This window comes from Pseudochelatococcus contaminans, assembly GCF_014195635.1.
Taxonomy (GTDB): Bacteria; Pseudomonadota; Alphaproteobacteria; order Rhizobiales; family Beijerinckiaceae; genus Pseudochelatococcus; species Pseudochelatococcus contaminans.
In genome coordinates, this window is sequence record NZ_JACICC010000009.1 from 1 (window position 1) to 55,241 (window position 55,241).

56 protein-coding genes, 1 tRNA gene and 1 pseudogene (1 of these 58 running past the window's edge) are annotated in these 55,241 nt (G+C 63.5%); 32 read left to right on the top strand and 26 right to left on the bottom strand.

Features of this window, described 5'->3' with window-relative positions:
* The 14 genes from FHS81_RS14720 to FHS81_RS14785 form a co-directional block, all read left to right on the top strand.
* On the top strand, positions 1-1,378 hold a 1,378-nt coding region (locus tag FHS81_RS14720; protein WP_183754282.1), incomplete at its 5' end, for a relaxase/mobilization nuclease domain-containing protein.
* A 29-nt stretch (positions 1,379-1,407) separates the two neighbouring features.
* The gene (locus tag FHS81_RS14725) at positions 1,408-3,393 is read left to right on the top strand and encodes a conjugal transfer protein TraG (protein WP_183754284.1); all 1,986 of its coding nucleotides are present in this window, start codon (positions 1,408-1,410) and stop codon (positions 3,391-3,393) included.
* Between the two features lie 5 nt (positions 3,394-3,398).
* Positions 3,399-3,863, top strand: a complete 465-nt coding sequence (locus FHS81_RS14730) for a CopG family transcriptional regulator (protein WP_183754286.1) — start codon at positions 3,399-3,401, stop codon at positions 3,861-3,863.
* 167 nt (positions 3,864-4,030) lie between these two features.
* The gene (gene trbB / locus FHS81_RS14735; protein WP_183754288.1) at positions 4,031-5,020 is read left to right on the top strand and encodes a P-type conjugative transfer ATPase TrbB; all 990 of its coding nucleotides are present in this window, start codon (positions 4,031-4,033) and stop codon (positions 5,018-5,020) included.
* Positions 5,017-5,349: a TrbC/VirB2 family type IV secretion system protein gene (locus FHS81_RS14740; RefSeq protein ID WP_183754290.1), complete on the top strand. Its 333-nt coding sequence runs from the start codon at positions 5,017-5,019 to the stop codon at positions 5,347-5,349. Before trbB ends, FHS81_RS14740 begins: the two co-directional genes overlap by 4 nt.
* Positions 5,349-5,630, top strand: coding sequence for a VirB3 family type IV secretion system protein (locus tag FHS81_RS14745; RefSeq protein WP_183754292.1), 282 nt, complete (start codon positions 5,349-5,351; stop codon positions 5,628-5,630). Before FHS81_RS14740 ends, FHS81_RS14745 begins: the two co-directional genes overlap by 1 nt.
* 12 nt (positions 5,631-5,642) lie before the next feature.
* Complete coding sequence (gene trbE / locus FHS81_RS14750; protein ID WP_183754293.1) at positions 5,643-8,099, top strand: conjugal transfer protein TrbE; 2,457 nt, start codon at positions 5,643-5,645, stop codon at positions 8,097-8,099.
* Positions 8,096-8,857: a P-type conjugative transfer protein TrbJ gene (gene trbJ / locus FHS81_RS14755; protein ID WP_183754294.1), complete on the top strand. Its 762-nt coding sequence runs from the start codon at positions 8,096-8,098 to the stop codon at positions 8,855-8,857. The genes trbE and trbJ overlap by 4 nt, the downstream gene beginning before the upstream one ends.
* Positions 8,858-8,874: 17 nt before the next feature.
* Positions 8,875-9,162, top strand: coding sequence for a putative entry exclusion protein TrbK-alt (trbK-alt, locus tag FHS81_RS14760; RefSeq protein WP_183754295.1), 288 nt, complete (start codon positions 8,875-8,877; stop codon positions 9,160-9,162).
* A 4-nt stretch (positions 9,163-9,166) separates the two neighbouring features.
* Entirely contained in the window at positions 9,167-10,525 is a 1,359-nt protein-coding gene (gene trbL / locus FHS81_RS14765; protein ID WP_183754296.1) for a P-type conjugative transfer protein TrbL, read from the top strand.
* Complete coding sequence (gene trbF / locus FHS81_RS14770; RefSeq protein WP_183754297.1) at positions 10,522-11,211, top strand: conjugal transfer protein TrbF; 690 nt, start codon at positions 10,522-10,524, stop codon at positions 11,209-11,211. Before trbL ends, trbF begins: the two co-directional genes overlap by 4 nt.
* Positions 11,208-12,188 (top strand): P-type conjugative transfer protein TrbG, encoded by a 981-nt coding sequence (trbG, locus tag FHS81_RS14775; RefSeq protein ID WP_183754300.1) that lies wholly within the window; start codon positions 11,208-11,210, stop codon positions 12,186-12,188. The genes trbF and trbG (FHS81_RS14775) overlap by 4 nt, the downstream gene beginning before the upstream one ends.
* Complete coding sequence (locus FHS81_RS14780; protein WP_183754302.1) at positions 12,185-13,378, top strand: TraB/TrbI/VirB10 family type IV secretion system protein; 1,194 nt, start codon at positions 12,185-12,187, stop codon at positions 13,376-13,378. Before trbG (FHS81_RS14775) ends, FHS81_RS14780 begins: the two co-directional genes overlap by 4 nt.
* 2 nt (positions 13,379-13,380) lie before the next feature.
* A complete protein-coding gene (locus FHS81_RS14785) occupies positions 13,381-13,605 on the top strand; it encodes a DUF2274 domain-containing protein (RefSeq protein ID WP_183754304.1) in 225 nt (74 codons plus the stop codon).
* A gap of 59 nt (positions 13,606-13,664) precedes the next feature.
* Here FHS81_RS14785 and FHS81_RS14790 read toward each other — a convergent pair whose 3' ends face one another.
* From FHS81_RS14790 to FHS81_RS14805, 5 genes and pseudogenes are all read right to left on the bottom strand, one after another.
* Entirely contained in the window at positions 13,665-14,348 is a 684-nt protein-coding gene (locus FHS81_RS14790; RefSeq protein ID WP_246375052.1) for a LysR family substrate-binding domain-containing protein, read from the bottom strand.
* Positions 14,349-14,387: 39 nt separating this feature from the next.
* A pseudogene (locus FHS81_RS19020) lies at positions 14,388-14,582 on the bottom strand (helix-turn-helix domain-containing protein); the annotation flags it as partial.
* Between the two features lie 252 nt (positions 14,583-14,834).
* Positions 14,835-15,512: an acyl-homoserine-lactone synthase gene (locus FHS81_RS14795; protein WP_183754309.1), complete on the bottom strand. Its 678-nt coding sequence runs from the start codon at positions 15,510-15,512 to the stop codon at positions 14,835-14,837.
* Between the two features lie 96 nt (positions 15,513-15,608).
* Positions 15,609-16,334 carry a helix-turn-helix transcriptional regulator gene (locus tag FHS81_RS14800; protein ID WP_183754311.1) on the bottom strand — a complete coding sequence of 242 codons (726 nt, stop codon included), beginning with the start codon at positions 16,332-16,334 and terminating at the stop codon, positions 15,609-15,611.
* Positions 16,331-17,725, bottom strand: a complete 1,395-nt coding sequence (locus tag FHS81_RS14805; RefSeq protein WP_246375048.1) for an FAD-dependent oxidoreductase — start codon at positions 17,723-17,725, stop codon at positions 16,331-16,333. Before FHS81_RS14805 ends, FHS81_RS14800 begins: the two co-directional genes overlap by 4 nt.
* A gap of 291 nt (positions 17,726-18,016) precedes the next feature.
* On the opposite strand from FHS81_RS14805, the gene FHS81_RS14810 reads away from it, so the two are divergent.
* Genes FHS81_RS14810 through FHS81_RS14835 form a run of 6 tightly spaced genes read left to right on the top strand, consistent with a single transcriptional unit; the run spans position 18,017 to position 22,297 of the window.
* Positions 18,017-18,382, top strand: coding sequence for an ArsR/SmtB family transcription factor (locus FHS81_RS14810; protein WP_183754313.1), 366 nt, complete (start codon positions 18,017-18,019; stop codon positions 18,380-18,382).
* Complete coding sequence (locus FHS81_RS14815) at positions 18,375-18,917, top strand: arsenate reductase ArsC (protein ID WP_183754315.1); 543 nt, start codon at positions 18,375-18,377, stop codon at positions 18,915-18,917. The genes FHS81_RS14810 and FHS81_RS14815 overlap by 8 nt, the downstream gene beginning before the upstream one ends.
* A gap of 8 nt (positions 18,918-18,925) precedes the next feature.
* Positions 18,926-19,345 (top strand): arsenate reductase (glutaredoxin), encoded by a 420-nt coding sequence (arsC, locus tag FHS81_RS14820; protein WP_183754317.1) that lies wholly within the window; start codon positions 18,926-18,928, stop codon positions 19,343-19,345.
* A gap of 19 nt (positions 19,346-19,364) precedes the next feature.
* On the top strand, positions 19,365-20,450 hold the full coding sequence (gene arsB, locus FHS81_RS14825; protein ID WP_183754319.1) for an ACR3 family arsenite efflux transporter: 1,086 nt from the start codon (positions 19,365-19,367) through the stop codon (positions 20,448-20,450).
* Positions 20,451-20,462: 12 nt separating this feature from the next.
* Positions 20,463-21,218 carry an arsenical resistance protein ArsH gene (arsH, locus tag FHS81_RS14830; RefSeq protein WP_183754321.1) on the top strand — a complete coding sequence of 252 codons (756 nt, stop codon included), beginning with the start codon at positions 20,463-20,465 and terminating at the stop codon, positions 21,216-21,218.
* Positions 21,215-22,297 carry an ArsO family NAD(P)H-dependent flavin-containing monooxygenase gene (locus FHS81_RS14835; RefSeq protein ID WP_183754323.1) on the top strand — a complete coding sequence of 361 codons (1,083 nt, stop codon included), beginning with the start codon at positions 21,215-21,217 and terminating at the stop codon, positions 22,295-22,297. The genes arsH and FHS81_RS14835 overlap by 4 nt, the downstream gene beginning before the upstream one ends.
* Here FHS81_RS14835 and FHS81_RS14840 read toward each other — a convergent pair.
* From FHS81_RS14840 to FHS81_RS14855, 4 genes are all read right to left on the bottom strand, one after another.
* A complete protein-coding gene (locus tag FHS81_RS14840; RefSeq protein ID WP_246375049.1) occupies positions 22,285-23,520 on the bottom strand; it encodes an MFS transporter in 1,236 nt (411 codons plus the stop codon). The two genes, FHS81_RS14835 and FHS81_RS14840, sit on opposite strands and share 13 nt — an antisense overlap.
* A complete protein-coding gene (locus FHS81_RS14845) occupies positions 23,517-24,914 on the bottom strand; it encodes an NAD(P)-binding domain-containing protein (RefSeq protein WP_183754325.1) in 1,398 nt (465 codons plus the stop codon). Before FHS81_RS14845 ends, FHS81_RS14840 begins: the two co-directional genes overlap by 4 nt.
* 48 nt (positions 24,915-24,962) lie before the next feature.
* A complete protein-coding gene (locus FHS81_RS14850; RefSeq protein ID WP_183754327.1) occupies positions 24,963-25,286 on the bottom strand; it encodes an ArsR/SmtB family transcription factor in 324 nt (107 codons plus the stop codon).
* A 119-nt stretch (positions 25,287-25,405) separates the two neighbouring features.
* A complete protein-coding gene (locus FHS81_RS14855) occupies positions 25,406-25,774 on the bottom strand; it encodes an ArsR/SmtB family transcription factor (RefSeq protein ID WP_210281741.1) in 369 nt (122 codons plus the stop codon).
* Positions 25,775-25,939: 165 nt separating this feature from the next.
* Here FHS81_RS14855 and FHS81_RS14860 point away from each other — a divergent pair, with 165 nt between their 5' ends.
* The 6 genes from FHS81_RS14860 to pstB all read left to right on the top strand — a co-directional run bounded on the left by FHS81_RS14860 (position 25,940) and on the right by pstB (position 31,926).
* Positions 25,940-26,518: an arsenate reductase ArsC gene (locus FHS81_RS14860; protein ID WP_183754329.1), complete on the top strand. Its 579-nt coding sequence runs from the start codon at positions 25,940-25,942 to the stop codon at positions 26,516-26,518.
* A 211-nt stretch (positions 26,519-26,729) separates the two neighbouring features.
* Positions 26,730-27,752 carry a phosphate ABC transporter substrate-binding protein PstS gene (gene pstS / locus FHS81_RS14865; protein WP_183754331.1) on the top strand — a complete coding sequence of 341 codons (1,023 nt, stop codon included), beginning with the start codon at positions 26,730-26,732 and terminating at the stop codon, positions 27,750-27,752.
* A gap of 325 nt (positions 27,753-28,077) precedes the next feature.
* The gene (locus FHS81_RS14870; RefSeq protein ID WP_183754333.1) at positions 28,078-29,115 is read left to right on the top strand and encodes a PstS family phosphate ABC transporter substrate-binding protein; all 1,038 of its coding nucleotides are present in this window, start codon (positions 28,078-28,080) and stop codon (positions 29,113-29,115) included.
* Positions 29,116-29,181: 66 nt separating this feature from the next.
* Entirely contained in the window at positions 29,182-30,105 is a 924-nt protein-coding gene (gene pstC, locus FHS81_RS14875) for a phosphate ABC transporter permease subunit PstC (RefSeq protein WP_183754335.1), read from the top strand.
* On the top strand, positions 30,105-31,055 hold the full coding sequence (gene pstA, locus FHS81_RS14880; protein WP_183754337.1) for a phosphate ABC transporter permease PstA: 951 nt from the start codon (positions 30,105-30,107) through the stop codon (positions 31,053-31,055). The genes pstC and pstA overlap by 1 nt, the downstream gene beginning before the upstream one ends.
* Positions 31,056-31,077: 22 nt before the next feature.
* Positions 31,078-31,926 (top strand): phosphate ABC transporter ATP-binding protein PstB, encoded by an 849-nt coding sequence (pstB, locus tag FHS81_RS14885; protein ID WP_183754340.1) that lies wholly within the window; start codon positions 31,078-31,080, stop codon positions 31,924-31,926.
* Between the two features lie 96 nt (positions 31,927-32,022).
* Here the strand turns inward: pstB and FHS81_RS14890 are convergent, their stop codons facing one another.
* From FHS81_RS14890 to FHS81_RS14905, 4 genes are all read right to left on the bottom strand, one after another.
* Positions 32,023-32,853 carry a metalloregulator ArsR/SmtB family transcription factor gene (locus FHS81_RS14890; RefSeq protein WP_183754342.1) on the bottom strand — a complete coding sequence of 277 codons (831 nt, stop codon included), beginning with the start codon at positions 32,851-32,853 and terminating at the stop codon, positions 32,023-32,025.
* A gap of 292 nt (positions 32,854-33,145) precedes the next feature.
* Positions 33,146-34,318, bottom strand: a complete 1,173-nt coding sequence (locus FHS81_RS14895) for an acyl-CoA dehydrogenase family protein (RefSeq protein ID WP_183754344.1) — start codon at positions 34,316-34,318, stop codon at positions 33,146-33,148.
* A 516-nt stretch (positions 34,319-34,834) separates the two neighbouring features.
* A complete protein-coding gene (locus FHS81_RS14900) occupies positions 34,835-36,916 on the bottom strand; it encodes a copper-translocating P-type ATPase (protein ID WP_183754345.1) in 2,082 nt (693 codons plus the stop codon).
* A 99-nt stretch (positions 36,917-37,015) separates the two neighbouring features.
* Positions 37,016-38,482, bottom strand: coding sequence for a multicopper oxidase family protein (locus FHS81_RS14905; protein ID WP_183754348.1), 1,467 nt, complete (start codon positions 38,480-38,482; stop codon positions 37,016-37,018).
* 318 nt (positions 38,483-38,800) lie between these two features.
* Here FHS81_RS14905 and FHS81_RS14910 point away from each other — a divergent pair, with 318 nt between their 5' ends.
* From FHS81_RS14910 to chrA, 3 genes are all read left to right on the top strand, one after another.
* Positions 38,801-38,956: a hypothetical protein gene (locus FHS81_RS14910; RefSeq protein ID WP_183754350.1), complete on the top strand. Its 156-nt coding sequence runs from the start codon at positions 38,801-38,803 to the stop codon at positions 38,954-38,956.
* 369 nt (positions 38,957-39,325) lie between these two features.
* A complete protein-coding gene (locus FHS81_RS14915) occupies positions 39,326-40,144 on the top strand; it encodes a chromate resistance protein ChrB domain-containing protein (RefSeq protein ID WP_183754352.1) in 819 nt (272 codons plus the stop codon).
* Between the two features lie 11 nt (positions 40,145-40,155).
* Positions 40,156-41,553 carry a chromate efflux transporter gene (gene chrA, locus FHS81_RS14920; protein WP_183754354.1) on the top strand — a complete coding sequence of 466 codons (1,398 nt, stop codon included), beginning with the start codon at positions 40,156-40,158 and terminating at the stop codon, positions 41,551-41,553.
* On the opposite strand, the gene FHS81_RS14925 is transcribed toward chrA, so the two are convergent.
* Together FHS81_RS14925 and FHS81_RS14930 are read right to left on the bottom strand one after the other, a co-directional pair.
* Positions 41,538-42,908: an ATP-binding protein gene (locus tag FHS81_RS14925; RefSeq protein ID WP_183754356.1), complete on the bottom strand. Its 1,371-nt coding sequence runs from the start codon at positions 42,906-42,908 to the stop codon at positions 41,538-41,540. The two genes, chrA and FHS81_RS14925, sit on opposite strands and share 16 nt — an antisense overlap.
* A complete protein-coding gene (locus FHS81_RS14930; protein ID WP_183754358.1) occupies positions 42,905-43,564 on the bottom strand; it encodes a response regulator in 660 nt (219 codons plus the stop codon). The genes FHS81_RS14925 and FHS81_RS14930 overlap by 4 nt, the downstream gene beginning before the upstream one ends.
* A 141-nt stretch (positions 43,565-43,705) precedes the next feature.
* Here FHS81_RS14930 and FHS81_RS14935 point away from each other — a divergent pair, with 141 nt between their 5' ends.
* Both FHS81_RS14935 and FHS81_RS14940 read left to right on the top strand, forming a co-directional pair.
* Complete coding sequence (locus tag FHS81_RS14935; protein ID WP_183754359.1) at positions 43,706-44,044, top strand: PepSY domain-containing protein; 339 nt, start codon at positions 43,706-43,708, stop codon at positions 44,042-44,044.
* 61 nt (positions 44,045-44,105) lie between these two features.
* Positions 44,106-44,603 (top strand): cytochrome b, encoded by a 498-nt coding sequence (locus FHS81_RS14940; RefSeq protein ID WP_183754361.1) that lies wholly within the window; start codon positions 44,106-44,108, stop codon positions 44,601-44,603.
* A 28-nt stretch (positions 44,604-44,631) separates the two neighbouring features.
* On the opposite strand, the gene FHS81_RS14945 is transcribed toward FHS81_RS14940, so the two are convergent.
* Positions 44,632-46,521 carry a heavy metal translocating P-type ATPase gene (locus FHS81_RS14945; protein ID WP_246375050.1) on the bottom strand — a complete coding sequence of 630 codons (1,890 nt, stop codon included), beginning with the start codon at positions 46,519-46,521 and terminating at the stop codon, positions 44,632-44,634.
* A 490-nt stretch (positions 46,522-47,011) separates the two neighbouring features.
* Between FHS81_RS14945 and FHS81_RS14955 the strand changes: the two genes are divergently transcribed.
* Positions 47,012-47,563, top strand: a complete 552-nt coding sequence (locus FHS81_RS14955) for a hypothetical protein (protein ID WP_183754363.1) — start codon at positions 47,012-47,014, stop codon at positions 47,561-47,563.
* Positions 47,564-47,847: 284 nt separating this feature from the next.
* Here the strand turns inward: FHS81_RS14955 and FHS81_RS14960 are convergent.
* From FHS81_RS14960 to trbG (FHS81_RS15005), 10 genes are all read right to left on the bottom strand, one after another.
* Positions 47,848-47,945: transfer RNA gene (locus tag FHS81_RS14960), tRNA-Ser, on the bottom strand.
* The gene (locus FHS81_RS14965) at positions 47,898-49,706 is read right to left on the bottom strand and encodes a recombinase family protein (RefSeq protein WP_183754365.1); all 1,809 of its coding nucleotides are present in this window, start codon (positions 49,704-49,706) and stop codon (positions 47,898-47,900) included. Before FHS81_RS14965 ends, FHS81_RS14960 begins: the two co-directional genes overlap by 48 nt.
* A gap of 37 nt (positions 49,707-49,743) precedes the next feature.
* On the bottom strand, positions 49,744-49,944 hold the full coding sequence (locus FHS81_RS14970; protein WP_183754367.1) for a type II toxin-antitoxin system prevent-host-death family antitoxin: 201 nt from the start codon (positions 49,942-49,944) through the stop codon (positions 49,744-49,746).
* 71 nt (positions 49,945-50,015) lie between these two features.
* A complete protein-coding gene (locus FHS81_RS14975; RefSeq protein WP_210281743.1) occupies positions 50,016-50,210 on the bottom strand; it encodes a hypothetical protein in 195 nt (64 codons plus the stop codon).
* A 126-nt stretch (positions 50,211-50,336) separates the two neighbouring features.
* Complete coding sequence (locus FHS81_RS14980) at positions 50,337-52,034, bottom strand: recombinase family protein (protein ID WP_183754369.1); 1,698 nt, start codon at positions 52,032-52,034, stop codon at positions 50,337-50,339.
* Positions 52,031-52,420, bottom strand: coding sequence for an HVO_A0114 family putative DNA-binding protein (locus FHS81_RS14985; protein WP_047099775.1), 390 nt, complete (start codon positions 52,418-52,420; stop codon positions 52,031-52,033). The genes FHS81_RS14980 and FHS81_RS14985 overlap by 4 nt, the downstream gene beginning before the upstream one ends.
* A 19-nt stretch (positions 52,421-52,439) precedes the next feature.
* Positions 52,440-52,754: a hypothetical protein gene (locus tag FHS81_RS14990; RefSeq protein ID WP_025292286.1), complete on the bottom strand. Its 315-nt coding sequence runs from the start codon at positions 52,752-52,754 to the stop codon at positions 52,440-52,442.
* 135 nt (positions 52,755-52,889) lie between these two features.
* A complete protein-coding gene (locus tag FHS81_RS14995) occupies positions 52,890-53,105 on the bottom strand; it encodes a DUF2274 domain-containing protein (RefSeq protein WP_025292287.1) in 216 nt (71 codons plus the stop codon).
* A 2-nt stretch (positions 53,106-53,107) separates the two neighbouring features.
* Positions 53,108-54,259 (bottom strand): TraB/TrbI/VirB10 family type IV secretion system protein, encoded by a 1,152-nt coding sequence (locus tag FHS81_RS15000; RefSeq protein ID WP_228222505.1) that lies wholly within the window; start codon positions 54,257-54,259, stop codon positions 53,108-53,110.
* Positions 54,256-55,241, bottom strand: partial view of a P-type conjugative transfer protein TrbG gene (trbG, locus tag FHS81_RS15005; RefSeq protein ID WP_025292289.1) — the 3' portion only. 31 nt of this gene lie beyond the right edge of the window; 986 of the gene's 1,017 nt are visible here — the last part of the coding sequence; the start codon falls outside the window, past its right edge — the gene reads right to left on this strand; its stop codon occupies positions 54,256-54,258. Before trbG (FHS81_RS15005) ends, FHS81_RS15000 begins: the two co-directional genes overlap by 4 nt.

The window sequence follows — 55,241 nt, forward strand, 5'->3', positions numbered from 1 at the left end:
ACAACCCATTGACCAAAGCCTGATCAGAAAACCATACTCAGAGGTGGCTCACTTCTCGGTGGAAAAACCGGCTCAGTTCCGCGTGGAAACCAACACCTTCACCCGCGATCTCGTGCGCCAGATGGAACATGATCTCGGCACCCGGCTCGACTGGGTGGCCGTCGATCACTGGAACACCGCGCATCCGCATGTCCATCTGATCGTGCGCGGCGTGCACGACGACGGCCAGGATCTCGTCATTTCCCGTGACTACGTCAAGGAGGGGATGCGCGATCGCGCGCGCGATCTCATCACGCAAGAGTTGGGACCGCGTACCGACCTCGACATCCGCCGCACCATCGAAAGGCAGGTCGAGGCGGAACGCTGGACGCAACTCGATCGGCAGCTTGTCCGCGATGCAGGTAAAGTCGGCATCATAGATCTTGCCCCGCACGCCGACCGCCAGCCCGACGAGTTCCACGCGCTGAAGGTCGGCAGGCTGCGTACCCTCGAAATCCTTGGGCTGGCCGGACAGGTCGGCCATTCGCAATGGTTCATCAAGCCCGAAGCCGAGACGGTGCTGAGGGAACTCGGCGAGCGGGGCGACATCATCAAGCGTATGCACCATGCGCTCACCGAACGCGGCATCGAACGCGGGTCGGCGCAATTTGTCCTGGCGGCCGAGAGTCTCGATGCGCCGGTCATCGGCCGCCTGGTCGAGCGCGGTCTCGACGATGAGCTGAAGGGAACGGCCTACGCCGTCGTCGACGGGGTGGACGGCCGCAGCCATCATATCAAGTTGCCGCATCTCGACGCCGCCGGCGACAGTCCGCCCGGTTCGATCGTCGAACTGCGCGCCTATGAAGATGCACACGGCGAACGCCGCATTGCGCTCTCCGTCCGTTCGGATCTCGACATCGATCGCCAAATCACGGCCTCGGGCGCCACATGGCTCGACCGGCAGGCTGTGGCGCGCGAACCGCTGGCGCTCTCCGAGACCGGCTTCGGCGCCGAAGTGCGTCAGGCCATGGAACAGAGGGCCGATCATCTGGTCGGTGAAGGGCTGGCCGAGCGCCAGGGCCGGCGCATCGTTTTTGCCAGACGGCTGATCGACACCCTGCGCCGCCGCGAATTGGATGCACTCGGCGAGACGCTCGCCGCGCAGACCGGCACGGCGTTCAACCGTGCCGGCGGTGGCGAGTATGTCGCCGGCACCTATCGGCAGCGATTCACGCTCGCCTCCGGCCGCTTCGCCATGATCGACAACGGCCTCGGCTTTCAGCTCGTTCCCTGGTCGCCCTCCCTCGAACAGCAACTCGGCCGCCATGTCTCTGGCGTCGCCCGCAGCGACGGCGGCGTCGACTGGAGCTTCGGCCGCAAGCGGGGGCTCGGCCTCTAACTCTCAATTCCCAAGAAAGGACCATCGCCATGTCCGCGACGAAAATCCTCTGGGGGCAGATCATAATTGTCTTCCTCATCATTCTCCTGACCACCTGGGGCGCCACGCAATATGTCGGCTGGAGCCTTGGCTTTCAGACGCAACTTGGCGAGCCGTGGTTCAAGCTGTTCGGGATGCCCGTCTATTACCCGCCGGCGATCTATGTCTGGTGGTATTTCTACGATGCCTATGCGCCGGAGGTTTTCGCCAGCGGCGGGATCATCGCTGCATCCGGTGGATTCATCGCCATTGCCGTCGCCATCGGCATGTCCGTCTGGCGCGCGCGGGAAGCGAAGAACGTCGCCACCTACGGCTCCGCGCGTTGGGCCGAGACAGTCGAGGTCAAAGACGCCGGGCTGCTCGATCCCGATGGCGTCGTGCTCGGTCGATACGAGCGCGAATATCTTCGCCATGACGGGCCTGAGCATGTGCTGTGCTTTGCGCCGACCAGGAGCGGCAAAGGTGTAGGCCTCGTCGTGCCCTCACTGCTGACCTGGCCGGGCTCTGCCATTGTCCATGACATCAAGGGTGAGAACTGGCAGATCACCGCCGGCTACCGTGCCCGGCACGGCCGCGTCCTGCTGTTCGATCCGACGAACACGCGATCTTCCGCCTACAATCCGTTGCTCGAAGTCCGCCGCGGCGAATGGGAGGTGCGTGATGTTCAGAACATTGCCGACATCCTCGTCGATCCGGAGGGAAGCCTGGAAAAAAGAAATCACTGGGAAAAGACATCCCATGCCTTGTTGGTCGGCGCCATTCTCCACGTTCTCTACGCCGAAGAGGACAAGACCCTGGCCGGCGTCGCCGCTTTCCTCTCCGACCCGAAGCGCCCGATCGAGTCGACACTCGCCGCGATGATGAAGACGGCGCATCTGGGCGAAGCCGGTCCTCACCCGGTCATCGCCAGCGCCGCGCGCGAACTGCTGAACAAGAGCGACAACGAGCGCAGCGGTGTGCTCTCGACCGCGATGTCATTTTTGGGGTTGTACCGCGATCCCGTCGTCGCACAAGTGACACGCCGCTGCGACTGGCGGATCACCGACATCGTGGGCGGCAAACGTCCGGCGACGCTCTACCTTGTCGTGCCTCCGAGCGACATCAACCGGACAAAACCTCTCATTCGCTTGATCCTTAATCAAGTCGGCCGGCGCCTGACCGAGGACTTGCAGGCGAGGGCCGGGCGGCACAGGTTGTTGCTCATGCTCGACGAGTTCCCGGCCCTGGGCCGGCTGGATTTCTTCGAGTCCGCCTTGGCCTTCATGGCCGGTTATGGCCTCAAGTCCTTTTTGATCGCCCAGAGCCTCAACCAAATCGAGCGCGCCTACGGCCCGAACAACAGCATCCTGGACAACTGCCATGTCAGGGTCTCGTTCGCAACCAATGACGAAAGGACGGCGAGAAGGGTGAGCGATGCGCTCGGCACCGCCACCGAGATGAAGGCGATGAAGAACTACGCCGGGCACCGTCTGTCGCCTTGGCTCGGGCATCTGATGGTCTCGCGCTCGGAGACTGCCCGGCCATTGCTCACCCCCGGCGAAGTGATGCAACTGCCGCCATCAGACGAGATCGTCATGGTCGCCGGAACGCCGCCGATCAAGGCGAAAAAGGCGCGATACTTCGAGGATCCGCAGTTTCAGGAGCGGGTCTTGCCGCCACCAGAACTCACCCGTCCCGGTGAACCGCGCCCCGACGACTGGAGCCGTTTGCCGATCCCAGTTCGCCCGGAAAGTGGGGAGGCTCCAGCAGGCTCGGCCGCGGAAAATGAAGACCCGACAGAATCCGAGCGTCGCCATCAGCCGGAGCTTAATCGGGTGAAGCCGGTGGAGAAGAAGGCGCCGATCGAGAACGAGTTCGGGATCGATCCACCCGACGACATGGAGGAGGCGGCCACCCGAAACCGGCGTCTGACGCGCCTCATGCACGGCGTCGCACGGCAAGTTTCGCTCGATCCCAATGACGGCATGGAGCTGTGAGCGCCATGACCGGACGAAAGAAGAAGGCCCAGATTTCCGTCTATCTCGACCCGGACGTGATGACGATGCTGTCAGACTACGCCGCACGCCGGGAGCAATCGCTTTCCCAGATCGCCGAGGCCGCGATCGCGTCGTTCCTGTCACCGGACGACGCCGAGCGACGCGAGGCGGTAATCGCCAAACGCCTCGACCAGCTCGACCGCAGGATGACCCGGATGGAGCGCGATCTCGGCATCTCGGTGGAAACCCTGGCGGTCTTCATCCGCTTCTGGCTCACCACTACACCGGCATTGCCCGAACCCGCTGCGCAGGCTGCGCGCGCCAAGGCTGGAGAGCGTTACGAAGCCTTCGTAACCGCGCTCGGCCGCAGGCTCGCGCAGGGGCCAAAGTTGCGGCAGGAAATCAGCGAGGACATTGTCGACTCATCGGACGGTCAGGTCGCTTCGGGCGCAGACGCACAGGGCGAATAGTGACCACTCCGGTGAGGTCAAGGAGATCGCAACTCCGCCGTTCTCCTGTATTTGCACGCCATGCCACTACGACGCTAAATACTTGTTGAATAGGTCGAATTTACGGCTCTTTTAATCATCCCCGTCCGGGGACTGTCTGATCTTCCCCGGCCAGGAACGGGGATCGGATGGCAGGTTCGCATCACAATTCGGAAGGCTTGGCTCGCAGCGTGCGGATGCTGCGCACCGCACTCGGCCTCGCCATTGTCCGGTTTCTGGACGACCCGGACGTTGCCGAGGTGATGCTCAATCCCGACGGCCGGTTGTGGATCGACCGCCTGTCGGGAGGGATGTCCGACACGGGCGAGCGTCTGTCCCCGTCTGACGGCGAACGCATCATCCGTTTGGTCGCCCACCACGTTGGTGCGGAGGTTCACTCCGGAGCGCCAGGGCTTTCGGCCGAGTTGCCGGAAACTGGCGAACGCTTCGAGGGGCTGTTGCCTCCAGTAGTGACCGCTCCCGCTTTCGCGATCCGCAAGCCAGCGGTCGCCGTGTTCAGCCTCGACGACTACGTTGCCGCCGGCATCATGTCGGCGGATCAGGCAGAGACGCTGCGGGGAGCCATAGTCGGCCACGCCAACATCCTCGTCGCCGGCGGAACCAGCACCGGCAAGACGACATTGGTCAATGCACTTCTGGACGAGGTTGCCAAAAGCCCCGACCGCCTTCTCATCGTCGAGGATATGCGTGAGCTGCAATCCCGATCCGAAAACAAGGTGCCTATGCGCACCAAGGACTTTATCGCCGATCTTCTCTATCTCTCCCGCCGCTCCATGCGTCTCCGGCCCGACCGCATCATCGTTGGCGAGGTGCGTGGGTCCGAAGCCCTTCAATTGCTGAAACTCTGGGGCACCGGCCATCCCGGCGGTATCGGCACCATCCACGCCAGCACGGCGATCGGCGCCCTGCGCCGGCTGGAACAACTCGTCCAGGAAGCCGTCGTTACCGTCCCGAAGACGCTCATCGCCGACACCATCGACATCGTTGCCGTGCTATCCGGTCGCGGCCCCGCGCGCCGGCTCTCCGAACTCGCCCGCGTAGAAGGGCTCGGGCCGGACGCCGACTACCGCATCGCCCCCGCGATCCCACCCGCAAACCCCAATGGAGAACAATCATGATTCGAACCCTTTCGTGCGGCTGCAACGCCATGGCGACGGCCGCGACCGCCATGACCGTCAGCCTCATGTTCGCGCCGGCGGCCCATGCCTCCGGCTCATCCATGCCGTGGGAGGCGCCGCTGCAATCCATCCTTCAGTCAATCGAAGGGCCGGTCGCCAAGATCATCGCCGTCATCATCATTATCGTCACCGGCCTGACGCTGGCCTTCGGCGACAGCTCCGGCGGCTTCCGGCGGCTGATCCAGATCGTGTTCGGTCTCAGCATCGCCTTCGCCGCTTCAAGCTTCTTCCTGTCGTTCTTTTCGTTCGGTGGCGGGGCGCTGGTCTGATGGCGGGCGGTCTCGAACAACTCGACGAGGTGCCGGGCTTCACGGTGTCGGTTCACCGCGCGCTGACCGAACACATCCTGCTCGGCGGCGCCCCGCGCTCCATCGCCATCATGAACGGCACGCTCGCCGGGGCTGTGGGCCTCGGCCTGCGCCTCTGGCTGGTCGGCCTCGCCATCTGGGCCATCGGTCATTTCGCGGCAGTCTGGGCCGCGAAGCGCGATCCGCTGTTCGTGGAAGTGGGAAGGCGACACCTGCGCATCCCCGGCCACCTCACGGTCTGAAGGAGTCTGTCGATGATGAACCTTGCCGAATACCGCAATCGCAACGCACGGCTGGCCGACTATCTGCCTTGGGCCGCGCTGGTCGGCGGGGGCGTTGTTCTGAACAAGGACGGCAGCTTCCAGCGCACCGCGCGGTTCCGCGGGCCTGATCTCGACAGCGCCGTCGCCGCCGAGTTGGTCGGCACGGCCGGCCGCATCAACAATGCCGTGCGCCGTCTAGGTTCCGGCTGGAGCCTCTTTGTCGAGGCGCAGCGCTACGAGGCCGCGAGCTACCCGGACAGTCGTTTTCCCGATGCCGCGTCGGCGCTGGTCGATGCAGAGAGGAAGGCCGATTTCGAGGAAGCCGGCACGCACTATATATCCAGCTACTTCCTGACCTTCGCCTGGCTGCCACCAGCCGAAGATGCTGCCCGCGCCGAAAGCTGGCTCTACGAGGGCCGCGAGCAAGGCGGCGTCGATCCGTTCGAGGCCCTGCGCGGCTTCACGGATCGCACCGATCGCGTGCTGGCGCTGCTCGACGGCTTCATGCCGGAATGCCACTGGCTCGACGATAGCGAGACGCTGACCTACCTACACTCAACCATTTCCACCAACCGGCACCGCGTCCGCGTTCCCGAGACGCCGATGTATCTCGATGCCCTCCTGGCCGATCAGTCTCTGACTGGCGGGCTGGAGCCGCGCCTCGGCAACACGCATCTGCGCATTCTCACGATTGTCGGTTTTCCGACCGCAACCACGCCCGGCATCCTCGATGAGCTGAACAAGCTCGCCTTTCCCTATCGCTGGTCGACGCGCGCGATCCTGCTGGACAAGACCGACGCCATCCGGCTGCTCACCCGCATCCGTCGCCAGTGGTTTGCGAAACGCAAGTCGATCGCCGCCATCTTAAAAGAAGTGATGACCAACGAGGCGTCCGTCCTCGTGGATACCGATGCCGCGAACAAGGCGGCCGATGCGGACATCGCGCTTCAGGAACTCGGCGCCGACTATGCCGGCATGGCCTATGTCACGGCGACAATCGCCGTCTGGGACACCAATCCCCGTCTGGCAGACGAAAAGCTCCGCCTTGTCGAAAAGACAGTTCAGAGCCGCGATTTCACGGCGATGCCGGAAACCATCAATGCGGTCGATGCCTGGCTCGGCTCACTGCCGGGGCATGTTTACGCCAATGTCCGTCAGCCACCGATCTCGACGCTCAATCTCGCCCACATGATCCCCCTCAGTGCCGTGTGGGCGGGGCCGGAACGGGACAGCCATCTCGGTGCGCCGCCCTTGCTCTTTGGCAAGACCGAAGGAAGCACCCCGTTCCGGCTTTCCATTCACGTCGGCGATGTCGGGCATACGCTTGTTGTCGGCCCGACCGGATCGGGCAAAAGTGTGTTGCTCGCCTGCATGGCGCTCCAGTTCAGGCGCTATGAGCGGAGCCAGGTTTTCGCTTTCGATTTCGGGGGCTCGATCCGGGCCGCAGCCCTCGCCATGGGCGGCGACTGGCATGATCTTGGAGGTGATCTCACCGAGGGAGACGCATTTTCCGTTTCGCTCCAGCCGCTTGCGCGCATCCATGATGTTCCGGAACGCGCTTGGGCGGCCGACTGGATCGTCTCCATCCTGACCCGCGAGAACATCGCGATCACGCCGGATGTCAAGGAACATATCTGGACGGCGCTGACCTCTCTCGCTTCGGCGCCGGTCGAGGAACGCACCATCACCGGCCTGACGGTGCTGCTGCAATCGAACGACCTGAAACAAGCCTTGCGCCCGTATTGCGTCGGCGGTCCCTACGGCCGCCTGCTCGATGCCGAAACCGAACACCTCGGCAGTGCGTCGGTGCAGGCGTTCGAGATCGAGGGGCTAGTCGGCACAGGCGCCGCGCCGGCCGTCCTGTCCTATCTGTTCCACCGCATCGGCGACCGGCTCGACGGCTCGCCGACCTTGCTCATCATCGATGAGGGCTGGTTGGCGCTGGACGACGAAGCCTTTTCCGGACAGTTGCGGGAATGGCTGAAAACCCTGCGCAAGAAGAATGCATCGGTCATCTTCGCCACGCAGTCGCTGTCCGACATCGACAATTCTGCCATCGCCCCCGCGATCATCGAAAGTTGCCTGACACGGCTTCTTCTTCCGAACGAGCGTGCCGTCGAACCGCAGATCACCGCCATCTATCAGCGATTTGGCTTGAACGCACGGCAGATCGAGATCCTCGCGCGGGCCGCGCCGAAGAAAGACTACTACTGCCAGAGCCGCAGCGGGAATCGTCTGTTCGAGCTGGGCCTGTCCGAAGTCGGGCTGGCGCTCACGGCCGCCTCCTCGAAATCCGACCAGTCCGCCATCGCCCGCGTCTTCGCCGAGCACGGCCGGGACGGCTTCCTAGCCGCCTGGCTTCGCCTGCGCGGCGTCGACTGGGCCGCGGACCTCATTCCCGACCTCGCAAATCTCATCCCCCAGCCCGACAAGGAGACTTCATCATGAAAACCCGTCATTCCCGCGCGGCCTTGCTTGCCGCATCTTTTCTTGCCCTCTCAGGCCCGGCTTCGCTGGTTCTGGCGCCGCCGGCTTCCGCTGCCTGGATCGTGTTCGATCCGAGGAATTACATCGAGAATGTCCTGTCGGCCGCGAGATCGCTGGAGCAGATCAACAACCAAATCCAGTCGCTTCAGAACGAGGCGCAATCGCTCATCAACCAGGCCCGCAATCTGGCGAGCCTGCCATATTCCTCGCTCCAGCAGCTCCAGCAGTCCGTTCAGCGCACACAGCAGCTTCTGCAGCAGGCGCAGAATATCGCCTTCGACGTCCAGCAGATCGACCAGGCGTTCCAGCAGCAATATGGCAACGTCTCGCTGACGACGAGCCAACAGCAGCTCGTCGCCGACGCCCGCTCGCGCTGGCAGAACACGGTCGGCGGCCTTCGAGACGCTCTCCGCGTTCAGGCCGGCGTCGTGGGCAACATCGAGACCAACCGCGCCGAGATGTATGCGCTCGTCGGCCAGAGCCAAGGCGCAACCGGAGCGCTGCAAGCCACTCAGGCCGGCAATCAATTGTTGGCCCTTCAGGCGCAACAGCTTTCCGACCTGATCGCGCTGATTTCGGCCAATGGCCGCGCCGAAGCGCTCACCGAGGCCGAACGCACCGCCGCCGCCGAACAGGGCCGCGAGCAGCGCCGCCGCTTCCTAACGCCGGGCAGCGGGTATCAGCCAGGCAATGCGCAGATGTTCAACAACGGCAATTGACCGACGGAGGGGCGCCTATGGACGGCAAGATGCTGGCCCGGCTCGCGGCGGTCGTGTTCGTCGCCATCGCCATCACCGCCACGGCGATCGAGATGACCCGCACGGAGGAGCCGCCGACGCCCCGCTCGGCCGTTTCCGCCGAACCAGCGCGCGATCCACTGCGCGAGAAGCAGCGTCGGTGCCAGCGTCTCGGCGAAGCGGCCGCAAGCGACCCCGAATGCCTGCGCGTCTGGGCCGAGAGCCGCGACCGCTTCCTCGGCCGGGCCTCTGCACCCGCCGCACCACAGACCGCGGAAGGACAGTGATCCGATGGGCGGCACCGGCGTAATCGACTCGTTTCTCGGGGTTTTCACATCCCACATAGACTCCGGCTTCGGCCTGCTTGGCGGAGAAGTCGCCTTCATCGCCACCACCCTGATCGTCGTCGACGTCACCTTAGCCTCGTTGTTCTGGGCCTGGGGCGCGGATGACGATATCATCGCCCGGCTGGTGAAGAAAACCCTGTTCGTCGGCATGTTCGCCTACATCATCGGCAACTGGTCGAATCTCGCCCGCATCGTCTTCGAGAGCTTCGCCAGCCTTGGCCTCAAAGGCTCGGGCACCAGCTTCTCGGTCGCTGACCTCATGCGCCCCGGAAAGGTGGCGCAGGTCGGCCTCGACGCCGGACGGCCACTGCTGGAATCCATCAGCGATTTGATGGGATGGATCGCGTTCTTCGAGAATTTCATCCAGATCGCTTGCTTGTTATTCGCCTGGGCCTTGGTCTTGTTGGCCTTCTTTATTCTGGCGATCCAACTATTTGTCAGTTTAATTGAGTTCAAGCTCACCACTCTCGCCGGATTCGTGTTGATTCCGTTTGGCCTCTTCGGGAAAACGGCTTTCATGGCCGAAAGAGTCCTGGGGAACGTGATCTCCTCGGGCATCAAGGTTCTGGTGCTGGCCGTAATCATAGGAATCGGCTCGACACTGTTTTCGCAGTTCACCGCTGGCTCCGGTGGCGCGACGCCGACCATTGACGACGCCATGGCGATCGTGCTGGCCGCCCTGTCGCTGGTCGGATTGGGAATATTCGGGCCAGGAATTGCGAACGGCATCGTTTCCGGAGGCCCTCAGCTTGGCGCTGGCGCGGCCGTCGGCACCGGCCTTGCGGTCGGCGGGGCGGCCGTCGCGGCCGGTGGCGCAACCATGCTCGCCGCAAAAGGTGGAGCGGCCGCACTCTCCGGTGGAGCTGCGGCCGTCCGGGGCGGTGCGGCTGCCGCCGGTGCGACGTCGACCGCCTACAGTCTCGGTTCCATGGGCCAATCCGGTGCAGCCGGTGTCGCCTCCGGTCTCGGCGGCGTTGCGCGCGCGGCCGGATCGGCGGCCGTCTCGCCCCTGAAGCGCGCAGCAAGCCGTGCCGCGGAAAGTGTCAAATCCAGCTTCTTCGATGGCGCGAAGGCAGGGTTCAGCGCGACGGGCGGCACCTCGACCATGGGCACCGTCGCCAGCGCAGCCGGTGCATCCCCTGCTTCCCCGGCGCCCGCTGATGGCCCGCCCGCCTGGGCGCAACGTATGCGGCGCAGTCAGGCGATCAGCCACGGCATCAGCTCTGCCGCCCATGCCGTCCGTTCCGGCGACAGCCATGGCTCCGGCTCCTCCGTCAATCTCTCCGAAAGCGACCGCTCATGAGCTTCTTCAAACGACCCGCCGCGCATTACGGCAAGACACCTGAACCGGAAACACCTTATCAGCGTGCAGCACAGGCTTGGGACGACCGCATCGGATCGGCGCGGGTTCAGGCCCGCAACTGGCGATACATGGCCTTCGGCAGCCTGATCCTGTCCGCCGGCTTCGCCGCAGCCCTTGTCTGGCAGTCGGCGCACGGGACTGTCGTGCCCTGGGTGGTTCAGGTCGATCGGCTCGGCCAGGCGCAGACCGTCGCCCCCGCCACGGCCGACTACCGCCCGACCGATCCGCAGATCGCCTGGCATCTCGGCCGCTTCATCGAGCAGGTCCGCGCCATCCCGGCCGACGCCATCATCGTCCGCCAGAACTGGCTCCGGGCCTATGAATGGACCACGGATCGCGGGGCGGCAGCGCTCAACGACTATGCCCGCGCCAACGATCCGTTCACGAAGGTCGGTCGCCAGCAGGTTGCCGTCGAGGTCTCCAGCGTCATCCGCGCCTCGCCGGATTCGTTCAGGATCGCCTGGACGGAACGCCATTACGAGAACGGCCAGCTCTCCCGAACCGAGCGCTGGACCGCGATCCTGACCATCGTGATCCAGACCCCGCGCGATACCGAGCGGCTCCGGACGAATCCCTTGGGAATCTACGTCAACGCCATCAACTGGTCGCGGGAGTTGGGCCAATGAGCGCGATGTTCCGCCAATCCGCATTTCCGGCTTTACGCAAATCCGCGATCGCGGTTGTCCTTCTTTCCGCATCCATGCTGGCCGGTTGCGCGACCTACAAGCCGCCGCAGATCAGCTACGACGCGGACGTGCCACCTTTGCCGGCCGTGCCCGCCGCCGTCACCGACGAGCGGCCGCGCCCCTTGCATGTTCCGCCCGCCTGGACGCCGAGCCGGGGCGGCAATGCCGCAAGCACCCCGGCCGGCCGCGTCACCAACGCTAATGCCGCCGCCCGTGTCGAGCCGCGCCGCGAGGGTTATTACAATTCCATTCAGATCTACCCGTGGAGCGAAGGCGCACTGTATCAGGTCTATGCGGCGCCCGGCCAGATCACCAATATCGCGCTTGAGCCGGGGGAAAACCTGACCGGTGCCGGCCCGATCGCGGCCGGCGACACCGCTCGCTGGATCATCGGCGACACCGAGAGCGGTTCGGGCGTGACCCGTCGCGTGCATGTGCTGGTCAAACCGACGCGCGCCGACATCTCGACCAATCTGGTTATCACTACTGACCGGCGCACCTACATGATCGAGCTGCGCTCGGGCGAGACCCCCTACATGCCGGCCATCGCCTGGGCCTACCCGACGCCTCCCGCGTCCCAGCGTCAGGCAGCGCCCGCCACCCCGATCATTCCAGCCGCCGCGGCGCGTAACTACCGCTACAACCTCACGGGCGCCACGCCGCCCTGGCGGCCGGTCGCGGTCTATGACGACGGCCGCCGAGTCTATATCGTTTTCCCGCGCGGCATCGCGCAGGGGGAGCTTCCGCCCCTGTTCGTCCTCGGCCCGGAGGGCGAGGCGCAGATCGTCAACAGCCGTATCCACCAGAATATCCTGATCGTCGATCGCATCTTCGCGGCCGCTGAGCTGCGCCTCGGCAGTGGCGAGCGCCAGCAGACCGTCAGGATCGTGCGCACCGACGGGAGGCCCGCGTCATGAGCGATACCGAGAACACGCCAGAAGACAGCGTGCCGCTGACCGGCGCCGCAAGCGATTCAGCCTCCGCCATGCGCCTGCGCGCCGAAGCGCCGCGCGTCACCCGCCTGTCGCGCAAGGTGCTGGCCGGCCTTGGCGTCGTCGCCGGCCTCGGCATCGGCGGAGCGCTGATCTATGCTCTCCAGACCCGCGATCCCGGAGCCGGCGGCGAGGAACTCTATTCCACAGAGAATAGGCCAACGGCCGATGGTCTTGCCGGCCTGCCGCGCGATTATACCGGCCCTGTGCTCGGGCCGCCGCTGCCGGGAGACCTGGGCGGGCCGATCCTCGACGCACAGAACCGGGGCCAGCCCGTCGCTCCGCCACCCATGACGACCCCCGCCGTCGATCAGGCGGAACAGCGGCGGCTTGCCGAGGAAGAGGCCGCACGCCTGAGCCGTGTCTTCTTCCAGACCGAGGCCCGTCCAGGTGCGGCCACCGGCACGCTCGCCGGCGGTGCGAACCCGAGCTTCGCCGGACTCGGCCTTGCCGGCCAGACCGGAATACCCACCGCGCAGGATCGGCAATTGGCCTTCCTCAATGCGGCTGTCGATCGACGCACGGTCGCCCCCGATCGCGTCGCCCCCCCGGCATCGCCCTATGTGCTTCAGGCAGGTTCAGTCATCCCGGCCGCGCTCATCACCGGCATCCGCTCCGATCTTCCCGGCCAGATCACCGCCCAGATAACCGAAAACATCTACGATAGCCCGACCGGCAATATCCTGCTCGTGCCCCAGGGCGCTCGCCTGATCGGCGAATACAGCAACGACGTCGGCTTCGGGCAGCGCCGCGTCCTGCTCGTCTGGAACCGGATCATCCTGCCCAACGGCCGCTCCATCGTGCTGGAACGCCAGCCCGGCGCCGACACGCAGGGCTACGCGGGGCTTGAGGATGGCGTCGATTACCATTGGTGGGACATCGCCAAGGCCGCCGGTCTTTCGACCCTGCTCGCGGTCGGGACGGAACTGGCCGTCGACGACGATGACAGGCTGCTTCGAGCCATACGTAACGGCGCACAGGACACGATCAACGATGCCGGTCAGGAAATCGTCCGCCGCCAACTCAATGTCGCGCCGACGCTGACGATCAGGCCCGGCTTCCCCGTCCGCGTGGTCGTTACCCGCGATCTTGTCCTCGAACCCTACAGGGGCTGATCATGGCGAAACTGAAACTTGGTCCCCTCGCCGACGACAAACCCGTGAAGGTCACGGTGGAGTTGCCCGCATCACTCCATCGAGACCTTGTAGTGTATGCCGAAATTCTCGCCCGAAACGCCGGTGAGGTTGCGCCGTATGATCCGGCGAAGCTCATCGTCCCAATGCTTCAGCAGTTCATGGCCACTGACAAGGGATTCAGCAGGGCGAAACGATCCTCTGAATAGAGATCCTGCAATATCCTGCGCATCATGATACAAGAATACTAGCACGGCCGAGGTAGGAGCTACTTACCAGTGGCAATCTGTTCGTCTGAGAGAGTGCGGGCAAGGCTGAGAAGGCGCCGGCATGCGGGATTGTCGTTTGTCGGCGACCATACTGTGCAAAACGGAACCGTCTCGCTTGCAAGTTGGCGATATAGCACGCCCGGAAAAAGCATTGCGGTAGCCGCCTCGCTGACCAGAGTCAGATTTCCACCACTAGCGACCATTTGCATGAGGTTGTCTCGATAAACCGCCTGCACCTTAACTGATGGTTGATGCCCCGGTTCCGACAGGTGTTTTATTAGAAAATCATGGATTTCAGGGCCTGGCCACGTCTCGCAAACTACAAACCGCCGCCCTTGCAGTTCTCTCCAAGTGATGCTTTCATGCACAGCTAGGTTGTCATCCTCGGGCATTGCAACAAAAACCTGTTCGCTCCATAGCTGCCTAGTCTCGCAGCCGCTGACATGCGGTGATCCAGTAAGAAATGCGACATCCAACTGATGTGTGCGTATGGCTTGGATGTGCTCTAACGGAGTGCCTTCAATGAACTCAAGGCGCACTTTCGGATGACTATTAGTATAATTTTCGATTAAGCTTGTCATAAAATTTGAAGCAAGGGACACTGAAATTCCAACGTGTATCCTTCCTTCATCTCCCTGGCCTGCAGACGCGACATCTTTTCCCGCAGATTTGATATGCTTCATGGCGCGCCTCGCCCGTTGTAGGAAAAGCTCACCGGCGTATGTCAGACGTACCCCATTCGACTGCCTGATGAATAGCGCAGCACCAATGTTATCCTCTACATCCCGAATGCGTCGGCTCACTGCTGACACTTGCACACCTATGGCTGCGGCAGCCAGCCGAAAGCTTCCATGTTCGGCTGCCGCGATAACATATCGGAGATGACGTACTTCGATGTCCGAGTGCTTCGTCCACATCTTCAGCCTCTACAATAGTGGATGGCCATGCAAGCGGGCGTTCGAGGCTCGCGAAACATAGCTCTCGAGAACGAACTGTTGAGCTGATTCGATACTCAATTCGTTTGGAGAACGATTCAGTCCTTTCGAGAAACAAACGATCGCGTGCAACTGCTGTCCTTTTACGACCTCAGTATCAACGGCTGGCTGTCAGGGGATATACGACACCGCCCGCTTGACAAGTTATTGCACGCCCCCGAAATGGGTCAGCGCCTAAGTCAGCTCGTCGTGCATTGCCAGCGAGCTTTGACCGGCATTGTAACTGCGGATGACCGGCTGGGGTGCGTAGAGCGAATCTGAAAGCTTGAGCGCTTGCCTCATCCGATGCCTTGTTGCTGCTGACACTTCGAATACGCCGCAACACACCGGAAAACGGCCGAAACCGTTCGCATGCCCGATCTCATCGAACTTGAGGCCCGCGCGTCGGTAGATTCTCCGCATGTGGGGCTCGTAGTTCGAAATTAGGGTATGTATTCCGTAATGAAGTGCACACTCACATAGCGCCAGAAGTAGCATGCTGAAAGCGCGTCTCGGATCGAGGTCCGGAAAATCGGCGAGAATTGCAGTTTCATCAACACACATTCTTGTCCCTTCCCAGATCCCGGGTCCGATAAGGGAGATGTCAGGGAAGGTCGACCGAAATACGTCATATAGAAGAGTCGGACCGGTCGTCGGTAACAGGCGCACGCTACCGTAGAGATGATCGGCTTGTTCGTCGCACCAAATGAGATAGGCAGGCCCAAGATTATCGTAACTGTCGCGCTCGTATGGACCTGTAACCTCCACTTTCCATCTCAGTTGATCGACAAATATCCTTTTTCTAAGACGGAATGATTGATCGATAAGGTGGGCGTATTTATTGTATTCATTCTTCTGGATGACAATAAACATCATATCCTCCAACCGGTGATTGGTGGATAAACAATGCAGTATGAAAGTTCGCGATGAAATTCCCTCATATGAGTACCCTCATATGAGGGTATAGGATCACAAAGTAATGAGGCGCAGATGCAATGCGAGCGTCGCGGCAGATGAAATTGTCACGCATCCAAGCTTGATTCGTGCTGATTTCAGGTAACTCCGCGCTGTATGATCGGATATGCCAAGTATGAGCGCGATTTCCTTGTATCCTTTGCCAAGTGCTGTCCAATGAAGGCATTCCAGTTCGCGCGGGCTCAAAGACGGTGCAGGATCTCGTTCACCATACAGCTCAAGGACGGCCTTCTGGTGAACGAGTAATGCAAGCTCCACCCATTCTTCCTTATGGCGATTTACTGTTCTGTTCCAGATGGATGGCGCCTTCATACTATTCATCGATAGCAAGGCGCGACGTCGTACTTTATCAACAATAGGTATTGAAAATCCATTCTCTCCGATTCCGTGACGTTGTGCATCTTGAAAAAAATCATAGGCGTCAGGTGGAATTTCGATTTCGCGCCAGTGGAACGGTAATTGTCGTAAAAATCCCTCCTTTACAATTGGATCAACCTTGACATACCCATTCAACAAGTAACGTGAAACCCATTCATCAGGATAATTAGTCCGGACGAACGGGGAGTCTACTGAATCGATAATGGTCTGGGCGAAGTGATATGTTACAAAATCGATGTTGTAGATTTTTGACAGGCTTACAATTGCCTCTCCAACGGTCGAGGCAGCTTCGGTTGCGTAATACGCCTGCTCAAAAAGACTTTGACGACGTGTCATTTTCATCCGCTGCGAAGGGCGGCACTCCATGCTTGGGTTGCCATCTGGACCGGATCCCACGGGCTGCTCAAGGGCGGGGTGTAGCTGAGGTCAAGATCGCTTGCCGCCTCGACGCTCATCCCGTGATGAATGGCGGCCGCAAATATGTCGATGCGCTTGGAAACCTCGGTCCCGTAGTGCCCGATGATCTGCGCTCCGAGCAGTCTCTGTGTCGAACGGTCGCCCGTCACCCGGATCGTCATCTCCCTGGCGCCGGGGTAGTAGACCTTGTGATCCCATACGACGGAGTCGACGGAAAGCGGATCAAATCCGGCGTTTGCCGCGTCCCGGTCGTGAAAGCCGGTGCGTGCGACGACGGACTCGAACAGGCGAACCGACTGGGTGCCGAGACTGCCTTCGAACTGCCGGTCGCCGCCGACTGCGTTCTCGCCGGCAATCCTGCCTTGTTTGTGCGCGGTCGTTCCGAGAGGCAAGTAGGCGTTCGCCCGGGTGATCCGATGCCATGTTTCGACGCAGTCGCCCGCCGCATAAACATCAAGGATGTTGGTCTCCATCCGCCGGTTCACCTGCAGGGCTTTCTTGAACCCGAGGGTGATGCCTGCCGCCTCCGCAAGCCCCGTTTCCGGCCGGGCGCCGACGGCGACAAGAACCATGTCCGTCGGCAGCGAGAAGCCGTTCGGGCCATCCAGGCGCAGTCCCACGCCATCCCGCGAAATCGACGAAATAGCCTGACCAGCGGCGATGTGAATTCCATTGCGCCGGAGTTCCTCACCGACTTTCTGCCCCAGGTCGGAGTCGATTGTCGTCATGACGCTCGGCGCCATTTCCACCACCGTGACGTCAATGCCGCGCCGCGTAAGCGCCTCGGACATTTCAAGCCCAATATAGCCTCCGCCGATAATGGCGATGCTCCGCGGCTTGGCTTCCTCCAGGTGCTTCTCGAAGGCGAAAGTGTCGTCCATCCATCGCAGCAGGAAAACTCCCGGCAGATCAAGGCCGGGAAGCGGCGGCCGTATCGATGTCGCTCCTGTGCCGATGACAAGCTTGTCATAACGGTGTTCGACTATGCGTCCGCTGCTGTCCCGGGTCGTCACCTGATGACTGGCAGGATCGATGCCTTCCACCGCATGGTCCAGCAGCAGCTCGACGCCGAGCGCTTCGATGTCGGCAGCCTTGCGGTGAGCAAGGTTGGTAGCTTCTTCCACCTCACCGCTGAGGAAGTACGGGATGCCACAAATGCTGAAGTTCGGATAACGGTCTGCAGTGGCAATTGTGACATGCCAATCTAGAGCGAGTTCGCGTGCTCGAAGGGCGGCGCTAATGCCGGCATCGCTTCCGCCGATAATGAAGAGTCGAGGCATGATAACTCCGTCAGAGGTTCCGATTTGCTGCTGCATTCCGATTTCGTGGCTGCGGGAGACTCCTGCTCGCGAATGACGACAATAACATAACAAATTGCCATTTTTCTGGAAATCTGGATTTCCAGAAATAATGTGGCTTTATGCATCGACCTGATTGCCATTCATTTCGGTTGCTGTAGCCATGATGCAGCGCGCCCCGCTCCCCACCGCCAGCAGGTAAAACTTCCGCTACGAATCGCTTCTCATGCACTTACCGAAGGGATTTCCCTTGCTTCGATCCCGCGCATTTGCTACCCAATATCTCAACATTAATTGAGGCGTGGAACAATGGAAGAAAAGCAAGCCCTCGATGCTTTCGGCGCCCTTTCGCAGGAGACGCGGCTGCGTATCGTCCGGTTGCTAGTGGCTGCCGGTCCCGAGGGTATGCCCGCAGGGGCCATCGGCGAGGCGCTGGGAGGCGCGTCCTCCTCGCGCCTGTCGTTTCACCTCAGCCACCTCGAACATGCCGGTCTCGCCCGGTCTCGCCGGGGGGGGCGGCTGATCATCTACAGCGCCGTCTATCCGGCGCTTTCCAGCCTCATCCAGTTTCTCATGCGCGATTGCTGCCAGGGCCATCCGGAGGTGTGTACGCCAGCCATCTCGGCCCTGTCCTCCTGCTGCCTTTCAACTACTGGGGAAAACGCCCATGCTTGAGCCGTCCTTGCAAGTCCGTGTATTCAACGTTCTCTTTCTTTGCACCGGCAATTCCGCCCGTTCCATCGTCGCCGAAAGCATCCTGAACAAGGATGGGGAAGGCCGTTTCCATGCCTTCTCGGCGGGCAGTCATCCAAGGGGCGACGTGCATCCCTTGACGTTGGAGACGCTGGAGAGCTTCGAGTACCCGACCGAGGGATTGCATTCGAAGAGTTGGGACGAGTTTGGTCAGCCCGACGCTCCGGTGATGGATTTCGTATTCACGGTCTGTGACAACGCTGCCGGCGAAGTCTGCCCCGTCTGGCCCGGACAGCCGATGACCGCCCATTGGGGCATCGAGGATCCGGTTGCAGTTGAGGGAACCGACATCGAGAAGCGGACCGCTTTCGTGACGGCGCTTCGCTATCTGAAGAACCGGATCTCCATTTTTGCCGCACTGCCGATCGAGAGTCTCGACCGCACATCGCTCAAGGCCAAAGTGACGGAAATCGGTCGCATCGAAGGTGCGACCGATTTCCGCGCTGATATCGCATGAGGTCAGCCATGGACGTGATCATCTACCACAACCCCGACTGCGGCACCTCGCGCAACACGCTTGCCATGATCCGCAATGCAGGCATCGAGCCCCATGTGATCGAGTACCTGAAGACGCCGCCGTCGCGCGCGCTGCTCGTCCAGCTCATCGCGCGCATGGGGCTGACGGTGCGCGATATCCTGCGGGAGAAAGGCACGCCCTATGCGGAACTGGGCCTCGATGACCCAGCGCTGAGCGACGACCAACTGCTCGATGCGATCGAAAAGCATCCGATCCTCATCAATCGTCCGATCGTCGTCAGCCCGCAGGGCGTGCGGCTCTGCCGCCCTTCGGAAGCGGTGCTCGACCTGCTTCCCCCGCAACGCGGCGCGTTCACCAAAGAGGACGGCGAGAAGGTTGTCGACGCACTCGGCAACAGGCTCGTCTGACGTGCCAGGAGCTTCCCCCATGGAAACCACTGTTCGGCCGGCCTCGCGGCTGTCCTTTCTCGACCGCTACCTGACGGTCTGGATCTTCGCCGCGATGGCGCTCGGCGTCATTCTCGGCACCGTCTTCACCGGCCTGCCCGATGAGCTCAACGCGCTGTCGGTCGGTTCCACGAACATCCCGATCGCCATCGGGCTGATCCTGATGATGTATCCGCCGCTCGCCAAGGTGAAGTACGAGGAACTTCATCGCGTCTTTGCCGACAAGCGCGTGCTCGCGCTCTCGCTGGTGCAGAACTGGATCATCGGCCCCACGCTGATGTTCGCGCTCGCCGTCATCTTCCTGCGCGACCATCCGGAGTACATGACCGGCCTCATCCTGATTGGCCTCGCGCGCTGCATCGCCATGGTGCTGGTCTGGAATCAGCTCGCCAAGGGCGACAACCAGTATGTCGCCGGTCTCGTCGCCTTCAACTCGATCTTCCAGATCCTGTTCTTCTCGACCTATGCTTGGATATTTCTCACCGTGCTGCCACCGCTGTTCGGACTTGAAGGCAGCGTCGTCGATGTCGGATTCTGGACGATCACTGAAGCGGTGCTGATCTATCTCGGCATTCCGTTTCTGGCCGGATTCCTGACCCGCCGTATCCTGGTCGCGAAAAAGGGCGCCGACTGGTATGAGAACGTCTTCCTGCCGAAAATCAGCCCGATCACGCTGGCGGCGCTGCTTTTCACCATCGTCGCGATGTTCAGCCTCAAGGGCGGCGATGTGGTGCGCCTGCCGCTCGACGCTGTCATCATCGCGATCCCGCTGACGATCTACTTCATCGTCCAGTTCCTGATCAGCTTCTTCATGGGCAAGCTGATCGAAGCCGATTATCCCCGCACCACGGCGATCGCCTTCACCGCCGCCGGCAACAATTTCGAGCTGGCGATCGCGGTGGCGATCGCGGCCTTCGGGCTCGCATCGCCGGTTGCCTTCGCCGCGGTGATCGGTCCGCTGGTCGAGGTGCCGGTGCTGATCCTGCTGGTCCATGTGGCGCTGCGGCTTGGGGAACGATTGTTTCCGACGACCGCACCGGCGCCCGTCGCGGCGGTGAAACAATAGAAAGAGAGAATCATGCGTTTGCGTACGTTGTCCGAACCCGACCATCTGCCTGCTCTCGATCGCCGCTTCGCGCATCGTCGTCCGGGCATCGGTCTGGGTCCGGGCGATAGCAAGCCGCGTATCCTCCTGCTCTACGGTTCGCTGCGTCCGCGCTCCTATTCGCGGCTGGCAACGGAAGAGGCGGCTCGGCTTCTCGCGTTCTTCGGGGCGGAGACTCGCATCTTCGATCCTGGCGATCTGCCCTTTCCCGACCAGGTTGCCGACGACGACCATCCGGCCATCAGGGAGCTGCGCGAGCACGCGATCTGGTCGGAAGGCATGGTCTGGTGCAGTCCCGAACGTCATGGCCAGATGACCGGCCTGATGAAGGCGCAGATCGATCACCTGCCGCTCAGCATGGGAGGGATTCGACCGACCCAGGGGCGAACGCTTGCGTTGATGCAGGTGTCGGGAGGCTCCCAGAGCTTCAACGCGGTCAATGCGCTGCGTCTGCTGGGGCGTTGGATGCGCATGTTCACCATCCCCAACCAATCGAGCATTGCCAAGGCGTTTCAGGAGTTCGACGAGAATGGCCGCATGAGGCCGTCGAGCTACTACGATCGCATTGTCGACGTGATGGAGGAACTCGTCCGCTTCACCATCCTTCTGCGGCCGCATGCCGGTGAACTCGTCGATCGCTATTCCGAACGCAAGGAAGCTGGCAAGCCGATAGACGCCGGAACCGACCTGTCGTCCATCGCCACCGCATCGCGGAAGAAGTCGGCATGACGAAGCCGGATCACGAGGTGATCGTCGTCGGAGGCGGTCAGGCGGGGCTTGCCGTCGCCTACTATCTTCGCCGACTCGGACTGGATTTCCTCATTGTCGACGCAGGTGACGGGCCGGGCGGAGCATGGGTCCACACCTGGGACTCGCTACATCTGTTTTCGCCGGCGGCCTACAGTTCGCTGCCGGGCTGGCCCTTTCCGCCGGGCGCAACGGACGGATATCCGACTCGAGACGAAGTGATCTCCTATCTTACGCGCTATGAGGCGCGCTATGATTTCCCGATCGATCGGCCTCGGACCGTTGGAGCCGTCGAGCGGGAGGGCACTTTTCTCCGGATCGGATTCCGTGATGGCGGGAGCCTTGCCGCTCGCGCGGTGGTCAGTGCGACCGGCACATGGGCCGCGCCTTTCGTGCCCGACTACCCCGGACGCGAATTGTTCGAAGGCGTCCAGCTCCACTCGGCCCATTACCGGACGCCCGCGGCATTTGCGGGGAAGCGCGTCCTGATCGTCGGCGGAGGGAATTCCGGTGCGCAGCTTCTCGCGGAACTGAGCGAGGTGGCCCAGACGACCTGGATGACGCTCAGGGAACCCGTCTTCCTGCCCGACGATGTCGACGGGCGCGTGCTGTTCGAGCGCGCCAGCGCCCGCGTGCGTGGCATCGACGACGCCTCCTCGACGACGACCATCGGCGATATCGTCATGGTGCCGCCAGTGAAGGAAGCCCGGACACGTGGTGTGCTCAAGGCCGTTCGCCCGTTCGCACGCCTCATTCCGGGCGGCGTCGTCTGGCGTGACGGAACCGAAAGCACGGTCGATGCGATCATCTGGTGTACGGGCTTCCGGCCTGCGACCGATCATCTGAAGCCCCTTGGCATCGTCGAACCCGACGGGCGCATCGAAGTCGTGGAGCAGCGGGCGGTCAAGGAACCGCGCCTTTGGCTCGCCGGCTACGGCAACTGGACGGGCGCAGCGTCGGCCACGCTCCTGGGGGCGGGAAGGACGGCACGAGAGATGACGCCGCGCCTGGCGCAAGCGCTCGCCGAAGCCATATCGGCGGCGCCGTATCAGGCGGGCTGATGTCTGCGTGCGGATGTCGGCAGGATGGCGAACAGGACGGTGACCAGCGCGACATTGGTCAGCGCGACGGCAAGCAACATACCAAGCGTCGCATCCGCTCCGAACCGATCGATGAGCACCGCTCCGACGGACGGAGCGGCCGCCTGGGCGATCAGGCTCGGCATGGCGATGCGTCCCATGACGACGGCATAGCGCTCCTCCCCGAACAGGGCGAGGGGCAGCGTGCCGCGCGCGATCGACTCGATGCCGATTCCCGCGCCGTAGAAGATCAGCGCGGCGGAGATCAGCGGAAGCCCGGCCCACAGGGCGCCGACACCGGCGGCGACGAACACCGTCGATGCGAGCTTCGTCCAGATGGGATGGTGATAGCGGCTGATGGCCATCTCGATCACGCGCGCCCCCACCTGCGCGGGACCGACCGTCGCGCCAAGCGCCACGGCGGCGGCCAGGGCGATATCCCGGGCCTGCAGGATGGTCAGCAGATGAACCGAGAGCAGCGCCGAGATCATCGAGCTGACCGTGATAGTCAGGGCGACGAGGATGAACAGCAAACCGGACGCGCGTGCTGTCTGGACGTCGGGGGAGCCGACAGCGGCCTGCGCCTGCTCCGGTTTCGCCGGCATGGGGCGTTCGGGCTCGCGCGGCAGGGCGAAGAGGTAGAGCGGCATCAGCAGGCCAAGGTGAATGCCTGCGTAGACGAAGCAGGCGCCCCGCCAGCCAAGCTCGGACACCAGCCAGGCTGACAGCGGCCAGCACAGCGTGCTGGCGAAGCCGCCGAACAGGGTCAGCGCGGTAATCGCCGAGCGGGCCTTGAGCCCGTAAAGGCGTCCGAGCGTGGCGAAGGCGGCGTCGTAAAGCCCCGCGCCCATGCCGACGCCGACGATCAGCCACGCGGCGATATAGACGAGCAGGTTTGGCGACAGCCCGAGCCCCGCCAGACCGAGACCGAGGCAGGCCGCGCTGAACGCCAGCACCGGGCGGCCACCCAAACGCTGGATGCTGCCGCCGACGCGGGGCGATACGATGCCTGCGGTGAGAAGGCCGAGCGACAGGCCGCCGACGATCCAGGCAAGAGGCCAGCCGGTGTCGGCCGCGATGGGCGCGGCGAGCACCGCGAGCAGATAGTAGGACGAGCCCCACGCCAGTATCTGCGTCATCCCAAGGACGGGGATGACATGGCGTCGCGACGGCACGGCCACGGGAATATTCGCCCCGGCCGTCATGCTGCACAGCAACGATCGCGGGCGCAGCAGGCCGTATCGGCACTTTCAACGATCCGGGGTGCATCATCCGTTTCCGGTCCGCCACAGCAGCTTGCTCTAGATGGTCCATCGGCGACAGGCGGTCCGTCGGCAATCTGCGTGGTGCAGACGCCGGTCTCCGGAAGCACGAGACGGACGTCGTCCGCCGCCGCAAGGTCGCCGGACAGCGCCGCTGCCACCGAGCGGGCCTGTTCGTATCCCGTCAGCAGCAGGAAGGTCGGCGCCCGCCCGTAGCTCTTGACCCCGACCGTGTAGAAGCCCTTTTCCGGATGCGACAGCTCCCGGTGGCCGTGAGGCGGCACTGAGCCGCAGGAATGCAGATTCGGATCGATGGCAGGGCCGAGCCTTCTCGCGCACTCCAGCCCCGGATCAAGTTCGAGGCGCAATTCGCGGGTGATGGCCAGGTCCGGGCGCTGGCCGGTGCAGACGACGATGCGATCGACCGGGGGAAGTGCCTGCGGCCCGTCGGCCGTCTCCCCCTCGACGAGCAGGCGTCCGGCCTCCTCGCGCACGTGCCGGATCGCGAAACCGGCAACGAGCCGGATGCGGCCGTGCTCGATCAGCCGGCGTGTACGGGTACCGAGATCCGCGCGCGAGGGGAGTTCATCGGCCGCGCCGCCGCCGAACACGCGCGCGAGATTCGCGCCCCGCGTCGCCCAGACGATCGCCGTTTCCGGTGCCTCCCTCGACAGGCGGTCGAGATCGAGCAGGACATTGGCGGCGGAATGCCCGGCGCCGACGACCAGCGTCGTCCGGCCGGCATAAAGCGGCCGGTCGCGCCCGAGCACATCCGGAATGCCGTAAGCGATCCGTTCCGCGAACGCGGCTTCGCCTGTCGCCGCGATGCCGTCGGCGCCGAGGGGATTGGGCGAGGCCCAGGTGCCGGAAGCGTCGATGACCGCCCGCGCCAGATCGCGGCGCTCGCCCTCGGGTGTCTCGACAACGAGAACGAAGGGCCGCCCGTCGCGGCCGCGGCTGACGACCTTGTCGATGCCATGGCGGGCGATCGCGGTGACGCGGGTGCGTGTCTCGATGATAGCCGACAGCGCCGGCGTGGCCGCCAGCGGTTCGAGATAGCGGGAGACGAGTTCATGACCCGTCGGCACCATTTCCCCATCCGGCATCTGCCAGCCGTGCCGCGCGAGGAGCCGCACCGCCTCCGCATCGACGCAATATCGCCACGGCGTGAACAGGCGGACATGCCCCCAGTCGCGGATATTCTCGCCGACGATTGAACCGGCCTCGTAGACCTTCACCGGCATTCCCCGGCCGACGAGATGAGCGGCCGCCGCAAGCCCGATGGGACCGGCGCCGACAACCGCGATCGGCAATGCAGAAGGAAAAGGCGCAGACATATTTTATCCTTCCGGGATTATGGAAATAGTTGGCGAAGAAAAAACGCCTCAGGCGAGCGCGGCGGCCTTTTCTCGTGGAGCGCAGCGGGCGTCGATGCAGCATTCGTCGACCAGAAAGCCGACGAGGCCGTGCATGGCCGGATAGTTCGCGCGGCAGATCAGCGTCGTTGCCTGCCTTTCCTGGGTGACGAGCCCCGTCGAGATCAGGCGGTGCAGGTGGTGGGACAATGTCGACGCGGCAATCCCGATCCGCTCCTGCAGGCTGCCGACGGGAAGACCGTCGTCGCCCGCGCGCACCAGCGTCCGGTAGACGCGCAGGCGCGTGACGTTCCCGAGGGCCTCAAGCTGTTTTGCCGCTGTTTCGATGCTCATGGAAATAGCGGTAACCTCCGCTCGTTCATCGAGTCAAGTCATATTTCGAGCTTCTTCGAAATATGGGCCCGAACGGCGCGATCGGGGGCGTTCTTCGGCCCCGCTGTCCGGTCCGGATGTCAGTGCTGCGTTTCCGGTCGCGCACACGACGACGCTGGATCGAGCATGGCTGCCACTTCGCCACAAAGACCGGGCTGTCCCTTGCAGCAATCCTGCACGAGATAGAGGACCAGCGCCTTCATGGCATCGAGCCGGGCGCTGTAGACGATCGAGCGGCCGGAGCGCTGCGATGCGATCAGTCCCGCGCGCTCGAGGATGGCGAGGTGCGTCGACATGGTGTTGGACGGAACGCCGACAATCCGCGCGACGTCGCCAGCCGGTAAACCATCCGGTCCTTCGGCGACCAGCAGCCGGAACGCCTCGAGCCGGGTTTCCTGGGCGAGCGCCGCCAGCATGGCAAGTGACTGGTCCGTCGTGATTTCGGTCATCGTGCAATCCGTTCGGTGGGCATCGAGCAAATATCTATCTATCGCGAATAACGGAAGTTGATGAACGGCGCAAGAAAAATATCGATATTTCTCGAAATATCGTTGCATGTGACATTTCGATGGTTGTAGAAATGAGGGCAACGAACAACAGGAGGAGCCACTTCCATGCCGTCCCAGCCGTTCCGCACCCTCTTCCTCTGCCGAGAGAACGCCTGCCGTTCCATTATGGCCGAAGCGATCCTCCGCGACATGGACGATCGGTTCGAGGTATTCTCCGCCGGTAGCCATCCTGCGGCCGCAATCGATCCGGACACACGCTTGCTCCTCGGTTCGCTTGGACACGACACGACGCCGCTTCGGACAAAGAGTTGGGCAAGTTTTGCAACGTCCACCGCACCTGCACTCGATTTCGTTTTCACGGTTTGCGATCGTACAATGGGCGAGATTTGTCCGAGTTGGCCCGGAGATCCCATCACCACCCATTGGAGTATCCCTGACCCGACGCTCGCTCAAGGCAACACCGCCGAGCGGGCGTTGGCGCGGTGTGAAGTCTATCAGATGCTTGCCCAGCGCATTTCTATTTTCACGAGCTTTCCGCTTGAGACTCTGGATCGTCTTGCGCTGACAAACAGGATCGCCGCGCTTGGTCGACTTCGCTCCATCTCCCATGAAAGTGCGGGACGTCAAGACTATAGTCCAGTTTATAACTCCCAAGCGACCATATCAGACCGCCATAATGGATGAAATTCTTCTATATATCCAAGTAAAACGATATTTATATTATTATAATATTATGTATTGTGTATATAATAAATATTTATTATTAGAATGCGTCAGTTCGTGTTCTGCAACAGAGCAAGAGGTTATCATGATCAGCGGAAATAAACTTTTCCATCTCGTTCAAACAAGGCGCACGCCTGTCACCGTTGCCCGATCCTGCTTTGGAGAATGGTTCATGGAGAGCTTTAGCCCGAAGAACGCGCTTTATGCGGCAACGCTTGCAGCGGCCTTCTGTCTTGCCGGACAGGCGAGAGCCGTTGAACTCAATGGAGCCGGATCATCATTCCATTCCAATCTCTACAAAGAGTGGATGGCCGAGTTCAACCGGGCCAACCCGGACATCACCGTCACCTACAAGAGCGTTGGCAGTGGTGAGGGCATTCGGCGCTTCACGCAGGGGAGCGTTGCTTTCGGCTCGACCGAGCGCCCGATGACCGATGCAGAAATCGCGAACGTGCCGGAGAACGTGTTGCATGTGCCGACCACCGCGGGGATGGTCGTTCTGGCCTATAACATCCCGGGCTTCTCGGGGGATCTGCGGCTAAGCCGCCAAGCCCTCGTCGGCATCATGAGCGGCAGGATCAAGACGTGGGACGATCCGCTGATTCGTGCCGCCAATCCGGGCGTCGACATTCCGAAGCGCAATATCGCTGTCGTTGCCCGGCGAGACGCGAGCGGCACGACCTTCTCTTTCACCACCCATCTCGCTGCGGTGAGCGACGCCTGGAAGGAGGTCGGCACCACCGTCGCCTGGCCGAACAACGCGATGATCGTTTCAGGCAATGAAGGTGTCGCAGGCCGGATCGCGATCGCGGAATACTCCATCGGATATGTCGAGTATTCCTTCGCCGCACAGTTGAACCTGCGGTCTGCGCTGATCGAGAACAGGGCCGGGCAGTACGTTCGTGCGGACGGCGCTTCAGGCTCGGCAGCGCTTGCCTCTGCGCTTGATGGCATGCCGGAGGATGGACGTCAGATCATACCCGACCCCGTGGGCGATACGGTCTATCCCATCGTTTCCTATAGCTGGACCTTGTTGCGCAAGGCCAACAAGGATCCGCAGGTCGCCGATGGACTGAAGCGGTTCGTCGGCTGGGGACTGGTAGAGGGCCAGACTTTCGCCGAAGGACTCGGCTACATCCCGTTGCCCGCGCCCGTCGTGAACCGTGCGCAGGCGATCCTTGCGGGGTTGCACTGACGGAGGGCGATTGCAGAGGGGCGATCGCGGGTTTCCCGCGATCGGGAAAGTGGCTGCGCCATCCGACGAAACGTCATCGGATGGCGCTCGGGGGCGCGATCGAAAACGCAACGCCTCACCAAACCAGCCCTGTCGGATGCGGGTAATAAAAATGTAACTGCCAGATTATATGTGTATTTCACATAGAGAATTGCCATTCAATATATATCAATACATCCAGATACTATGATATTACTTATTTGACACACAATTGTCATCTGTGATTACTATGTGAAGCATAGGCGCTGTCGGTGCCGCCCCTTCCCATGTTCATAAGAGAGTCGCCATGACCAGCAGAACCCACCCCATCGCTCCCGCGTCGAAGTCGCTCATCAAGGCGGCAACGGCCGCGTTCATGCTTGGCTGCCTGCTTACGCCTTCCTTCGCCCAGCAGGCGCCGACCGTCCTGATCGATGGATCGAGCACGGTTTTCCCGATCTCCGAAGCCATGGCGGAGGAGTTTCAGAACAAGCAGTCAGGCAAGATCCTAGCTACCGTCGGCTCGTCCGGCACAGGCGGCGGGTTCAAGAAATTCTGTCGCGGCGAAACCGACATCACCGGCGCATCGCGTCCGATCCGCTCCGAGGAAATCGCGCTTTGCAAGGAAAGCGGCATCGAATTTATCGAGCTGCCGGTGGCCGTCGATGCTCTGGCAACCATCATTAATCCGGGCAACGATTGGGCTACCTGCCTTTCCGTTGCCGAGTTGAAGAAAATCTGGGAACCGGAGGCACAGGGCAAGGTCCAGAACTGGAATCTGGTCCGCGAAGGCTTCCCGAGCGGTCGTCTGGCCCTGTTCGGCGCCGGCACTGATTCCGGCACATACGACTATTACACGCTGGCTATCAACGGTAAGGAACACTCCAGCCGCGGCGACTACACGGCGACGGAAGACGACAACATCACCATCCAGGGGGTGATCGGCGACAAGAATGCCCTCGGCTTCCTCGGTCTGGCATACCTCACCGAGAACGCCGGCAAGGTGAAGGCCGTCGCGATCAGGCAGGCGGACGGCTCCTGCGTGGAACCCTCGATCGCGACAGCCACCGACGGCACCTATCAGCCGCTGACCCGCCCGCTCTTCTATTACGTGTCCAAGCAGGCGGCGGACGCGAAGGAACATGTTCGTGAGTTCGTGGCGTTCCTGTTCGATGCCGATAATCAGAAGGAACTCGTCAGCGAGGTTGGCTACGTGGCGCTGCCCGCCGAGGCTGCGACCCTCGCTCTCATGAAGTTCGAGAGCCGCAAGACAGGCTCCCATTTCGAGGGCGGCTCCAAGATCGGCGTGACTGTGACCGATCTGGTTCAGGACGCAGCCAACTGACGCGATGACCAGCCCCGATGGCTGAGGTCAAGCGCCTCGGCCATCATCACTACCGGAGATGCGCCAATGAGTTCGTCGGCTGACGCCTTCCGGCCTTCCGAGGCCTTCCTTCGCCGACGCCGGTTGATCGATCTCGGCATGCGCGCCGTGCTCTTTCTGTCGGCGGCGCTTTCCGTGTTCGTGACTGCCGCGATCGTTTATGTCCTCGTCAGCGAGTCGTGGGGCTTTTTTACCGAAGTATCGCTATGGACATTCCTCACTGATACTCAGTGGACCCCCGTTTTCGCGCAACCCCGCTATGGCATCCTGCCGCTGCTGACCGCGACGCTTTGGGCTGCGGGTATAGCGATCGCCATCGCGATCCCGTTCGGAACCGTTCTCGCTGTCTATCTCAGCGAATATGCTCCGGCCGCCGTGCGCGAAACCGTTAAGCCGATGCTCGAACTGTTCGGCGCCATACCGACGGTCGTCTATGGATATTTCGCCCTGCTGTTCCTGACGCCGCTGTTTCAGACCTTCATTCCGGGCTTGACCGGGTTCAACCTGCTGGTTCCGGGGATCGTGCTCGGCATCATGATCCTGCCCTACATCGTCTCGATCAGCGAGGATGCAATGCGTGCCGTTCCCGCGTCGCTGCGCGAGGGCGCATTCGCGCTCGGCATGACGCGCCTTCAGACCACCTTCAAGGTGATCATCCCGGGCGCGTTCTCCGGCATCACCGCGGCATATCTGCTCGGCATGTCCCGCGCGGTAGGGGAGACCATGGTGCTTGCCATTGCGGCCGGGCAGAACCCGAACCTGACTGCTGATCCACGTGAGGGGGCGGCGACCATCACATCCTACATCGTGCAGATGAGCCTCGGCGATCTGCCGCACGGTTCACTGGCGTACCAGACCATCTTTGCCGCCGGCCTTGCGTTGTTCCTGCTGACGCTCTTCTTCAATATCGTCGGTTTCTTCCTGCGCCGACGCTTCCGGGAAGCGTACTGATGACCTCCGAAATTCTCACACGGGCCACCACGGCCTCATCCGAGCAGGACGAAATCGTTCTGGTAGGCAGGGCACGCCGAAGGGATGCCATCTTCGCCGGCCTCGGTCTTTTCATTCTCTTCGTGGCCATGGCGTTCCTGCTGGCGTTGATCGCCGATCTATTCGTGGATGGCTTTTCCAGAATAGACATGGCTTTCCTGACCGATTTTCCTTCCCGGCGCCCCGAACGATCCGGCATCCTTTCCGCATGGGTCGGCACATGCCTCGTCATGTTCGTCACTGCCATGCTCGCCATCCCGCTCGGTATCGCCGCCGGTCTCTACCTCGAGGAATATGCGCCGAAAAACTGGTTGACCGACATCATCGAGATCAACGTCACCAACCTCGCCGGCGTTCCTTCGATCATTTACGGTCTGCTGGCGCTCGGCTTCTTCGTCTACCTGGCCGGGCTTGGCCGGTCGGTCATGGTTGCCGGCATGGTGCTTGCCCTTCTCATCCTGCCGATCGTCATCGTCGCAACGCGCGAAGCCGTCCGCAGCATTCCGCAAATGATTCGGGAAGGGGCTTACGGGATCGGGGCGGACAAGTGGCAGACCATGTGGCACTACATCCTGCCGGCAGCCCGGCCCGGTATCCTGACCGGAGCGATAGTCGGCCTGTCGCGTGCGATCGGCGAAACGGCGCCGATCATCACCATCGGCGCGCTGACCTTCATTGCCTTTCTGCCGCCGGCGCCGGTTCAGCCAGATTTTCCCTTCGTCAACTTTGACTGGTTGCACGCGCCCTTCACCGTGATGCCGATCCAGATGTTCAACTGGATCTCGCGCCCGCAGGCTGCCTTCCACGTCAACGCCGCCGCCACGGGTGTCGTACTCCTCATCATGACTCTTGGCATGAATGCCATTGCGATCTGGATCCGCTTCAGGCTGCGTCGCCGGATTGGCCTCTGAACCAAGGACAGGACTTGAACATATGGTCGAAACGCCCGCTCCCACCTTTCAGAAGCCGATTGCCGGGGAGACCGAATCTGGCGGCATCGGCGGTATCCTAGTCCGCCCGGAAAAACTCCGGGCCGAAGTTCGCAACTTGTCCTTCTGGTATGGCGACTTCCTCGCTCTGAAATCGGTCAACCTGCCGATCGCCGACCGGGAGGTTACAGCGCTCATCGGTCCTTCCGGATGCGGCAAGAGCACCTTGCTGCGCTCGTTCAATCGCATGCACGATCTGTATCCGGGAAACCGCTATGATGGCGAGATTACGCTCTTGCCGGAGGGAAGGAACGTGGTCGGGCCGCAAACCGACGCGATACTGATCCGGCTTCGCATCGGCATGGTATTCCAAAAACCCAATCCCTTTCCGAAATCGATCTACGAAAACGTGGCGGCGGGGCTTCGGGTTAGAGGCATCAATCGCAAATCCGTGCTTGACGAGCGGGTGGAAGAGGCACTCAGGGGCGCGGCGCTCTGGAACGAGGTCAAGGACCGTCTGCACGATTCCGCCTACGGCCTTTCGGGTGGGCAGCAGCAGCGCCTTTGCATCGCCCGGACGCTCGCGCCCAATCCGGAAATCATTCTTTTCGATGAGCCCACGTCCGCGCTCGACCCTATCGCGACCGCGCGTATAGAGGAACTGATCGACGAGCTCCAGCAGCACTACACGATCGTCATCGTCACCCACAACATGCAGCAGGCTGCACGCATATCGAGCTACACGGCCTACATGCACCTGGGCGAAATGACCGAGTTCAACGCGACCAAGGAATTTTTCACCAATCCGCGCCACGAGCGGACCCAGCAGTATATCACCGGGCGGTTCGGTTGAGGCGACGGGAGGGAGCGGTGAATCTCGCGGCATGATTCGCTACGACGCGCGAGGCGCGAGCCTGCATCGTCACGCAAGACAAGAAGCCGCGGTGCCTTACAAACTGCCGATCGTCCGGAGCTTGTCGCGAAGGGACATCCGGTCGAGCGAATCCAGCGGGAGGCTGATGAACGCGGCGACACGATTTCGGATGTAACCTGCCGCCTGGCGGAATGCGGCGGCTTGCCGAAAATCAGCCTCTCCGACGATGGAGGGGTCTTCGATGCCCCAGTGGGCCGTCAGCGGGCGCCCTGGCCAGACCGGGCATTCCTCACCCGCCGCGCTGTCGCAGAGCGTGAATACGAAATCCATGATGGGAGCTTCGGGGCTCGCGAATTCGTCCCAGCTCTTCGAACGCAATCCCTCAGTCGGATAATCGAGTTCTGCCAAAGTTGCGATGGTGGTCGGGTGAATCTCGCCTCGTGGCTTGTTACCGGCAGAGAAAGCACGGAATCGCCCCCCGCCATCGCGGTTCAAAACGCTCTCCGCGAGGATCGACCGCACGGAGTTGCCCGTACAGAGAAACAAGACGTTGTATACGGGGTCGGGTGCAGCGCCAGCCCGCGGAATGACGGCTGTTGAAATGGACCTGTCCGTGGTCGCCGCGAGAGCCGCAAAGTCTGTGACCAGAAAATCGACGAGTTGCCAGACCCGCTCGGTGTCCGGCCGGTAGATGATCGTCGTTCCGTGCCGTTCGGTACGAACGAGGCCGGCCCGCTTCAGCACCGCAAGATGGGCCGACATGGTATTCTGCGGCACGTCGAGCAGCTTCGCGACGTCGCCCGCCGGCACTCCCGTCTCCCGGCGATCCAGGAGCAGGCGCAACGCATCCAGTCGTGTAGCTTGCGCGATGGCTGCAAAAGCCTCGACGATTATGTGTTTTTCCATGCGTCGAGATTTATCGAAATAATATGCCGAACGCAAGTACCTCCACAAATGAGCGCGATCAGAATATCTCGCCGGCGCGTGCAGCAACACCCTCAAGAAAACGGACGATACGCAATCGGCTCAGGTTGTAGAACCAGCATGTTCAATGAGATGCACCGCTACAAGCTATTTTAGCTGAACACCGTGCTGGAGCAACGCGAGAACGAGATTTCCACGAAGAAAGTGCGATCGGCGATCGATGCACTCAGGGCTTTGGCCTCGCGCCCGACCGGGGTAGTCGCTCTGCATCGCATCAGAGTGTGGCGATAACCTTCTCGTCGATAGCGAAGCCGAGCCGCTGTTGTCCGTGAATTAGGAAAAATTTCTCCGATACCAACAGATGCTGGGTGGCGACATGGGCGTCCCTGAGTCGCTTCTGGAGCGGATTCGCTAAGAATGTCGAGGTGGCGCCGCCTAGCGTATACAAGGCGTCAACCACCTTCGAGGCTTCCTGAGCAGCGTGGCTGATGGCGAGGCGGGCGGTCGTCCTCTGGTCTACTGTCGCTGGATCGCCAGCCTGAATGGTTTCCCATATGCTGGCCAAAGATTCGCGTACGAATGCGGAGGCTGCAAGAAGCCTAGCTTCGGATTGAGCAACCGTCAGTTGCGTCAACGGAGTTTCAGCAAGTGTCGCCTCGCTACCAGTCGGAACCTTGTGCCTAGCCAGATCAACGAGTTCATGGATGGCCCCCCGCGCGTTCCCTAGCAGTACTGCAGCATAGGCAGCGGCGATGTAGACGAAGCCCGGAAAACGGGCAAGGGCGCTATCGGCGGCAGGAACGAAGCCCTTGCCGAACTCAAGGATACGGTGCCCGGGAACGATGGCTCCCTTGCGAACCGAAAAATCATTTGAAGCCGTCGCCTTTAGACCGAACGCATGCCATGTATCATGCGGCTCAAAATCGCCGCGGGGGAGGAAGATGATGAAGAGACGGTCGCCGTCGAGAACCCCACCAGTCATCCAGTCTGCTTGAAGGCCACAAGATCCCCACGGCCACCGCCCCTCATCGACCCGCAGCCTTCCGTCAACCCATGAGCCGCGCCCCGTCGGGGCGAACGAGCCCCCTGTGAGAGACGCCGGATTGGCAACGTAGATTTCTCGGACCGCCTCGGGCTGCAGATACCATGCGAGCACGGATGTCGTAGATGAAACAGCAGCGTACCATCCGGCAGCCGCGTCCCCCTCCGACAGAGCTGCTATCGCGTCGACATAGGTCACGGGATCTGCCTCGGGTCCGCCATACACGGCAGGCACTGCTAGCCTGAACAGGTCGGCAGCCCCGATTGCGTCTACCACCTCTCGCGCCAGGACCCGAGCATTCTCCGCGGCGACGGCGTGCTCACGGGCAAGACTGGCAATCTCCCGCGCTCGCGAGACGAGGTGGCTGCCAGAGGCATTTAGCGGATGATTCACCGGGCTGTTCATGGAGAGGTACCTCATAAAGAGCGGTCGCGACTTGTTTGACGATGAATCGCAATGAATGGAATTCGGAGCAGTTTCGGTCTCCTTTCCAAGCATTTCGACGTTTGTACGATTCTCATAAATTACATATAGTTTATAAAAAATCTAGAATTCTATGGAAATAGCTATGCGATTCTCCGGAGAGGCTCGTGGGACGCCCCTGAAAGGGAGCATGCCCAACGTCTATAGATTGGTCTCGCCATATAAGAGGCAGAGGAAGGCATCATTACCTTTGCCGCGCCGCGTGTACCGACGCACGTTTGCGTCACTCGATAGCAGCCTCCTGCTAGTCTATGAGCCTTGCTTCTGCGCCGAGACCTGGACCGCTCATGGATAGGATTGTCCGATTAAGTGCTTTCACGCACGCCAAATTTTCGACACCTGTAGTGCGCCATCTGCAGTATAGAATTGGCGATAAATCGTGCATGGACTGGGTATGAAAAACACCCTGGTCTCTGCGCGATTTCTTGTTGCCGGTTGTCAATTGCCGGTCCGGTAGAATCGTAGCAATTGTGCGTTGATTGCGACGATGATCGTGCTCGCGGACATGAAGATCGCGCCAACGGCTGGCGTCATGAGAAAGCCGGTGCCGAAAGTAATGCCCGCCGCCATTGGAATGGCAATGACGTTATAGGCGGTTGCCCAAATCAGGTTCTGCACCATTTTTCTGTAAGTAGCGCGCGACAGACCCAAGATCGCTGCAACATCGCGCGGATCGCTCCGAACCAAAACGATATCCGCTGATTCCACGGCCACGTCGGTCCCGGCGCCGATGGCGACACCGAGATCAGCCTGCACCAGCGCCGGCGCGTCGTTGACACCGTCGCCCACCATGGCGACCTTGAGCCCGCGGGCCTGAAGCTCCTTGATCTTGGCCGATTTCTGATCAGGCAGAACCTCGGCGAAATACTTGGCGATGCCGAGATCTTCCGACACGGCCTTGGCCACGCCCGCGGCGTCGCCGGTCAGCATCACCGAATTGACGCCCAGCCGCTTCAGTTCCGCGATGGCTTCCCGGGATTCGGGGCGCACGATGTCGGCCAGCGCGAGCAGCGCCTGCGGGACACCGCCTCGGACCAGCACGACAACGGTCTTGCCCTGCGCCTCAAGCTGCTTGAGACGTTCCCCGCCCACAGGATTGCCCTGCCGCGCCAGATGGCCGGGGCTGACGATGCGCACGTCCTCGCCGCCCACCGTCGCCGCGATCCCTTCACCGGTGATGTTGCGCACGTCGCCGGCTGGCGGCGGTACAAGACCCCTTCTCTTAGCCTCGGCCAGGATGCCATGGGCGATCGGATGCTCGGACCGGCTCTCGGCGGCGGCGGCGTAGCGCAGCGCCTCAGCCTCATCCCCCGCCAGGAGCACGATGTCGCTGACCCCGAACCGGCCTTCGGTGAGGGTGCCGGTCTTGTCGAAGACCACCGCATTCAGGTTGCGTGCCCTCTCGAAGGCGGCCCGGTCGCGGATCAGGAGCCCGTTGCCGGCGCTGAGCGAGGTGCTGACCGCTACGACCAGCGGCACGGCGAGGCCGAGCGCATGCGGGCAGGCGATCACCATCACCGTCACCATGCGCTCGATGGCGAACTGGAAGGGGGCGCCGAGGGTGAGCCAGACGACCAGCGTGCCGATGCCCACCGTCAGTGCGATATAGGTCAGCCAGGCCGCGGCGCGGTTGGCGAGGTCCTGCGTGCGCGACCGGCTGGCTTGCGCCTCTTTCACGAGCGTGATGACCTGTGCGAGATAGGTCTTGTCGCCGGTCGCCGTGACCTCGATCGTCACCGAGCCTTCGCCGTTGATCGCCCCGCCGATGGCGTTTGCCCCTACCGCTTTGGAGACCGGCCGCGATTCGCCGGTCAGCATCGCCTCGTTGAACGAACTCGCGCCCTCGATGATCTTTCCGTCCACCGGCACCTTGGCCCCAGGGCGGATGAGCACGCGGTCGCCGGGCTGGAGGGCGGAGATAGGAACATCCTGGGTTGCACCATCCGCGCCGATCTTCGTGGCGGTGTCAGGCAGCAGCCTGACCAGCTCCTCCAGGGCGCGCGAGGCCCCCATCACCGAGCGCATCTCCAGCCAGTGGCCGAGCAGCATGATGGTGATCAGCGTCGCGAGCTCCCAATAGAAGGACTCGCCGGGAAGGCCGAAGGTGACGGCGGCGGAGTAGAAATAGGCGGCCGAGATCGCCAGCGCGATCAGGGTCATCATGCCCGGCTGCCGGTCGCGCAACTCCGATGCGAACCCGGTCAGGAAGGGCCGGCCGCCGTAGACATAGACGATGGTGGAGAGCGCGAAGAGCACGAGCCCGCTACCCGGGAACGCCAGCGCGTCGCCGAGCCCCAGCCAGTGCCGGATCATCGGCGACAGCAGAAGGATCGGCGGCGTCAGCGCCAGCGAGATCCAGAACCGGCGCCGGAAGTCGGCGATCATGGCAGCGTGGTCATGGCCGCCGTGCGCGGCATGGGTGGAGCCGGCCGCCGCGACGATAGCGCTGCCGGCAGGACGGTGATGCGCATGGCCGCTGTGATGGTCATCATGGCCAGCGTGGGACTTGTGATCGGTCATCCTCTGAAATCTCCGGGGTAGTGTTGTTTGCTCTGGAACGAGCGATCCGAAATACGAAAGGCGCGCACGCTGCGGGCGCCGCTTTCCCAGACGGAGGCCTCAGGCGGCGTAGTCGACGAATGCCATCATGCCCGCCGCCATGTGATAGAGATGGTGGCAGTGGAGCGGCCAGCGGCCGGAATTGTCGGCGTCGAAGACGACGGTCACACGGGCATGCGGCGGCACCAGCACCGTGTCGCGCACGGCGCCGCCGATGGCCCTGCCGTCGATGCCGGTCACCTGGAAATGGTGGCCGTGCAGGTGCATCGGGTGCGCCATCATCGACGTGTTGACAAGCGTCACCGCGATCCGCTCGCCGTGGGCGGCTGTAAGGGCGTCGCTGCTGCCGAAACCCCAGACGTAACCGGCCATGTCGCCAGTGAGGGCAAGGGTATAACGGCGGTCCGGCGCGCGGTGCGCGAGCGGTGCTGTCGCCGACAACTGCCTTTCGAGGTCGAGGTCGAGAACCGGCCCGGCAACCGCGCCATGCACCGGGATTCTGCGGACCGGCGCGCCGGGCGTGGCGAGGACGATGCCGGCGCGCTCGACGGCGCCCTCGCGCAGGGCAAGGATCGGCCACGCGCCTCCGCCTTGCGGCAGTTGCAGCCGGATGTCGACGCGCTGGCCCATCGACACCGGAAAGGCGTTGCCCACGATCGGCCGCACGTCCTGTCCGTCGACGGCGATCAGGGTCCCGCCGAGGCCGCCGGTGTCGATGGTGAAGGCGGTCGCCGTCGCGCCGTTGATGATGCGCAGCCGTATCCGGCCGCCCCTCTCCACGTGCACGACTTCCGGATCGTCGAGCGTGCGGTCGTTGGCGAGATAGGCGTCGTACTCGATGTCGTTGAGGTCCATCACCGGTATCGGCATTGTGCCGTGTCCTCCGGCGGCTCCGTGCGCTGCAGACCCGTGCATCGCGGATTGGCTCATGGCGGCGCCGTGCTGGCCGCGCCCGCTACCCGTGGCATTCTGCAGCCGATTGAGAAGTTCCTCCGCCGGTGTGAAAGAGAAGTCGTGCAGCAGGATCACGACTTCCTGCTCGTCCCGCGCGCGGTCGGCGGCGGTGCGTACGATCAGCGGGGCGGCCTGCTCCTGCAGCGTATGGGCATGCATCCAGTGGGTGCCGCCGGCGCCCGCCGGAAAGCTGTAACGGCGGGTTTCGGCCGGTTGCAGCAGGGCAGCCGGGTTGTCCGGCACGCCGTCCTGTTCCCACGGCGGCGTCAGACCGTGCCAGTGGATCAACGTCGGTGCATTGGCCCGGTTGGTGAGCGTCACGTCGAAGCTGCCGCCTGCGTCGAGAGTCAGCCCCTGCGTTCCGTCGGGCTGTGCGAGCCCGAAGACACGCGCGGCCCTGCCGTTGATGTCGAGCGTACGGGTGATGACGGCGAGCTGGCGCGTTTCGTCTTCAGCCGGAGAGGCCGGGCTGGCGGTTTGCGCCCGGGCAAGGCCGGGAAGGGACATGGCGGTCGGCGACGCGAGCGCTACCGCGCCGGCCGTCAGCCGCGTGAGGAAGTCACGACGATTCATGTTGGGAACCCGTTTCCATGCCGACACGGTGGTCGGCGAATTGATCTATGCGCGCCCTTGCGGCGCACAATCATCCACATGACGCCGGAGAGCGGCGTCCTGACGGCTTCAGACCATGGATCGGGGAGGAGTCAGCAAGGGCAAGACCGACAGGCCAAGGGAAATCTGGTCGGCCCATCCGTAATATTGCCTGACGGAAGCCGGAACGAAAGTGCTCGCATCCGCTGCACCGGCCACGACGGCGCACACGCCGCAGGCGAAGCTGCAGCATACCTTATAATCAGCCGCGTGTAACTGACCGTTTCCGGTATGGATCTTATGAACGGATACGGCGGCTTGATGTTGATTCCCAACGCCGTCTTGCGCCGGTACCTGAACGGTCTGGCTGTGGCACGGTACCGGCATGGCATGAGCCAACGGCGCAGCAAACAACGCGACAGCAACCAGCAGGGCTGGCAGCAAGCGCATCCGTGAAAGCGTGTACCAAACGGCCATCCGCCAGCTCACTTTCCGCCACATGGTTTGCCGCTTGTAGCAAACCATCCGGTTGCGCCTCAATAACCGGCGCGTCGGCTTCCTGTCAAGGAAAGCCGATATCAAGACAACACGATCCGCCCTCGGATAACAGCGCCTCGCCGGCAGGAAGCGATATGCGGTGGGCCTGCATGTCTGCAGGTATCGCGTATCCCCGCGCGGGCGAAAATCGTTCGGAGGCGCTTTCCTAGCCCTTGCGCAACCACCGGTCTGCGAGTAATTTCCGGTGCAAGGGGTTGATCGCGATTACCCCGTGAGGCGGCAGCCTAAACATCGCGTCCATGTTCCCTGAAAGAGGAATGGACGTTCATGCCGTCTCATACCGAAATCACCGTACCGCAGCTTTCCCGTCTTGCCGGCCTGCCGACCGCGCCGGTCATCGTCGATGTCCGCGTGCAGGCGGACGTCGATGCCGACCCGCGCTTCCTGCCTGCTGCCCTGAGCCGCGACGCTTCGCGTGTCGCGGCCTGGGCCTGCGAATTAGCCGGCCGCCACGTCGTCGTGGTCGACGGCAGGGGGCGGGATTTCGCCCAGGCCGTGACCGCCTGGCTGCTCCACGAAGGCGCCAGAGCGGAAACGCTCGAAGGCGGTTTCGACGCTTGGCGCGCCGCCGGTGGGCTCCTCGTCAGGCCCGACAGGCTGCCGCCGCGCGACGACGCCGGACGGACCGTGTGGGTCACGCGGGCGCGGCCCAAGGTCGACCGCGTCGCCTGCCCCTGGCTCATCCGCCGCTTCATCGATCCGAACGCCGTGTTCCTCTACGTCGGCGCGCCGGAGGTGACGGCGGTCGCCGAACGCTTCGGCGCAACACCCTTCGATATCGACGGGGTGTTCTGGAGTCACCGGGGCGAGCGCTGCACCTTCGACGTCATGCTGGAGGAATTCGGGCTCGTCTCCGAACCGCTCGGCCGTCTGGCGGCGATCGTGCGCGCGGCGGACACGGCGCGGCTCGATCTCGTGCCGGAGGCCGCCGGCCTTCTCGCCGCCTCGCTCGGCCTCTCCCGCATGTTCCGCGACGATCTCGAACAGCTCGAGGCGGGTCTGCTGCTCTACGACGCCCTCTATCGCTGGAGCCGGGATGCCACCGAGGAAACGCACAACTGGCCTTCCACCAAGAAGCCGGCATAACGGAGGTCGCTATGACAATCACTGTCACGACGGATGAAGCCGTCGCCGCGCCGGCCGTCCCGACCTTCGCCGAGGCGACGCGGGTGTGGGCTAAGATCGGCCTGCTCAGCTTCGGCGGGCCGGCCGGCCAGATCGCGCTGATGCACAAGGAACTGGTCGAGGACCGGCGATGGACCGGCGAGCAGCGTTTCCTGCACGCCCTCAACTACTGCATGCTGCTGCCAGGCCCCGAGGCACAGCAGCTCGCCATCTACATCGGCTGGCTGCTGCATCGCACCTGGGGCGGAGTGGTCGCCGGGGTGCTGTTCGTGCTTCCCGGCGCGCTGGTCATGCTGGGCCTCAGCCTGCTCTATGTCTTCTTCCGGGAACTGCCGTTCGTCGATGCCATGTTCCTCGGCGTAAAGGCGGCGGTGCTGGCCGTCGTCATCGACGCCGTGCTGCGGATCGGCCGGCGGGCGCTCGCCAGCCCCGCGCTGGTCGCGATCGCGGTCGCGGCCTTCATCGGCATCTACGCGTTTCGTATCCCGTTCCCGCTTCTCATTGCGATTGCCGCCCTCACGGGCTGGCTCGGCAGCCGCGCCATGCCGCAGCTCTTCGTTGCCAAGGGGCACGGCGCGAAGGGGAGTGCGGCGGACGACGCGGGCGTGGTCGACGGGATGTTTGCGCGCGGGGAACTCACCCACGCCGATCCGTCGTCGGCGGGCTTCCTCAAGGTGCTGGCGCTGTGGCTGCCGATCTGGCTCGGGCCGGTGCTGCTGCTGTGGCTGCTGACGGGCTCGTCCAGCGTCTGGACGCAGCTTGGCGCCTTCTTCAGCGCGATCGCGGTGGTCAGCTTCGGCGGCGCCTATGCGGTGCTCGCCTATGTCGCGCAGGCAGCGGTCGACGGCTACGGCTGGCTCTCCACCGGCGAGATGGTCGACGGGCTCGGCCTTGCCGAAACCACGCCGGGGCCGCTGATCCTGGTGCTGCAGTTCGTCGGCTTCCTCGCCGCCTGGCGCGCGCCGGGCGCCCTCGATCCGCTCCTCGCCGGGGCGCTGGGCGCGCTGCTGACCACCTGGGTGACGTTTGCGCCGTGCTTTTTGTGGATCTTTCTCGGCGCGCCCTATGTCGAGGCGCTGCGCGGCAACAGGGCGATCTCGGCGGCGCTGTCGGCGATCACCGCCGTCGTGGTCGGCGTGATCATGAACCTCGCGCTGTGGTTTGCGCTGCATGTCGTCTTCGACGCGGTGCAGAGGGTCGACGTCCTCGGCGCCAGCCCCTATGTGCCGGTCCTTTCCTCGGTCAACTGGCGCGCGGCCGTGCTCGCCGCCGCCGCGATGGTCGCCATGCTGTGGTTCAGGGTCGGCATGATCACGACGCTTGTCGCCAGCGCGGCGGCGGGATTGATCATCGGCTACTGGCTGGCGTGACGGCCAGCCGGCCGGAAACGCGCCTCGAAGCCGTCGCTTCTGCCGGGCGCTGGCGAAGTCAGGGTCAGCGTCGCGCCGGTTCCTCTAGTGATGGCGGCGGCGATGGCTAGGCCCAGCCCCGAGCCCCCGCTGATGCTTCCCGCCCGCTCGAACCGGGCAGTGAGGCGCGAGAGAACTTCCGGCGGGATGACGGGGCCTGCGTTGCTAACGGTCAGCCCGCCGTCGGGTGCGAGCGTCACCTCGACCGGCTTGGCGGAATCGCCGTGGATCAGCGCGTTCTCGATCAGGTTGCGGGCGAGGATGGCGAAGGCGTCGGGGTCGATCCGCGAGCTTGCGCCGTCCTCCGGCAGGCTGAGCCGCAGACGCTCGCCGTGCCCCGCGCGAACAAAGTCTTCCGCCACCATCGACAGGATCGGCGCCATGTCGCTTGCAATGTCGGCCAGCACGCCGCCGCCTTCCGCGCGCGACAGGTGAAGCAGCTTTTCCGCCAGGCGTGCGACACGCTTCAGCTCGGCCTCGATCCCCTGCGCACGCTGGCGCAGCGGTCCCTCCGGGGCCTCGGCGACGAGCCGCTGCGTCTGCGCAAGCACGGCAGCCACCGGCGTGCGCAGCTCGTGCGCGGCATTGGCGGTGAAGCTGCGTTCGGCGTCCAGCGTGCGGGAAAGCCGGGCCATCAGCCGGTCCACGGCGGTGCGGATCGGCACCAGTTCGAGCTGCAAGCCGGGCGTGGTCAATGGCGAAAGATCGGAGGCGTCGCGCCCCGCCACCTCGACGGAGAGCGCCGCTATGGGCGCCAGCCGCGCACGGGTGAAGAGGCCGATGCCGATAAAGCTTGCCGGCAGCAGCAGGATGAGCGGCAGGAACATCGAGCCTATGGTGTCAAGCCGCGCCTCGCGCCGATAGGAAAACGGTTCGGCCACCTCGATCCGGTAGGCGCCCGACACGGCCGAGCGCGCGTAGATGCGGTGGTCGTTCACGGTGTGGAAGCCTTCGGCCAACGGTTGCGCGAAGACTGCGAGATCGGCGTCGTCCGAGAACAGCGCGATCCTGCCGTCGCGCCCGCGCAGGACATAGGTGATCTGCCCCGTCATCGGCGGCCCGAGCGCCGAGATCTGCCGCGAGGTGGGCGCGTCTTCCGCGTTGATCTGCTCGATGACCGCGAGCGGCAGGATGCGCTCGGCCGTCTGGCGCAGGGCGGCATCGAAGATTTCCTCCAGCTCGTGGCGGACGACGAACCCCGCCGTGATCATCGCCAGCAGCCAGAACAACGACAGCCCGAGCGACAGCCCCACCGCCAGGTCGCGGCGCAGGCTGGGGGGGCGGCCGGCGGGACTGGCGATTTCGGGCGCACTCATCCGCGCCCCAGCCGATAGCCGAGGCCGCGCAGCGTCTCGATACTGGCCCGCCCGAGCTTGCGGCGCAGACGGCTGACGTAGACCTCGATCGTGTTGCTCTCCACTTCCGCGTCGAAGGAATAGAGCCGTTCCTCGAGCCGGGATTTTGGCACGACGATGCCGGGGCGCTGCAACAGGGTCTCGAAGATGGCCCATTCCCGTTGGCTCAGCCCGATCTCGCCGCGCGGACCAGTGACGCTGCGGGCGGCGAGGTCGATGGCGAGCGGGCCGAGCCGGATCAGCGGGTTGGGATTGCCCGCATAGCGGCGTGCTACCGCACCGACGCGGGCGGAAAGCTCGGCGAGGTCGAAGGGCTTGACCAGATAGTCGTCAGCTCCCGCGTTCAGCCCCTCGATGCGCTCGGTGATGCGGTCGCGCGCGGTCAGGATGATGACCGGCGTCACCGAGCCGCCCCGGCGCAGCGCCCGCAGGAAGTCGAGGCCGCCGCCGTCGGGCAGCATCAGGTCGAGCAGGATCAGGTCATAGGCCACGGTCTCGGCGCAGGCGCGCGCATTGGCGAGCGTCGACACCCAGTCGGGCGTGTGGCCCTCGGCGGCCATCTGGGCGCGCACGGCGTCTCCGATGCCACGGTCGTCCTCGACCAGAAGGATGCGCATGACCTGTCTTTCACCTGTCCCGGCGATGGTCGGCCCACAAGCTGACGCGGGGCTGAATGCCGCGGAGTGCGACGTTCAGCCCCGCGTCAGCAGAACCATATATCGTCGTAACATTGAATGATTATAAAGAGGAGTGGAGGGATGAAACGACATGTTCTGCTCGCGGCGCTGGCCTTCGTCGGCATCGGCGCCGGCGCAGCGCGGGCCGACGACGGTTGTCGCGTGCCGATGGCGCGCTGGCAGCCGCGCGAGTCGGCGGGCCAGGCGGCCGAGGCGCTGGGCTGGCAGGTGCGGCGGATCCGCACCGATGACGGCTGCTACAGGATCGACGCCGTCGATGCGCGCGGCAACCGCATCGAGGCGCAGCTTCAGCCGGACACGCTGACACTGCGCCGGATCGAGGTGGAATTCGCCCCCGGCGGCGGCCTTGCGGATCTTGACGCCGCGACCGTCTCCGGATCGCTCGCCGCGCCCCGCTAATCGACAGGGAAGCGATCCCCAAGGGGATCGTCCATCGACAACCCATTCAGGAGAACCCACGATGTCTGCTTCGAGACCCATCGACTATTCGTCTGCGCAGATCGCGCTCCACTGGCTCATCGCCGCACTGGTGCTCTTCCAGCTCATCTTCGGCGAAAGCATGAAGGAAGTGATTGATGCAGCCGAGGAGGGCAAGGCGATGTCCGCCACCGACGCGGCGTTGGGGAACGCCCATTACTGGGTCGGAATCGCGGTACTCGCCCTTGTGGCGCTGCGTCTTGCGCTGCGTATCGCTCGCGGCGCGCCGGCGCCGATCGGCGAGGGCATCCTGACCAGGGTTGCGGCGGGCACGCATCATCTCTTTTACGTGCTGCTCGTGCTCGCACCGGTCACCGGGCTGCTCGGCTTCTACGTCGGCGAACCGTGGGGAGACCTGCACGAAATCTTCAAGCCCATCTTCATCATCCTCATCGTCCTGCATGCAGCCGGCGCGCTCTTCCACGCCTTCTGGCTCCACGACGGGACATTGCGGCGGATGCTGGTTCCGCAAAGGAGCTGACATCGCTCGCGCGGCCGGGGCGAGGCGTTCAGCCCCGGTCGCTGCGGATCGGGTCGGCGAGGAGCCGCAGCCCGTTCAGCACCACCAGCACCGTGCCACCCTCGTGGCCGAGCACCGCGAGCGGCAGCGGCAGGTCGAGGAACAGGCTCGATGCCACCAGCACCGCCATCGCTCCCATGGCGAAGGCGAGGTTCTGCCGGATGATCCGCCGGGTTCGGCGAGCCAGCCTGCGGGCGGCGGCGAGCCGCTGCATGTCGTCCGACAGCAGCGCAATGTCGGCAGCCTGAAGTGCCACCTCGCTGCCGGCGGCCCCCATGGCGATGCCGACATCGGCCCGCGCCAGCGCGGCGGCGTCGTTCACGCCGTCGCCGACGAAGGCCACCCGGCCGCGGCCCGTCAGTTCGCCGACGAGCCGCACCTTATCCTGCGGCAGCAGATCGGCATGGATGTCGGCGGGTGCGAAGCCGAGTGCGGCGCCCATGCGCAGCCCGACCGCGCGGCGGTCGCCGGTCATCATGACGATGGTCGTGACGCCTTCGGCCTTGAGCGCGGCAAGCCCGGCGGCGGACGTCTCGCGCGGCCGGTCAGCGACGCTGACGGCGCCGAGCACCTGGCTGCCGCGCCCGAGATAGACGACCGTCTGGGCGCTCTCGGCGAAGCGTGAGAACTCAGGCGTGTCCGCCGGCGCGCCCATCCGTGCCGCCATGCGCAGGTTGCCGGCCCACAGCGTGCCCTCGGTGTCGGCCCCGACGATGCCCTCGCTCGGGATGGACTGCACGTCGCGCATGGTCGTCGGAACGACGCCGCGCGCCTGTGTATGGCGGCGGATCGCCTCGGCGACGGGGTGCTCCGACTGCGCCTCCAGCCCCGCCAGCAGCGCCAGGAACGCCGCATCGTCGTCGCGGGCAACGATCCTCGTCACCTCGGCCTTGCCGGTGGTGAGCGTGCCGGTCTTGTCGAAGGCGAAGGTGTCGACTTCGGCGAGCGTCTCCAGCGCCGCGCCGCCCTTGAACAGCACGCCGCCGCGCGCAGCGGACGCGAGCGCCGACAGGATCGCGGCGGGAACGGAGATCACGATGGCGCAGGGGCTTGCCGCCACCAGCAGCGTCGCGGCGCGGTAGAGCGCGTCCCGCATCGGCCAGCCGAGCCAGGCGAAGGCCGCGAAAGCGAGCGCCGAGCCAGCCAGCACCGCCACGGTGTAGCGTTGGCCGAACCACTCGCTGAACCGTTCCGACGGCGCGCGGGCGGCCTGCGCCTCCGTCACCAGAGCGATCATCCGCGCCACGGTGCTGTCGGCGATGGAGCGCGCCACCTCCACCGCCAGCACGCCGTTGAGGTTGACCGTGGCCTCGAACACCTTGGCGCCGGGGCGCTTGTGGACGGGCATCGATTCGCCGGTGATCGTGGCCTCGTCCAGCGATCCCTCGCCGTCGAGGATCACGCCGTCCACCGGCACGCGCGCGCCGGGCCGCAGCATCACGACATCGCCCGGGGCGAGCGCCGCCGCCGGCACCTCGGTCACCGTGCCGTCCGGTTCGCGCCGCAGGGCGGTATCGGGACGCAGCGCCATCAGCGCCTCGACGGCGCGCCGCGCCCGGCCCATGGCGCGGTGTTCGAGCGTGGTGGAGATGCTGAACAGCGTCAGCAGCACCGCGCCCTCCAGCGCCGCACCCACGGCGGCGGCGGCAAGCGCCGCGATCACCATCAGCAGGTCGATATCGAGGATCTTCTCGCGCCACAGCGCCGACAGCGCCCGCGCCCCGGCCGGCAGCCCGCCGGCGAGATAGACCAGGGCGACGCCCGCCGACCCCCAGACTCCCGGAATGCCGAAAGCGTTGAAGGCGGCAAGCGCCATCCCCGCCACGGTGGCGACGGTCAGCGCCGTCGTCAGACGGTCGGACGAAAGATCGACGTGCAATGCATCTCCCCCGCTCTGCGGCGCCGACAACGGCCCCGCGACGAGTGGGGGAGTTTCCTGACACCAGCCTGAACGCGGGCGCTTCCAGCCTGTCAGGCGGCGCGACGTGTATCGCCGGCTCGCTCGGCCTTTCCGGCGTCAGCTACGCCGGCTGACCGACACGGTGTCGTCCGGCTCGGCCGCGGTGCCCTGATTGGCGGCATAGACGAAACGGCCGTCCGGGGTGGCATGGACCTGGATAGGCTGGCGCCCGACATCGATGCGGGCAACGACCTACCGCTGCGTGGTATTGATGACGGTAACCCTGTTCTCGCCACGCAGCGAGACGTAGACGCGGCTGCCATCGGGCGTGAAACCGACCTGCACGGGAGCGGCGCTCGCCACGATCCCGTCGACCTCCGTCAGCGAACCCGTGTCGATGACCGATACCGTGCCGTCCCGGACATTGGCGACATAGGAGGGACTTCCCGTTCGGGCTCAGGCGCAACCCGTGCGGAGATTCGCCTGTTGCCGCGGCTGCAACCGCCTTGCGTGCCTGCAGATCGACGGTCGATACGGTGTCGTCGCCCGCATTCGTCACGTAGGCGCGCTGGCCCTCCGCGTCCGCCACGACATGGGCGGGATGGCTGCCGACAACGATCGAATCTCCCGGCCCGGAGGCGGAGCTGTCCGTGCGCAGCAGAACCGGCGCGCCCACCGCCCCGTCGTGCCCATGACCGCCGTCGCCGTCATGGCCGTCGTCCGCACACTTTCCACCGCCATGGCCGTGGGAGGTTTCGTTCTCCTCCCCCACAACCGTACCGGCGGCGAGCAGGAGATTTCCGGCCGGCACGAACTGGACATTATGCAGCTTGATGCCGATCGCGACGATGTCCACGGTTCCGTCGTACAGGTTGATGCGGCTGATCGTGTTTCCGTGCTCGTTGGCCGTGTGGACGAAGCCCGATGCAGCGGGCTCCGCATTCCCCGGGAGAAAGGAGGACGACAGCGCCAGTGCCGATGCAGCGGCAAGTACGAGAGTCGAATAGAACCATCCCCATAACGGCGATCTTGATTGTATTAACGGCGGAACATGGCGCACGTCCAAGCCGTGCAGGGGGCGGTAGAGTCGCACGGAGCCGCTTGACGACGCTGCAATCGCTTTCAGGAAACCAATGGATCGTACCTGCACACAAGGGGTTATCCGCGCAAAAAAACACGCCAGGACATCCCAAAACGCTCTCTCTCGTGCTGACAACCTGCTGACAAAGAGCCATCGCGCAAGCGCTGTAAGCAAAAACGGCCCCGAAGGACCGTCTTTATCGCTTTGATTTTCCTGAAGAAATTTGGAGCGGGCGAAGGGATTCGAACCCTCGACCCCAACCTTGGCAAGGTTGCTATGCGGCGGCCCGAAACAGCAAGTTATGATGGGTGCGCCCTCCCGCAACCATCTTTACCGGCGTCGATCGCAAGTTATGATCGACGCCGGTCCCCGCAACCATCTTTACTTGCTCGGGGCGCAAGTGAAGATTAGATCGTGCCCCCGCAACCACTGATAACGACAAAACCGTAGCATCCGTTGCGGGTTTTGTTGTTTTTGCAACCTTTCCAATGGCTTGCCGCTCCGTCCAGTTCAGGATCGTGCTGAATTCGCCGTGAAGCGTTGCGTAAATCTCACCGCGTTCCGGCCCCGGTGTCAGCGAAATCTTCTCGATCAGGCCGCGCAATATCTCAGCCGCTTCCTGCCGCTCTTGCTTGCGATTGAGCGCCTTCGTCAGGGCCGAAACCTTCTTCGCATAGATCGCCGAGGCGCTTGGCAGAATGTCCGGTGTGTCCTCTGGCGCGTCAGCCAGCAGGGTGTTCAGTTCGGTCTTGCGCGCTTCCAGCGTGTCCATCTCTGCCTTCATGCTCTCGTGGAACATGCCAGCCTTGATCGCCTCGATGATGCCGCGGCTCTGCTTCTCAATCTTTACCAGTTCGGCTTTCCAGGCATCGCCGCTGGAGCGGCGTTCTCGGTTTAGCCGGTTGGTCTCCTCTGCATAGGCGCGCATCGCCTCCTCGACGATCTCAGGCGCCATCATGCGGTCCTTCAGGCCGGAGAGCACACGAGCTTCCAGCTCCTCACGTGGGATCGTGCGGCTGTTTGAGCAGGCGCCCTTGCTGATATGGTTCGAGCAGGCGAACCGATCAGCGCCGCGAAGCGAGTATGGGCCTCCGCAGCAGCCACAGAACACGAGGCCGGACAGAAGGGACTTCGGCCGACGTGTGCCGTTCAGGCGGTTCTTTTTGTGGTGCTTGCGCACGGCTTCGGTGACGTTGGCAAACTTCTCGGCGATCTCGCCCTGCCGGACACGGACCGAATGCCAGAGTTCGTCATCGACAATGCGCAGCTCCGGCACATCCTTGATAATCCATACCGATTCCGGGTTCAGGCGTGAGACGCGCCTTCCGGTCGATGGATCTTTGATGTAGCGAAGCCGGTTCCAGATGAGGCGGCCGATATAGAGTTCATTGTTGACCAGCCCCGTACCGCGCTTCACATGGCCACGGATGGTCGTGTCGCTCCAGAGCTTGCCAGCTGGACCGGGGATACCTTCCTCGTTCAATGTGCGGGCGATTGTGCGCGGACCCACGCCGGCGGCGAACTCGCGGAAAATGCGCCGGACAACACTCGCCTCTGCTTCGTTGATTTCGCGGTCGCCGCGAATGGGATCACCACGCGCATCGAGCTGCTTGACGACATTATAGCCAAAGCACAGTCCGCCGCCTGACTTGCCGTCCTCGACGCGGCCACGGATGCCGCGATGGGTTTTGGCGGCAAGGTCTTTCAGGAACAGCGCGTTCATCGTGCCCTTGAGGCCGACATGCAACTCGCTGATCTCTCCCTCGGACAGCGTGACAATCGGAACACCAGCGAACTTGAGGTGCTTGTAGAAGGTGGCGACGTCAGCCTGGTCGCGGCTGATGCGATCCAGTGCCTCAGCCAGCACGATGTCGAACTGTCCTGCTTGTGCATCCTGTAGGAGTGCCTGAATGCCGGGACGCAGGATCATACTTGCGCCAGAGATGCCTGCGTCCTTGTAGGTGCCGATGATCTTCCACTTCTCGCGCTTGGCCTGCTCACGGCAAATGCGCAGTTGGTCCTCGATCGACGCCTCGCGCTGATTATCGGAAGAATATCGGGCATAGAGCGCAACGCGTGTCATATCGGCAGTCCTTTCAGGCTCCGTGTCGGGGGGGATCTTAATTCTGTTCAGGTCGAGCGGCGGTTTCGACGGTCCTGCTCCGGCGCTGCGCTGCTGACAGCAGCTCGTCATACTGCGCGGCTGACATCACCACGAACTCTCGCCGTCCATGGCGCGTGATTTCCACCGGCTCGCGGTGACACTCGTTCAGATAGTGTCCGAACTTACGCTGGAATTCGAGGGAGGTTGTGGTTGGCATCGCAGACTCCGGGAGAATAGGTCTGCTGACAAAATACGTGTTACACGTATAAATGCAAGAGGATTGGCAGGTCAGCTACGCAGGTGGCGTTGCGCTTTGCGCTCCGCTGCCAGTTTGTGCTCGAACTGCTCGCGGGCGATCTGGCGACCAATCAGGCGAGCCAGTGCGCTAAGGGCAGTATCTGCGTGAGCAGAATCAACCCGGTCCGTTTCCGGTCCGGTCGAGGGCGTGACCTCGATACTGATCCTGTTCCGCTTGACCGCCATCGTCTCCAAAATCCCACGCCCGGAAAGGGGCTGCGACAATGGATAGCTTGAATGTCTGCGCAGGGAAGGTGTCGGCCACCGCGGTGCGGCGAATGGGATGCGGTAGCGTAGAAAAAGGATGGCCCATTAGGCGATGTCGGGTAATCGGTGATTTAGACAACAATGTCTGTCATCGTCACGGTTCGAATCCCTCTTGCTCCGCCATTTCAGACCGCCTCTGGGCACGCCAATCGCCGCCGATTGCCGCCCTTGACCGGCAATAAGCGTCTTTAGCAGTTCCGTTTTCGACCCCATGATCCGGATTGCGTCGTCCGCGACCTCGACGCGCTGCGCCAGCGCGCGCAGGTGATCCCGCCGATAGCCGCCCTCGTGACCGCGAATGCGCTCCCGCGCGCGGCGTGCAAACCCTTCGATCATCGCGGGACTGAGGGCACTGTGGCCGGGGCTTTCGAGCAGGGCTTGCGCCCGGTCGGCATCAGCCCGCGCCTGATCGCGGAGAACCTTGAGACCGGCGATCCGCTCCTTGAGCGCCGGATCGTCCAGATCAGCCACGCCCGCCTCAATGGCGTCATAGAGGCGCTTGAGGCGCGATTCCGATTCGGTCGCCTGCCGCTGCAAAGAGGCGATGTGTTCGCGGCGGCGCTCGGCCTGATCCTCGCGGCGGCCGAGGATGCTGCCAAGCAGCTTCTCCAGACGGTCGGGATCGAGCAGGCGGTCCTCGATATGGCTGACCACCATGTCGTCGAGCTTGTCCATGGGGATCGCTCGGCCCTTGCAGCCGGTCTCGCCCTGCCGCGCCTTGATCGAGCAGGCATAGTAGCGGTAGCGGCCGCTCTTGCCGGTGCGGATGGTCATGGCCCCACCGCAATTGCCGCAATAACAGATGCCGGTCAGCAGGGTCGGCCCGATCACGACGCGGGCGGGCAGTTCGGTCTTGGGGTTGCGAGCCTGCAAAAGCGACTGAACGGCGTAGAAAGTCTCCCGCTCGATGATGGCGGGCACCGGGACGATGACGATTTCGCCGGCGGAACGCGGGTCGTTGTGCTTGCTGCGCTTCCCCCATTCATGTTCGCCGATATAGGTGCGGCGGGTCAGGACGCGATGGACCTGGCCGATGCCCCAGCGGCCGCCATCACGGGTGAAGATACCCTTGGCGTTCAAGTGCTTGACGATCGCCTTGACGCCCATCTGGCCGCTGTCGCCCTGACCTTCCAGAGCGAGCCGATAGATCAGACGGATCGTGTCGGCGTGCAGCGGGTCGATTTCCAGCTTCTTCTTGGTCTTGGCCCCACGCTGTTCGGCGGCGGCGATCCGGTAGCCGATCGGCGGCAACGCACCGTTCCAGAAGCCTTGCCGGGCATTCTCCTTCAGAGCGCGCGTGACGTGCTTGCCGTTCTCCTTCGACTGGTATTCATCGAACAAGGACATGATCCGACGCATCATGTCGTGGATCGGGTCGTCCCCCAGCTCTTGCGTAATGGAAATGAGGCGCACGTCATTCTTGGCGAGCTTGCGATAGTAATATTCCATGTCGAAAGCATCGCGGAAGAAGCGCGAGAAGCTGTGAACCAGAACCACGTCGAACGGTGTGGGCTTCGACGTGCCCGCCTCGATCATCCGCTGGAACTCAGGGCGGCGGTCGTTGGTGGCCGTGTTGCCCGGCTCCACGAAGATTTCGACAAGCTGATAGCCGCGCGCCGCGCACCAGGCTTCGCCCTGCTTGCGCTGGTCGGGGATCGACACGTCATGCTCGGCCTGCCGAGCGGTAGAGACGCGCAAATACAGGGCAGCCCGCAGGGCGACATTGGGGGATTGTGCGTTCATTTGCGGGTTCCTTTCGACTTGCGCCGCTCGATCAGGGGCAAGACCAGCTCCACGCGGTCATGGATGACCTTGGGGACCAGCTTGAGACCCTTGCCCTTCTCCATGCGAACAAGGCCGTAGCCGGCCATGGCCTTGAGGGTCCGGGACAGGTTGGATTTCGCGCGGCCGGTGATCTGCGCCAGTTCCTCCAGCGAGTCCGGCTCATGCTCATGGATGATGCGGAGCAGTTCGCAGTTGCTGGGCGACAGGAACTTGGCAAAGGACATGGTGGACGCGAACCAGACAGTCGGATCGCCGGGTGCGGGCTTTTCCTCGCCCCTGGCGACCCGCATGGTGCGGGCTTTCATTTCATCGGGTTCGGCGATCCCGACCTTGAGTGTCGTCATGGCATAGCTCGATCATCAGTTATGGCTTTTCATTATCATACCGCGATAACTTTTTCAAGCCTTCAGGCAGATCGACTGAGCCGAACATTTCATCGAAAACATCGGCGAACCAGCGCTCGAACACCAGAATCTCGGCCTCGGTGATCGGCACTTCCTCGGGCCAGTCATCAATGACGGGCAGCTTCTCCACGTCGAACACACGAGGCGGACTGCCGCGCGACGGGCTGATGCGCGGCACGGGATCGTCGTCATAATCGTAAAGGTCGTCGGGGAGCGTTCCAGGGGCCGGCTGTCTTGGGCGGCCTCGTTGGGCGCGGCGGCGCTCTGCGCACATGGTATCCTCCGTGTTTCGCTGGTGGATTCAGGGGCGCATCAGGCCCCGGAATTAAGCGAAGCATGGAGGGGGACCGGCGGAGTGTAGCGTGCCGCATTCGCACCTGTGCGCCGGCGGCACCCCTACCGCGATGGATCAGGAGGGTTGCCGCCGCGCCTTGGCGAAACCGCGATCCGTGGCGATGAACCGCTCCAGCATCGGCACGATAAGTCTGGCAGGCTCGATCGGCGCACCGCCATCGGCCAACAGAGCGGCATAGTCGATCAGGTCGCGGTGGAGCTGCGCGGGAAGTTCCACTGCCACCTTCACCGGCTTGTCGTCGGCCAGCGGGCCGAGTTTCAGCTTTGCCATGGTCAATTCCTGTAGGGTTCGAGGACTAAATCCCTTGTGACGATGACCCTGACCGGGAAGCCGGGCCGGATGGTCAGCGTCGGCGCGACCTGCAACTGCCGCTGGACGATCTGCTGTCCGGCCTGATTGATGGTGTCCTGCGCCCCGTCGCGGATAGCCCGGATCAGGCGGTCCTCGTCATCGGTCGCCAGTTCGGTGCCGATGCCGAGCAGCGTCGAGAGGCCGGCTGCCTTCATCAGATCCCACCAATGATAATCGACGCCATCCTCAAGGCCGGCATAGCCGGAAGCGTCCGCTCCCGGCTGGCGCTCCAGCACTATGGAACGGCCATTGGGCAGGATCAGTCGGTTCCAGACGAGCAGCACGCGGCGCTGGCCGAAGGTCACGCCGGCATCATACTGGCCGATGATGCGCGTTCCCTGCGGGATCAGCAGCAGGCTGCCGGTCGGGCTGTCGTAGACGTTTTCCGTGACCTGCGCGGTGATCTGGCCGGGAAGATCGGAACGGATGCCGGTAATCATCGCCGCCGGGATAACGGCCCCGGCCTGAAGGATGTAGGGCGATGCCGGAGCCATGATGCGATCCAGGGCGACCGTCTGCCGATCCACCGGGCCATTGAGAAAGGCCGTATGCCGGTCTCGCGTGGCTGGCTGACCGCCGACGCCAAGACCTGCAAGGCCCGGTATATTGGAACCGGGGGCTGTTGCCGTTCTCTGCCCGGACTGGAAAAACACCGTGCTGAGACGTGCAGCTTCCTCTTCGGCGAGGCGGCGCTCCTCGGCAGGATCGCGAACTGGTGTTGCCATAGCCGGCGGCGCAACTGGCTGGCCCCTGTTCTGCGCGTCGAGGATCGGGCCGCCCAGATCGCCGGGCAATGCCGGTCCGAGGACCGGGCCGGTATAATCGCGCGGCAGGCCGGACAGGCCGTCCGCCGTGGGCCGGTTCTCGGTCGAATAGAGTTCTTCGCCTCCCGGCCCTGCATCGCGAGTCTGGAGCGCGTAGATCAGCGCCCCGCCGATGCCGAGCAAAGCAACTGCGCCGACGCCGGCCAGCATCTTGCGGGACAGACGGGTGACGCGCGGCGGCTCAGTGCGCAGCCGCATGGGTGTGGTGGTGTCCGCTGCAGCTTCTACAGGGGGCGTGTCTTCAGTCATGACGGGGATTCTCCGGTCGCTTTTGCCGGCTGTGCAGCCTGCCGTTGCTCAATGCGGACGATCCTGACCGTCTGCTGGCGCTCGCCGCTGCCAAGGCGCAATTCGGCCGCGCCGAACAGGCGATCCACGATCAGGATGTTCTGGTGGATGCGGCTGTTGACGATCTGGGTTTCGCCATCCGAGCCGATGACGAAGATCGGGGGCATCTCGCCCTGCACGATGCCGCGAGGGAAGACGACATAGATGCGGCGACCATCGTCGAAGACAGAGATGGGCCGCCATGGCGGGCTGTCGCCGGTCAGGCCATAGCGATATTTGCGCGCGGCCTCGGCCGGGATGACCGGAGCGGCCGGAACGGTCTGGCGCTGGCCCGCTGGTGGTGCGGGATAGGCCCAGGCGACGGAGGGCATATAGAGGGCTTCGCGGGCGCGCAACTCGATCATGTAGGTGCGCCGGTCGGTCGTCACGACGAGGTTTGTCATGATGTCCGGGCGCGTCGGCTTCACGAGGATATGGACGCGGCGTGTTGTCCCCGATCCGCTCTCGGTATCGCCGATGATCCAGCGGGCGGTGTCGCCGGCTGCAATCGGCCCCGCGCCGGTCAGGCCCTCGCCGGGTTCGAGCGCAATGGTCGTGATCTGTCCCGGTGCGGCATAGACTTGATAGAGCGCGCCTTCCGACCAGGGATAAATCTGGATGGCGTTATAGTAGCCCTCGCGGCGCGGCTCGACGCGCGCGGCGGCATTGGCGTTCTCGACACGGCCTGCCGGTGTTCCGGCGGAGGTCCCGCCGCGCGCCACGGTCCAGGCCGGTGGCGTATGCAGCGGCCGGGGCCGGTCATCGGTGACGGCGGCCGGCACAACGGGCGATGACGGCACGTCGGCGTCGTAGCTGAATTGCGGCGTGCGGTTGGTCGCGCAGCCGGCGAGCATCGTGGCCGACAGCATCAAAGCCGCGAAGGCGGGTTTACGGAAATCCTGAA

Bases quoted from the DNA above. Each gene is read 5' to 3' on its own strand.
- FHS81_RS14740 (WP_183754290.1), top strand. From the start codon at position 5,017: ATGATTCGAACCCTTTCGTGCGGCTGCAACGCCATGGCGACGGCCGCG.
- FHS81_RS14805 (WP_246375048.1), bottom strand. From the start codon at position 17,725: ATGCAGCAGCAAATCGGAACCTCTGACGGAGTTATCATGCCTCGACTC.
- pstS (WP_183754331.1), top strand. From the start codon at position 26,730: ATGGAGAGCTTTAGCCCGAAGAACGCGCTTTATGCGGCAACGCTTGCA.
- arsC (WP_183754317.1), top strand. From the start codon at position 18,926: ATGGACGTGATCATCTACCACAACCCCGACTGCGGCACCTCGCGCAAC.
- FHS81_RS14745 (WP_183754292.1), top strand. From the start codon at position 5,349: ATGGCGGGCGGTCTCGAACAACTCGACGAGGTGCCGGGCTTCACGGTG.
- FHS81_RS14870 (WP_183754333.1), top strand. From the start codon at position 28,078: ATGACCAGCAGAACCCACCCCATCGCTCCCGCGTCGAAGTCGCTCATC.
- FHS81_RS14785 (WP_183754304.1), top strand. From the start codon at position 13,381: ATGGCGAAACTGAAACTTGGTCCCCTCGCCGACGACAAACCCGTGAAG.
- FHS81_RS14725 (WP_183754284.1), top strand. From the start codon at position 1,408: ATGTCCGCGACGAAAATCCTCTGGGGGCAGATCATAATTGTCTTCCTC.
- trbF (WP_183754297.1), top strand. From the start codon at position 10,522: ATGAGCTTCTTCAAACGACCCGCCGCGCATTACGGCAAGACACCTGAA.
- FHS81_RS14895 (WP_183754344.1), bottom strand. From the start codon at position 34,318: ATGAACAGCCCGGTGAATCATCCGCTAAATGCCTCTGGCAGCCACCTC.
- trbL (WP_183754296.1), top strand. From the start codon at position 9,167: ATGGGCGGCACCGGCGTAATCGACTCGTTTCTCGGGGTTTTCACATCC.
- trbK-alt (WP_183754295.1), top strand. From the start codon at position 8,875: ATGGACGGCAAGATGCTGGCCCGGCTCGCGGCGGTCGTGTTCGTCGCC.
- FHS81_RS14975 (WP_210281743.1), bottom strand. From the start codon at position 50,210: ATGGCGGTCAAGCGGAACAGGATCAGTATCGAGGTCACGCCCTCGACC.
- FHS81_RS14980 (WP_183754369.1), bottom strand. From the start codon at position 52,034: ATGAACGCACAATCCCCCAATGTCGCCCTGCGGGCTGCCCTGTATTTG.
- arsH (WP_183754321.1), top strand. From the start codon at position 20,463: ATGCGTTTGCGTACGTTGTCCGAACCCGACCATCTGCCTGCTCTCGAT.
- trbJ (WP_183754294.1), top strand. From the start codon at position 8,096: ATGAAAACCCGTCATTCCCGCGCGGCCTTGCTTGCCGCATCTTTTCTT.
- arsB (WP_183754319.1), top strand. From the start codon at position 19,365: ATGGAAACCACTGTTCGGCCGGCCTCGCGGCTGTCCTTTCTCGACCGC.
- trbG (WP_183754300.1), top strand. From the start codon at position 11,208: ATGAGCGCGATGTTCCGCCAATCCGCATTTCCGGCTTTACGCAAATCC.
- FHS81_RS14990 (WP_025292286.1), bottom strand. From the start codon at position 52,754: ATGTGCGCAGAGCGCCGCCGCGCCCAACGAGGCCGCCCAAGACAGCCG.
- FHS81_RS14730 (WP_183754286.1), top strand. From the start codon at position 3,399: ATGACCGGACGAAAGAAGAAGGCCCAGATTTCCGTCTATCTCGACCCG.
- FHS81_RS14995 (WP_025292287.1), bottom strand. From the start codon at position 53,105: ATGGCAAAGCTGAAACTCGGCCCGCTGGCCGACGACAAGCCGGTGAAG.
- FHS81_RS14930 (WP_183754358.1), bottom strand. From the start codon at position 43,564: ATGCGCATCCTTCTGGTCGAGGACGACCGTGGCATCGGAGACGCCGTG.
- FHS81_RS14845 (WP_183754325.1), bottom strand. From the start codon at position 24,914: ATGTCTGCGCCTTTTCCTTCTGCATTGCCGATCGCGGTTGTCGGCGCC.
- FHS81_RS14815 (WP_183754315.1), top strand. From the start codon at position 18,375: ATGCTTGAGCCGTCCTTGCAAGTCCGTGTATTCAACGTTCTCTTTCTT.
- trbB (WP_183754288.1), top strand. From the start codon at position 4,031: ATGGCAGGTTCGCATCACAATTCGGAAGGCTTGGCTCGCAGCGTGCGG.
- pstB (WP_183754340.1), top strand. From the start codon at position 31,078: ATGGTCGAAACGCCCGCTCCCACCTTTCAGAAGCCGATTGCCGGGGAG.
- FHS81_RS14935 (WP_183754359.1), top strand. From the start codon at position 43,706: ATGAAACGACATGTTCTGCTCGCGGCGCTGGCCTTCGTCGGCATCGGC.
- FHS81_RS14925 (WP_183754356.1), bottom strand. From the start codon at position 42,908: ATGAGTGCGCCCGAAATCGCCAGTCCCGCCGGCCGCCCCCCCAGCCTG.
- pstC (WP_183754335.1), top strand. From the start codon at position 29,182: ATGAGTTCGTCGGCTGACGCCTTCCGGCCTTCCGAGGCCTTCCTTCGC.
- FHS81_RS14965 (WP_183754365.1), bottom strand. From the start codon at position 49,706: ATGACACGCGTTGCGCTCTATGCCCGATATTCTTCCGATAATCAGCGC.
- pstA (WP_183754337.1), top strand. From the start codon at position 30,105: ATGACCTCCGAAATTCTCACACGGGCCACCACGGCCTCATCCGAGCAG.
- FHS81_RS14840 (WP_246375049.1), bottom strand. From the start codon at position 23,520: ATGACGGCCGGGGCGAATATTCCCGTGGCCGTGCCGTCGCGACGCCAT.
- FHS81_RS14835 (WP_183754323.1), top strand. From the start codon at position 21,215: ATGACGAAGCCGGATCACGAGGTGATCGTCGTCGGAGGCGGTCAGGCG.
- FHS81_RS14800 (WP_183754311.1), bottom strand. From the start codon at position 16,334: ATGAAAATGACACGTCGTCAAAGTCTTTTTGAGCAGGCGTATTACGCA.
- FHS81_RS14850 (WP_183754327.1), bottom strand. From the start codon at position 25,286: ATGAGCATCGAAACAGCGGCAAAACAGCTTGAGGCCCTCGGGAACGTC.
- FHS81_RS14890 (WP_183754342.1), bottom strand. From the start codon at position 32,853: ATGGAAAAACACATAATCGTCGAGGCTTTTGCAGCCATCGCGCAAGCT.
- FHS81_RS14780 (WP_183754302.1), top strand. From the start codon at position 12,185: ATGAGCGATACCGAGAACACGCCAGAAGACAGCGTGCCGCTGACCGGC.
- FHS81_RS14905 (WP_183754348.1), bottom strand. From the start codon at position 38,482: ATGAATCGTCGTGACTTCCTCACGCGGCTGACGGCCGGCGCGGTAGCG.
- FHS81_RS15000 (WP_228222505.1), bottom strand. From the start codon at position 54,259: ATGACTGAAGACACGCCCCCTGTAGAAGCTGCAGCGGACACCACCACA.
- FHS81_RS14790 (WP_246375052.1), bottom strand. From the start codon at position 14,348: ATGAAGCATATCAAATCTGCGGGAAAAGATGTCGCGTCTGCAGGCCAG.
- FHS81_RS14855 (WP_210281741.1), bottom strand. From the start codon at position 25,774: ATGACCGAAATCACGACGGACCAGTCACTTGCCATGCTGGCGGCGCTC.
- FHS81_RS14900 (WP_183754345.1), bottom strand. From the start codon at position 36,916: ATGACCGATCACAAGTCCCACGCTGGCCATGATGACCATCACAGCGGC.
- FHS81_RS14810 (WP_183754313.1), top strand. From the start codon at position 18,017: ATGGAAGAAAAGCAAGCCCTCGATGCTTTCGGCGCCCTTTCGCAGGAG.
- FHS81_RS14940 (WP_183754361.1), top strand. From the start codon at position 44,106: ATGTCTGCTTCGAGACCCATCGACTATTCGTCTGCGCAGATCGCGCTC.
- chrA (WP_183754354.1), top strand. From the start codon at position 40,156: ATGACAATCACTGTCACGACGGATGAAGCCGTCGCCGCGCCGGCCGTC.
- trbE (WP_183754293.1), top strand. From the start codon at position 5,643: ATGATGAACCTTGCCGAATACCGCAATCGCAACGCACGGCTGGCCGAC.
- FHS81_RS14795 (WP_183754309.1), bottom strand. From the start codon at position 15,512: ATGTTTATTGTCATCCAGAAGAATGAATACAATAAATACGCCCACCTT.
- FHS81_RS14985 (WP_047099775.1), bottom strand. From the start codon at position 52,420: ATGACGACACTCAAGGTCGGGATCGCCGAACCCGATGAAATGAAAGCC.
- FHS81_RS14970 (WP_183754367.1), bottom strand. From the start codon at position 49,944: ATGCCAACCACAACCTCCCTCGAATTCCAGCGTAAGTTCGGACACTAT.
- FHS81_RS14910 (WP_183754350.1), top strand. From the start codon at position 38,801: ATGAACGGATACGGCGGCTTGATGTTGATTCCCAACGCCGTCTTGCGC.
- FHS81_RS14915 (WP_183754352.1), top strand. From the start codon at position 39,326: ATGCCGTCTCATACCGAAATCACCGTACCGCAGCTTTCCCGTCTTGCC.
- FHS81_RS14860 (WP_183754329.1), top strand. From the start codon at position 25,940: ATGCCGTCCCAGCCGTTCCGCACCCTCTTCCTCTGCCGAGAGAACGCC.